Origin of the sequence: Vibrio orientalis CIP 102891 = ATCC 33934, from assembly GCF_000176235.1 — a bacterium.
GTDB lineage: Bacteria > Pseudomonadota > Gammaproteobacteria > Enterobacterales > Vibrionaceae > Vibrio > Vibrio orientalis.
This window is the reverse complement of sequence record NZ_ACZV01000002.1, coordinates 171,869-229,539: the sequence shown is the minus strand read 5'-3', so window position 1 is coordinate 229,539 and position 57,671 is coordinate 171,869. Positions and strand designations below refer to the sequence as shown.

The window sequence follows — 57,671 nt, the reverse complement described above, 5'->3', positions numbered from 1 at the left end:
CCATCAACATTGGTTTGGCTAACACCATCAAGCCCAACATCGCAGGGATACCAAGCAGTGTCACCATGCGTACGCCCCAATCCATTGTCTGGGCAAAACCATCACTCTGCGCATCAACGTGTTTACGCGACAGTGCAGGAAGGATCACCGTCGCAATCGCAATGCCAAACAGACCTAAAGGGAACTCCAGTAAGCGGTCAGAGTAATAAAGCCAACTGATTGAACCCGTTTGTAGGAAACTGGCAATAAAGGTGTCAAACAAAAGGTTAATTTGACTCACTGATACACCAAACAGGGCTGGAATCATCAGAGTGCGAATTTTCACAACACCAGGATCGCGCCATCCCCACTTTGGCCTAACCATGACTCCCGCTTTAATAAGAAAAGGAATCTGGAATAAGAACTGCACTAAACCGCCAAGGAACACACCAATAGAAAGGCCTATTTCTGGCTGTTCTAACTGAGGCGCGATATACCATGCCGACAGAATGATCATGACATTAAGAAAGACAGGCGTAAAAGAAGAGACCGCAAACTTGCCCATGGTGTTGAGTATCGCTCCCGACAGAGCAACAAAAGTAATGAACCACAAATAGGGGAAAGTAATTTTGAGCATAAAACTCGCTAGCTCAAATTTTTCCGCTGAAGGCCCACCATTCATCCAGTCGAGAAACCAACCAAAACCGAACAGCGCCGTTACCACGCCAGAGCCTAAAACGCCAAGTAACGTAACAATAGAGACAATTACTCCGAGGGTACCTGCCGCTCTAGCGATGAGCTCACGGGTTTTATTCATGTCCCCGGCGGCATGGCTTTCGGTTAATACTGGAACAAAGGCTTGTGAAAATGCCCCTTCTGCAAACAATCGGCGCAAAAAGTTAGGAATCTTGTTGGCAAAGAAGAAGACATCCGCGCTCGCACCCGCCCCCATTAAATTGGCAACAACAACGTCTCGCACTAAGCCTAAAACGCGAGAAATCAATGTCATGGCACTAACAATCATGCCTGACTTGAGTAGACGTTTACTCACAATAACCTCGGGATTTGAAAATTTTGCCTTACTTTACACTAGGAATGTCATAACCAGAGTAGATTAGTATTAGCATTGAAAAAAAAATACTGTTAGAATCCCCGCCATCTTAACCGTGAAGACCCTTCATTCCAAAATTTGTTTGGCTCGATTGGTTTTTGCACAAATTATTTGACATTTAAGAGCAAATAGGGGATATTCCTCGCCCTTAAATTGTCACTGAACTAAGTTTTTGGGAGTTAGACCCTTGGCAAATAGTAAATCTGCTAAGAAGCGCGCTATCCAGGCTGAGAAACGTCGTCAGCACAACGCTAGCCGTCGCTCAATGATGCGTACTTACATGAAGAAAACTGTTGCTGCTATCGAAGCTGGCGACAAAGCTGCTGCAACTGAAGCATTTGCTACAGTTACACCAATCCTAGACCGTATGGCAACTAAAGGCCTTATTCACAAGAATAAAGCTGCTCGTCATAAGTCTCGTTTCGCTGCTGCAATCAAAGCTCTTTAATTAGAACTCTGATTATACAGTGAAAGAAAAAACCGGCTTACGCCGGTTTTTTTATATCTAAAATTCAGATTTTCAACTCAAATTAGATCATTTACTCATTGCAGTAGAGATCATGTAACAGCTGAATCATCGCTTTCACTTCTTCACTGCTCAATGTGTAGTAAACTGTCTGCGCTTCTTTGCGAGTATTCACTAAACCATCACGTCTCAGCCACGCAAGATGTTGAGAAAGCGCGGATTGACTCAGTTCAAGCTTACTGCACAGCTCCCCAACTGACAGTTCTTGGTTATGCAGCAAACACAGAATCTGTAGACGACGTTCATTTGCCATCGCCTTAAGTAGTACTACCGCCTGTGCAGAGTTTTTTTCCATCTCTTGTAAATTCATCGGCTACTACCTCTAAAACAATATAACAACAAGAATTACATTCCGTTATCTCATACCATGCATTATATAACCATAATTTTTATAATGATATTTAACGAGAATATTTCAAATATTAATCGAATTGTTACAACTAATCTATTTGTTCAAATGAAAAAAGTTCTTAATTAAACAAGGTTGTGAAGTCTGCATCACAAACATTCTTGACTGCAGGGTGCTGAATCATACGTTCTGCAAAGATGACGTAGTACTCTTCCTTCAACTCTTCGATATGACCAATCAACTGCAAAGGAAGGTCACTCTCAACCTCAGTTACGTAAATAGAAGGTGCTAAAAAGATCACGTCATGGTGATAGCGAGCAAATGACTTCATTAATGCTACGTCATCAAATTCACCTAAGATATTTGGCTTAATGCCTTGTCGATCAAACCATTGCAGCACTTTACGCCCCATTGCAGTACGGCTTCCTGGGATCAACAGCTTTCTCTGTTCCAATACAGCTGGAAAACTAACATCATCGACGTTACCCGAACAGAAGAAGCTCATATTCGACTCACCTAGTTTTTTACTATATAAGCCAGGGCTTTGGCTTGAATCTACCGGGCAATCAGACAAGATCATATCCAGCTTATGTTGAGCAAGCTGTTCGAGTAGCATTTCGTGGGTGGACTCGAAGCAACGCAGATGAATGCTGTTATCATCCGGTACTGTGGTCATTAAGATCTTACTCACCAATCGCTTTGACAACGCATCTGCCACACCGACATCAAACAGGATATTCGAACGCTGACTGTAATTTACGATATCCAGCATCTCATAACTCAAGCCAAACATACGGTCAGCATATTTAAATACCAACTGCCCAAGCTCTGTCGGCTCTAAACTACGGCCATTACGCTTAGTAAGCTTGCCCTCCATACGCTCTTCTAATGCTTTGATCTGCCCAGTGACAGTTTGCGGGGTCAGGAATAATGCGTCCGCCGCTTTGGTGACGGATCCCTGTTTGCACACCATCCAAAAGTAATAAAGGTGGTTATAGTTTAAGTGCGACATCAACAGATACTCTTATTAAGCGAATAGGAAGGTTATATCAGAAGCAAACCATGACAACAATAACTCGACAAAACCGATGCAAATTGGCAATTTAATTAAGTTTTACCGAACTTAGAATTTATAATATGACAATTCACTGTCATAAACTTCTACTTACGCTAAATTTTTTGTGTTTTTTTTCGATTCTCGTCACACCTTTAACGCCTTCAAAAACACCCAGTAAAACCTTTTATATTCAACAATTTACATTCAATGTAAATTTCCAATTACACGCAATAACCTGTCACCCAAGCAAAAAAAAAACCATTACACACAACTGTAATATTACTGAAATATTTCCCCTCTAACATCGGCCTCAGTTTCAACAACAGACCAAAACAAAGACATTAACGGTCCACGGAGAAAATGATTATGAACCAAGCTACTACTACAGCGGCGCCGATTTCGAGCACTACTCGCTGGTTGCGCTGGGCTAACTTGGCATTCATGTTGTATCTGCTACTTCTAGCGGTATCTATGGTAGGCAGTGGTTTCAAATGGGCAACAGGCGACCAAGCCAAAGTTCTATTTGAATTTGCCTCTCACCCTGTAGCAGGTTTGATGATCGGTTTAGTTGCAACCGCACTTATCCAATCTTCAAGTACAGTAACTTCAATTATCGTGGGCCTAGTTGCCGGCGGTCTTCCGGTGGAAACAGCTATCCCTATGGTGATGGGTGCAAACATCGGTACTACTGTGACGAACACGCTAGTTTCTCTAGGTCACGTTCGTTGCAAAGAAGAATTTAAACGTGCTTTTGCAAGTGCGACGATTCATGACTTCTTTAACCTATTAGCGGTAGCAATTTTCCTACCTCTAGAAATGATGTTCGGCATCCTTGATAAGATTTCACACTGGCTAGTATCTCCATTCCTAGCAACAGGTGACATGAGCATCAAAGGTCTAAACTTCATCAAGCCAATTACTAAGCCAGTTGTAAGTGCAGTTAAAGAGCCGTTAGCAACATTTGGTGACCAAGTTGGTGGCGTTCTACTTATCGTTCTGGGTATCGCGACAATCTTCGTTGCAATCACAGTGATGGGTAAGCTAATGAAGAGCCTAATGGTTGGCCGTGCTCGTGAAATCCTGAAGAATGCAATCGGTCGTGGTCCAATTCACGGTATCGTATCAGGTTCAGTAGTCACAGTACTTGTTCAGTCTTCTTCTACGACAACAAGTCTAATGGTTCCACTGGTTGGTTCAGGTGTTCTAAAAGTGCGTGATGTTTACCCGTTCACTCTAGGTGCAAACATCGGTACGTGTATTACAGCTCTACTTGCTGCAACAGCAGTATCTGGCGAGTTCGCAGTATTCGCTCTACAGATTGCACTTGTACACCTAGTGTTCAACCTAATGGCGACGGTATTCATCTACGGCATTCCGTTCCTACGTGAGATTCCAGTGAAAGGTGCAGACCTTATCTCTGATATGGCAGTGAAGAACAAAGCGGTTGTTGCTGGTTATCTATTAGCAGTGTTCGTTGCACTGCCAGGCACAATCCTAGCACTGACGGCTTAATACCAAAGACCATCGCTTATTTGAAGGCCCGCTACTTAGGTAGCGGGCTTTTTTGTGTTTGGACGAAAGAGAGCCGAAAACTAATAGAGATTCCCTACTCGCTCCTTCGTCTCTCTATGGAATGACCGTCTATATATCAAACCATAAAAAAGCAATGTCATCCTCAAGTGTGAGGCACAAACAATTTGGGGATCTCTTATAGCAAGTTGAAAACCTTGAGAGATTTCCACTCGCTCCTTCATCTTTCTATGAAATGACCGTCCATATATCAAACCATAAAAAGCAATGTCATCCTCAAGAGTGAGGCACGAACGAGTTGGGGATCTCTTATAAGCAAGTTGAAACCCTTGAGAGATTCCCACTCACTCCTTCATCACGCTATAGAATGACCCAATATGGTGTTACTAACCTCAATCAGGGTGCAGCCCTTTCCTGCAGACACAAAAAAGCCGCCCAATTGGACGGCTCAATCAACGACTTTAATCACTACACCGAAAACGGATACTTAATCGCTTCGTGGTGCTCGTAACCTTCTACCCAGAAGTCATCCAGTGTTACCCAAGTTTCTAAATCTTCAAGCGACTTAATCTCAGGGTTGATATGGAAAGTCGCAGCCTTAAGGGGTTCACGCTTAAGCTGCACATCACGCATTAGCTCTAGCTGATCTTCATAGATGTGAGCATTCACTATCTTGTGGTATGCCTGACCCGCTTTCTTACCCGTAATCTGCGCCATAATAGCGAGGAACACATAAACCTGAACCATATTGAAGTTAAGGCCTAATGGAACGTCACATGAGCGCTGAGTACTGTTTAAGTACAGCGTGTCCCCTAATAACGAGAAGTGGTGGCTGTACATACAAGGGCGTAAACACCCCATGTGGAACTCACCTGGGTTATAGAAATTCAGAATTTCACCACGGTCATCAACGCCACGAGTCAGATCATCAACAATCTTACGCAGTTGATCGATATGACCACCATCCGGCTTAGCCCAAGCGCGACCTTGAACACCGTATACTCGGCCCATATCGTCTTCGCCTTTACGATAAGGGTTGTTCAACCATGCTTCATTCAGGTTGGCATTCGCATCCCAAGTTTTAGTACCTAATTTGCGAAAATCATCAGCATTGTCGTAACCGCGAATATAACCAAGTAATTCTGCAACCGCTGCTTTCCAGAAGCTCTTACGGGTTGTCACCAAGGGAAATTGATTGTTGGCAACATCGTAAGTTAGATCGGCATTGATCACGGTTAGGCAGCGTTTGCCTGTACGTTCGTTTTCTACCCATTCACCTTGGTCAACGATACGCTGACAGAGATCTAAATACTGCTTCACACCAATTCCTTACTTCGTTTGTTGTGGTAACTCATCTTTGTAATGGCCGCGCTTGTACGCCCAAACCATCATCAGAATACCAATGATCACCATAGGTAGTGATAGAATTTGCCCCATAGAGATAAATCCACCAAACAGACCTAAATGTGCATCAGGTTCCCGTACATATTCTACTAGGAAACGGAATGTACCATAACCCGCTAAGAATAGCCCTGATACAGAACCAAGAGGACGAGGCTTCTTAATAAACCAGTTCAAGATAAAGAACAGCACAATCCCTTCTAAGAACATCTCATACAGTTGTGATGGATGGCGCGGTAGCGGCCCACCATTAGGGAACACAAATGCCCAAGGCACGTCTGTTACACGTCCCCAAAGCTCACTGTTCATAAAGTTACCTAGACGGCCCATACCTAAACCAAACGGCACCAACGGCGCAATAAAGTCAGCGACACCAAAGAATGTACGGCCATTTTTGTGCGCATACCAGAACATTGCCGTAATCACACCCAGCAATCCGCCATGGAATGACATCCCACCAGTCCAGACTTTAAATAGGTAGATTGGATCTTGTAGGAACAGTTCAAAGTTGTAGAACAGCACGTAGCCAACTCGTCCACCAATCACTACGCCTAGGAAGCCAGCAAAGAGTAAGTCTGAAACTTGTTCTCTTGTCCAACCACTATCTGGCTGATCTGCGCGTCGGTTTGCCAACCAAAGAGCGAAAGCGAAACCCACTAGGTACATTAAGCCGTACCAACGAATAGAAAGAGGGCCAATAGAGACCAATACTGGATCTATATTAGGAAAGGAAAGGTATCCCTGAGACATAGGATTTTTACTCTTATTAAGTTTAGATAATCATGAAGCGTATAGATGAGAGTGCCTTACAGCAACATAGTTCCAGCAACACACATTAAAAACAGTGCAAATATTTTTTTCAAAGTTGGGGTTGGTAACGATGTCGCTAACTTGGCCCCAGTTCGAGTCATCAACATAGACGTCGAAGCAATGGCGATAAGCGCAGGAAGGTACACATAACCTATGCTGTATTCAGGCAAAGACTCGACCTTATAACCATGCATAATAAACCCTAGCATGCCTGATATCGCAATCATACAACCACAGACAGACGAAGAACCGACGGCTTTGCGCATATCAATACCATGGCGATTAAGAAAAGGCACCGACAAAGAGCCTCCACCGATACCCGCTAGGCTAGAGATCATCCCTATTCCAGTGCCAATACCCATAGTGACTGCATTACTAGGCATAGTTTTAGCTGCCTTGCCTTTAAGTGAGAACAGCATTTGTACCGCGAGACAGAAGACAATCACGCCAAAGACCTTAGGTAGGTATTGAGAGGGTATCCATTCAGCTACTTTAGCGCCTAGGAAGCCACCAACCACCACGCCTGGCATTAACCACTTCACCACAAACATATCCACATTGCCTAGCTTGAAGTGATTCAAAGCAGATGAACCGGATGTTGCAATGATAGTCGCCAGAGAAGTCGCTAACGCAATGTGCATACTAATATCAGGATCAACACCTGCCATAGGTAGCAGAAATAGTAGTGCAGGGACAACGATCAAACCGCCACCAATGCCCAATAGCCCTGCCATCACACCGACAATTGCACCAAGCAGCATAAACGCGAGAAGTAATTCAATTAACACAAACAACCTTACTTATTACCAGCACGGATAAAGCCAGCAAAACCTTTATCTTCGAAAAATGCCTGCATCATAGTATATATGTCATGACCATAAGGCTGTATCAGCGCTTTGTCAGCAAGCGCTTCAAGTTCGCTTACGTCAGTATGGCGCAGCAGATACTTCACTTTGGCCACGTTAGAGGTGTTCATACTCAAGCTGCGATAGCCTAAGCCAACCATTAGCAAAGCTCCAATAGGGTCACCGGCTAATTCTCCACAAATACAAACCGGTAACTTCAGTTGCTGACAGCTTTTATGAATATGACTTAATGCCATAATTACGGAAGGGTGCATTGAGTCGTAAACATCTGCAACTCGCGCATTGTTGCGATCGACAGCCAATAGATACTGGGTTAAGTCGTTGGTACCAATGGAAACAAAATCCACTTTACTCGCAATCAAGGGCAGCAAGTAAATCATTGATGGCACTTCAATCATCACACCAATTTCAGGCATACGAATACGTTCATCGAGCTCTGAAACTTCATCATAAGCACGCTCTATCAACTCGATTGCATCATCAAGTTCTTGAGCACCAGAAACCATAGGCAATAAGATACTTAAGTTCTGATGAATCGAACTAGCTCGCATCATGGCGCGAATCTGCATTAAAAAGATATCGGGATGATCCAAAGTAAAACGAATCCCACGCCATCCCAAAAAAGGGTTGTCTTCTTCGATTGGCAGGTATGGCAGTGCCTTATCACCACCAACATCAAGAGTACGCATCACTACGCGTTTGTCAGGGTAGCTGTTCATCACTGCTTGATATTGCTGAGTCTGCTCTTCTTCGGATGGAAAACGATGCTGAAGTAGGAAAGATATTTCAGTTCGATACAGTCCGACCCCATCTACCCCTTGGTTGATGGCGATATTGGCATCAGCACTCAAGCCCGCATTGAGCATCACTTCAATACGTTCACCATCTTTGGTAAAAGCAGGCTCTTCGATACGTTGATTAACCTTATTGGCTAACTCGCGTTCTTGGTTAGCCAGTGAACGATACTCACGCAACAGCTGCTTGTTTGGCGAAATTAGGATCTTACCGCTGTAGCCATCGACCACGCCTAATTTTCCCTTAATCACTTTGGGATTAAGGTTAGCGCCCATCACGGCAGGGATCCCCAGCGCTCGAGATAAGATTGCTGCATGGGAATTGGCTGCGCCATCGAGCGAAATGACCGCGAGCAGTTTCTCTTTGGGCACCGAAGCGAGCAAGCTTGCCGTTAGCTCTCTAACCACCAAAATCACTGGCTTTTCAATAACCTGACGATCTTGTGCGGTATTGTGCAAAAAGAATAATAAGCGCTGGCCCAGTTCACGAATGTCTTGAGCACGTTCACGTAAGTAAACATCCGACATACGAGCAAAACGATTAGAGTAAGACTCAACAACTTGACGAAGCGCCCAGTCGGCACGATCCCCTTTTTGAATCTGCGCTTTTAAGTCTTTGCGCAGCATCGGGTCATTTAGTAGGTGGGTAAAAAGGTCAAAAATAGCCAGTGCATCTTTATTGATTTCACTGTCTAGTTTTTTACGCATGCGACGAAAGTCGCCCAACGCCTCTTCTATAGCCAGCAGTAACCACTCTTGTTCACGTTCGACATCAAGCGTGGAAGCGGGATAGACATTTGAGAGCTCCGGCTGAGTATCATCCCACCACAGCTCACCAATTGCGACTCCAGACGAAGCTGGTACACCACGGATCGCTTGTTGTTTTTTCTCTAAGCGCCAATGACCTTGGGTCTGTGCATGAGCGATGATAACCGCCAACTGGGCAGCAAGAGTCACCAAAAAGGACTCTTCCATTTCATTGAACAAGCGCGGTGATTTTTGCTGTACTACCAATACCCCAAGCACCTGCTTGCGGTAAATAATCGGCGTACCGAGAAAGCTTTGGTAAATCTCTTCACCTAGCTCTGAGAAGTATTTAAATTTGGGGTGCTTAGACGCCTCAGCGAGATTCAAAGGTTCAGCACTACGTTTAACTAAACCAACCAAACCTTCACTGAAACGAATATGAATCTTGTCACCTTTGAAACGCAGCCCCTGAGTCGCCATTAACTCTAAGCGCTGCATTTCTTCATTGGCAAGATAGACAGTACAACACTCAGTGTTCATAGCACTGCATGTTTGCTTTACTAGAATATCTAAAGCCTGATGAACCTCATCCACTTTAGATACTTGTTCAACTATTTCCCTTAGCTGAGAAAGCATGTCTATCCTCTTCGGTGTTTACGTTTACCTTTGACTCTGCGTTCTTTAAATGGCATCGCCATTGATGCAAACTCTTTCATTGCGCGTCGATATACATCTCGCTTAAAAGAGACCACTTGTCGCACTGGGTACCAATAACTTACCCAACGCCAACCATCAAATTCAGGGGAACTACCTCGCTGCATATTGATCTGTGACTCGTCACAATCCAAGCGCAGTAGAAACCATTTCTGTTTTTGGCCGATACAAACAGGTTTCGAATCCCAGCGTACCAGTCGTTTTGGTAGTTTATACCTTAACCAATGACGACTTGTCGCAACGATTTTGACATCTTTCTTAGTAAGACCAACCTCTTCATATAACTCCCTGTACATTGCTTGTTCAGGGGTTTCACCTTCATCAATTCCACCTTGTGGGAATTGCCAAGAGTGTTGTCCGTATCGTTTAGCCCAGAAGACCTGACCATGGCTGTTACAGATTACAATTCCCACATTTAAGCGGTAACCATCGCCATCTATCACTGGCCAACCTCAAATAAATTCTTAATTACAGTGATTTTTCCACATATCCCCAGTAGGAGCAAACTTACTAGTGTGACTCACACAAAAAATATTACCTTCCTCTTAAATAATGAATAACTTTTAATCAAATAAGAGGTTACTCACACACATGTGAGACATAGCCCACATTTATTCACCTTTTCTGTGTATAACTATGTGAAGAATCAATGAGAAAGTGATCAATAAACAGACGCACCTGAGGGGTGATGGATTTACAACCATCAACTAAAAACAATTATATCTTTTAAAACATGCAATTACAGAAAACCGAACACCTTATAAAACACTTAAGGCCTAAAAAAGACGACCGTAACTCAGATCGGTTAAAGATCAATCAACACTGCATTTATCCACACTTACCAATAACGAACTGAGTAATAACTTGAAAATACAAGCATTTTGTCACCATAAAAACACTGTTAATTTATACATAACTAACAAATATAGACTATTTTAATGCCAAGCCTGTGGATAACCCGTTAAGTGATGATCTTTTGCACATAACGATCAATCTTAGTGCATTCGAAATTTAGCTAGATTCCGCTACAATAGCCCTCCTCTTCATAGATAGATCGACGCTACATGAAATCAGAACCCCAGTCAGAACAAGAACTGCTTGAACGTGCGAGTAATATTGCAGGCGTCAGTTTTCAAGAACTCGCTGATGAAGCAAAGATCGAGGTTCCACCGGATCTTCGCCGCGATAAAGGCTGGGTTGGTCAATTACTTGAATGGCATTTAGGTGCAACGGCAGGAAGTAAACCAACACAAGACTTCGAACAACTTGGAATCGAGCTAAAAACCATCCCAATTAGCTATTCAGGAAAACCGCTAGAAACCACCTTTGTCTGTGTTGCCCCTTTAGTCGGTGTTCACGGACTGACCTGGGAAACTAGCCATGTTAGAAATAAACTGTCTCGTGTCTTATGGGTACCTGTCGAAGGGGAACGTGAAATCCCCTTAGCTGAACGACGCGTCGGCTCACCGTTAATTTGGTCACCAAGTGAAGAAGAAGAACTGCAGTTGAAAACCGACTGGGAAGAGTTGATGGAGATGATCGTGCTTGGTCGTGTCGAGCAGATCAACGCCCGACATGGTGAAATGCTTCAGTTACGTCCTAAAGCAGCCAATAGCCGAGTGCTAACTGAAGCGTACGGCGCAAGTGGCAAACCGATAAAAACCCTACCAAGAGGGTTTTACCTTAGAACGCAATTTACTGCTCGTATTCTTGAACAGCACTATGTTTAGTGTGTCGTCAGAGACAACTCTACATCGTGATATAACGGCCCATCTCCGACGCCAAATTCGTCATAGGCGTTATGTAGGCGTAGATAGGCTCTTTCGACTCCTAACCGCAATAGTTCTTCTTTCACCAGCTCCAACGAATCATAGTGGATTGGCTCATCATCCACTTTAATCGGCTCAAGCTTGTGTTTGTATTCCACGGCGAGTAAATACTGAGATAAATCAGAACAACCAATCACAAATACCTTAGGTGGCTGATAGCTGTCCTTGTGGTGCCCATGGATCCATCTATCTAACTGACTTTTTTGCATAATTCACCTCCATAAAACAGTATTAGCCAACTTATCAAATTTTGCGAATTTGTTATCTGATACCTTTTCTAACCTTTGAAAGATCACCTATAGTGGTATCACTTCAAAGCCATAACAAGGAAGATCGATGCAATACAACAAGTTACCTCACTCGACTCTTGAGCTAAGTAAGATCTGTCTTGGCACAATGACATTTGGTGAGCAGAACACAGAGCAAGAAGCGTTTAGCCAGCTCGATTACGCTCTAGAACGTGGAGTCAATTTCATTGATAGCGCAGAAATGTATCCAGTCCCACCAAAGGCAGAAACACAAGGTTTGACCGAGCAATATATCGGTAATTGGCTCGCCAAATCAGGCAAGCGTGAAAAAGTGGTGATAGCGACAAAGGTGGCAGGCCCACGCAATGTGCCTTATATCCGTGACAACATGAGTCTAGATCGTAAAAACATCCACCTAGCTATTGATGACAGCCTGAAACGCTTACAGACCGACTACGTCGACTTATATCAATTGCATTGGCCGCAGCGTCAAACCAACTGTTTTGGCCAGCTCAATTACCCTTATCCAGACTCGCAAGAAGAAGTCACCTTAATTGAAACTCTGGAAGCGCTCGCTGAGTTGATCAAAGCCGGTAAAATTCGCTATATCGGTGTGTCTAATGAGACGCCGTGGGGCTTGATGACCTTATTGCGCTTGGCAGAGAAGCACGAATTGCCAAGAGTTGTCTCGATTCAGAATCCATACAACTTGCTCAACCGAAGCTTCGAAGTCGGTTTATCTGAAATCAGCCACTATGAGGGGGTCCAACTTTTGGCCTACTCACCGCTTGCGTTTGGCTGCTTGAGTGGCAAATACCTCAATGGTTCTCGTCCAGATAGCGCTCGCTGTTCTCTGTTTGAACGCTTTGTGCGTTATTTTACGCCGCAAGGCATTCAAGCGACGCAAGCCTATGTAGACTTGGCAAGAGAGCATGGTCTAAATCCTGCCCAAATGGCGCTCGCATTTGTCAATCAGAGGCCGTTTGTCGCATCCAATATTATCGGAGCGACAAACCTTGAACAGCTGAAATCAAATATTGATAGTTTAGATGTCGTATTAACGGATGAATTGCTTCAAGGGATTCAAGAGATTGGGACGACTTATTCCAACCCTTGCCCATAACTGTCTAGCTAATCATAGGCAGTAACAGAATTCGGGGCAGGCGAAGCAACCTGCCCCTTATGATTACGTTGGTATTCGCGCACTGAGTACACGGCGAAGATGACGTATACGGCGTTCGGCTTTGACGCTGTCAGGCTCAGAAAAACCGATTGGACGACCATCTTGTTCTAAGCCAATGTCTCGAAGTAAGCGAGCGTTTTCCCATGGAAGATCGTAGGCACTACGACGCAGTTTTCGTTTCCATTCACGTTCTTCACGTTTAAGATCGGCCTTTACTAAGACGGTGGCTAGCTTTAGATATACAGAATGACTCATGAGTTTTCTCCAGTTGAGTACAGGCTGGGAAAAGATCAACGAATCGACAAAGATTGAGTTTTAATTCGCTGCTTTTCCGCAGCCAATTAAAAATAAGAGGGTACGGATTAATTACATTGTTGTATCTAGGTTTCGATCGGCGATAACAAAGGTGCGTTTATTCGCATCCATTGCAGGCTTGACATGATCGTTAGACGCACAGGTAAATGATTGAACAGTAATGTGTTTCATTGTGCGCCTCCTAGCTATGCATTAATCCAAATAGGTTTGTGGGTATGAGTCTGAGCTCATGGTTAAATTCTAACCGCAGTGATTAATTATTCAACCGCTTTTTTACCAACAAAAGCAAAACAATTTTTTCACCCAAAAATAACCATTCTCAATCGATGAGAATAAGATATTCATCTTGGCTATATCAAAATGACGGGGGATTATCTTAATTTTATAAAAAAGCCACGCAAAATATTACGTGGCTAAGTAGATTGGCGCAGGAAATTACGCAGGGACGTCTGAGATCAAGTTGTGTTTGTTTAACAAACGATACATTGTTGCACGAGATACGCCCAACTCTTTTGCCGCCATCGAGACTTGCCCTGCATGAGACTCTAAAACCAATAGCAGTGCATCTCGCTCGCTGCGCTCTCGAATACTCTTCAAGCTACGGCGACTATCGCTGCGTTTCGGTAAATCGAGATTCATTTCATCAAGCATCACGGTATCTGACATCAGAACCACTCGCTTAATTTGGTTCATCAATTCTCGCACATTACCAGGCCAGTGGTAGCGGGTCAGCGCACGTGCAGCTTCTTCAGTAAAGCTACGCGCTTGAGCGTTATACTCTTTGGAATATTCCTGTAAGAAGTGACGAGCTAATATAGCGATATCCCCTGCTCGCTCTTTCAAACTTGGGACATTAATTCTAAGCACATTAATGTAGTGATAGAGCTCTTCATTGAAATCGCCATCAATCAGCGCTTTCTCTATATCTGCTGAGTTGGCGGCAAGTACTCGCACATCCACCTCTTTGCGGCCTGATGCGGTATCAACCATACCCTCTTGTAGAAAGCGCAGTAAGTTGAACTGCTGAGACTTAGGTAAAGTAAGGATATCGTTAAGAAGAATCGTACCACCGTGCGCTTTTTCCAAGATTGATGGCTCTGACGCATCTTCACGGTTAATACCAAATAGGTCGCTCTCGAGACGGCGCTCAGACATCGCGCGACAGTTCACCGAGATAAATTCTTTATTAGCGCGCGCAGAGGTACGATGAACAGCGCGGGCAACCGTCTCTTTACCTGTGCCGCTCTCACCATAAATAAGAATACTCACGTCAGTAGGACCAATGCGCTTAATTTGATCACGCAAGCGCTTAACTGGCATAGAGTCACCAATCAGACCCATATCACTTTGGTTACCATAGTGAGGCCACACTTTTTTCTCTAGCTTAAGCATACCCAGCTGGTGACCAATGGTACTCAATAACTGCGCATCAGGGATCGGTGCGGTAAAGAAATCAATACAGAAGTTAACAATGAACTGGCAGATAGTGTCAGAACTCAATTGCGACTCGCGAATAAAAGCCAACCATCGAACTTGCTTATGTTTACTTACTAAGTTAGCGATTCCGTTCAAACTAAACTCGTCGTGGCTTAAATCCACAATACCGATACAAGGACCGGTTTCAGTAAACAAATCATCTGCTTTACGTAAATCTCCGCACTGCGTACATCTCCAACCAACTTGCTCTAAGACTGAAAGCCAGGGCTCATAGGTTCCTCCCACTACAACCAACGAGCCTGGAACGGAATCCATCCGGAATTGACTACCCATGAAGCTAGTTCCTTATTATTGATAACGTAAATAGTGTGCATACAAAAGCACATAATAACTTATGTGGTTACATTATAGAGACTCGCACAGAGAATCTGTCTCAATAATAAGACTAGCGACTGAATCGGCCTTTTTCCATACATAGTGGGAGTCGTCTCAAAAAAAATTGCGCCTTTATCTTGGTTTTCAATTAGTTACAGGATGTCATTTTGGAAGTTATTATTTGATAGGCAATAAAAAAGCCATCCGAAGATGGCTTTTAAAACTGTTCTATTTCAGCACTTACGCTTGTGGGCGCATCGCTGGGAATAGGATCACGTCACGAATAGTGTGCGTGTTGGTGAATAGCATCGCTAGACGGTCAATACCAATACCTTGACCAGCCGTTGGCGGTAAACCGTGCTCTAGTGCCGTGATGTAGTCTGCATCGTAGTACATTGCTTCGTCATCACCAGCGTCTTTTGCATTTACTTGTGCTTTAAAGCGCTCATCTTGGTCTTGTGCATCGTTAAGCTCTGAGAAGCCGTTTGCAACTTCACGGCCACCAATGAAGAACTCAAAGCGGTCAGTAAAGAACGGGTTGTCATCGCTACGGCGAGCCAGAGGAGAAATATCCGCTGGGTAACCAGTGATGAAAGTTGGTTGAATTAGCTGAGGCTCAGCAGTTTCACCAAAGATCTCTTCAAGAAGCTGACCACATGTCCAGAATGTTTCTACTTCAACATGAACCGATTTCGCGATTGCTACCATCTTGTCACGGTCTTGTAGATCGACTTCTGTCAGCGCTTGAATTTCAGCGTGCTCAGGGTTGTACTGCTTGATAGCATCGAACATGCTTAGACGTGCGTACTGACCACCAAACTCAACTGTCTCATCACCGTAAGGCATAGATGTTGAACCAAGAACATCCATTGCTACCGTACTTAGCATCTCTTCCGTTAGATCCATTAGGTCTTTGTAATCAGAGTACGCTTGGTAGAATTCCATCATAGTGAATTCTGGGTTATGACGCGGAGAAAGACCTTCGTTACGGAAGTTACGGTTGATCTCAAATACGCGGTCAAAACCACCCACTACTAGACGCTTCAAGTAAAGCTCTGGAGCAACACGTAGGTACATGTCGATGTCCAGTGCATTGTGGTGTGTGATGAATGGACGAGCCGTTGCACCACCTGGGATCACGTGCATCATTGGCGTTTCAACTTCTAGGTAGCCTTTTGAGCTCATGAAGTTACGGATAGCCGATACAAGCTTAGAACGAATGATGAACGCTTCACGCGAATCTTGGTTCACGATTAGGTCAACATAACGCTGACGGTAACGCATCTCTTGGTCAGTTAGACCGTGGAACTTCTCTGGAAGTGGACGAAGTGCTTTCGTTAGCAGCTCGTAAGATTCCATGTTCACGTAAAGATCGCCTTTACCTGACTTATGAAGAGCACCTTTAACACCGATGATGTCACCGATATCTAGACCTTGGTACTTCTCTTTCAGCTCTTTTTGAACATCTTTCGCAGCATATGCTTGGATACGACCCGATGTTTCTTGAATCGCTAGGAATGGACCACGTTTAGCCATAACACGACCAGCAATTGCTACTACGTGATTTAGCTCTTCTAGCTCTTCCTTCGTCTTTTCACCGAACTCTTTTTGCAGGTCGCCCGCTAGTGCGTCACGACGGAAGTCGTTTGGGTGGCCATTTGCTTTACAGCTTTGGCGGATATGGTCAAGTTTAGCGCGGCGCTCAGCAATCAGCTTGTTCTCTTCAGGAGAAGAGGCTTCTTGAACGTTGTCGTTTTGAACAGCATCAGTCATTTTCGATGTATCCTGTCTTTCTATGTGAAAAATAGTTTTTTCGGTGAAAAGCTTAAAGGCCTGATTTCAGGCTAGCTTCAATAAATTTATCTAAGTCGCCGTCAAGAACCGCTTGAGTATTACGGTTTTCAACGCCAGTACGTAAATCTTTAATTCGCGAGTCATCCAGAACGTAAGAACGGATCTGGCTACCCCAACCGATATCAGACTTCGCATCTTCATTTGCTTGCTTCTCAGCATTCTGCTTTTGAATCTCTAATTCAAATAGCTTAGCGCGAAGCTGTTTCATCGCTTGATCTTTGTTCTTATGCTGAGAACGGTCATTCTGACACTGAACCACAGTATTAGTAGGTACGTGAGTAATACGTACCGCAGATTCAGTGGTGTTTACGTGTTGACCACCTGCGCCAGATGCGCGGTAAACATCGATTCGAAGATCTGAAGGGTTAATGTCGATCTGGATGTTGTCATCAATCTCTGGATAGATAAACGCAGAAGCAAACGACGTATGGCGACGACCGCTAGAGTCGAACGGAGATTTACGAACAAGACGGTGAACACCGGTCTCTGTGCGTAACCAACCGTAAGCGTATTCACCCGAGATCTTGACTGTCGCGCCTTTAAGACCCGCGACTTCACCTTCTGATACTTCAATAACCTCAGTCTTAAAGCCTTTCGCTTCAGCCCAACGTAGGTACATACGTAGCATCATTGATGTCCAGTCTTGCGCCTCTGTACCACCAGAACCAGACTGCAAGTCAATGTAGCAATCCGATGAATCGTGGTCGCCAGAGAACATACGACGGAATTCTAGCTTCTCAAGTTTCGCTTCAAGCTCAGCCAATTCTGGTTCGATCTCGTCAAACGTCTCTTGATCTTCTTCTTCAACAGCAAGCTCTAAAAGACCGTCAACGTCTTCAACACCTTGCTCAAGTTGATCAATCGTTTCAACAACCGCTTCTAATGCAGAACGTTCTTTACCTAACGCTTGGGCGCGCTCAGGTTCGTTCCATACATCCGGTTGTTCTAGTTCTGCGTTGACTTCTTCTAGACGCTCTTGTTTAGCGTCATAGTCAAAGGTACCCCCTCAGGACATCAGTGCGCTCAGACACGTCCTTTAGGCGGTTTTTAATAGGATTGATTTCAAACATGTTTGCTCAACATTTATGAGTAGAATTTAACCGAAGAATTGTACTCAAAAGTGTGACGAAGATACAGAATTTTTTTGTAGACGAATAAAAATCCACCAATATAAAAAATCCCCTGCCACGCCTTACGCGACAGGGGATCTTTGAATCATGATTACTGAGTTATTATGCAGTTTCTTCTGCGATTGCAGGCTGTTCTGCTTTACCTACGAATAGCATAGCGACCATTGCGACAGCTGTCGGTAGCAACCAACCCATGCCGATATTAAATAGCGGTAACATGTTGAATGCTGAAACATCAACGCCAGCCACTTTCGCCGCATCAATCAAAGCAAACAATAGAGAAACTAGGATCACGACACGGTATGCCGCTTTAGGGTTTGGTAGCTTCTTACGTAAGAAGGTCAATGCCACTAGTGCAATAGCCACTGGGTATAGCGCAAATAGCACAGGCACAGACAGTGCAATCAACTGAGACAAACCAACGTTAGCCACAACAGCACACGCGACACCATTGATGATTACCCAAGTTTTGTAAGGGATTGGTGTTAGCGAACTGAAGTAGTCAGAACAGGCAGAAATAAGACCAATCGCCGTTGTAAGACACGCAAGCAGTACAATGATTGACAGCACGATCTGACCGTAAGGACCAAATAGAGATTGAACATAAAGACTAAGTACCACACCACCATTGTCCGCGCCCGCCGCAACAGCAGAACTAGTCGCTCCAAGGTAGAATAGTGAGATGTAAACGAACGCTAGACCCGCAGCCGCAATACAAGCAGAACTGATCAGGTACTTAGCCGTCGCTTTTTGCTCTGTAATGCCTTTTTGGCGCAGTGCATCAACAATCAGCACACCAAACATCAATGAACCAAACGTGTCCATGGTGTTGTAGCCTTCAAGGAAGCCTTTCTGTAGAGGATGAGTGAGGTACTCACCGTGCGCAGCAACAATCTCACCTTGAGGATCAACGAATACAGCTACTGCCAGAACAATCAAGCCAATGAACAGAACTGGCGTTAACACCTTACCGATGACGTCGATCAATTTACCTTGCGACCATGCGAAGAACATCGCTACGGCAAAGAATAGAATCGAGAAAAGAGTGAGGTGTGATTGAGCCGCATCAATAAAGAATGGTTTTACCGCCATCTCATACGCAACAAGACCAGTACGCGGCGCAGCAAATGCAGGACCAATGATAATAAAGATCAGTACAGCCATAATCATAGCCGCACGCTTAGGCAGATCTTTGGTTAGATGTTCCCAAGAACCACCAGCAACTGCAATAGCAACGATAGTAATAAGAGGAAGACCTACCGCAGTTAAAAGGAAACCTGTCATCGCTGGCAATAGATTCTCACCAGCAAGCTGACCTGCCAATGGAGGGAATATGATGTTACCTGCACCTAAAAAGAATGCGAAAAGCATAAAGCCTACCGCAATAATATCTGTTAATTTTAAAGTCTGATTCACTGTAGACCCTTTCATTATTATTTAATCGATGTTGTGTTTGTTGAGTGGTACAAAACCATGTCCACTCTATAAAATTTAGGCGCGCATAATGACGAAATCCTGATTCAGTAGCAAGTCATCGACTAAAAACGCCATATAAATTCAAAATTACACTAAAAATACAGCATATATCACTACTTCATTAAAAATAACCAGGTCAATTAACTAACCAATAAGCACAACAAATAGAAAACAAGCAGAACAAAAAACCAAACAATTAATTAACAACAGATCATTTAACTCAAAAATTAAACATTTGACGATAAACATAATTTTTTATGAAAAAGACAAAAAGTTTTGAATTTAAGCAATTTAGAGTCTCCGGGGGATACTCGGGAATGCCGGTCAGTACCGATGGGGTACTGTTGGGCTCTTGGGCGAAACTAGAAGCATCGAAAAACTTATTAGACATTGGCACTGGTACCGGGCTGCTGAGTTTAATGTGTGCTCAACGTAACGCATCTTTAACTATTGATGCGATTGAAATTGACAGTAACGCTTTGCAAGCCGCGCAATCTAACTTTGCCCAATCGCCTTGGTCTGATCGTATTCAGCTTCACTCTGGAGATGTGCTAACTCGGCCATTTCATGGCAAATTCGATACTATCATCTGCAACCCTCCTTACTTTAATAGTGGTGAGCAAACTCAAAATATCAGCCGAGCAACGGCCAGACACACGAATAGCTTAAGCCATGAAGATTTACTGCAGTGCTGCTGGGATCTATTAACTGATCAAGGCTACGCAAGTTTTGTACTACCCAAAGTTGAAGGGGATGCTTTTATTGACCTAGCGAAACAGCAAGGTTGGTCACTACAACGCCTTTGCCAAGTAAGGCCAACTGAGTACAAAGAGGTATCTAGGCTATTGATTCAACTAGGTAAACAATCCACTTCTGCGGTTCTCACTACACTGACTATTCATGACAATGGTGGCTATAGCAGTGACTTTATCCGCTTAACAAAGGCGTTTTATCTAAAGATGTAGAAAATAAGGTGTGATCCTTGTCACCGAACACTCTATAATACGACCCCTTAAATTTAACGCTCACATCAACTCGCTTGTGGAGACATTATAGTGATCAGAAATTTCGCTGAATTGGAGCTAGACCCTAACCTACTCCTCGCCATTGAAGAAATGGGTTATGACCGCCCAACACAAATTCAGGCTGAAGCCATTCCGCAAGCGTTAGATGGCCGAGATATACTCGCTTCTGCCCCGACGGGAACGGGTAAAACGGCTGCGTTTGTTTTACCAGCACTACAGTATTTGCAAGACTTCCCTCGTCGTAAACCGGGACCTGCTCGAGTGCTAATCCTGACTCCAACACGTGAGCTCGCTATGCAAGTCGCTGATCAAGCACGTGCACTGGCTAAACATACCAAGCTCAATATCTTTACTATCACTGGTGGTGTTCAGTACCAAGAGCATGCTGACATCTTAGGTAAGACCCAAGATATCGTTGTAGCAACACCTGGACGTTTGATGGAGTACATCAACGCAGAACGCTTTGACTGTCGTGCGATTGAATGGCTGATCCTTGATGAAGCAGATCGCATGCTGGATATGGGCTTTGGCCCGACAGTTGATCGCCTTTCTACTGAATGTCGTTGGCGTAAACAGACTCTTCTATTCTCTGCCACTCTTGAAGGTAAAGGGGTAGAAGGCTTTACCGCAGATCTACTCAAAGATCCGGCTGAAGTTGACGCAGAGCCATCGCGTCGTGAGCGTAAGAAAATCGCACAGTGGTACCACCGTGCAGACGATATGAACCATAAGCTTGAGCTACTTAAAAAGATCATCACAGATCAAGCTGAGCGTTCAATTGTGTTCTTAAAAACTCGTGAGCGTCTTGGTGAGCTTCGTGCTGAACTTGAGAAAGCGCAAATTCCTTGTGCTTGGATTCAAGGTGAAATGCCACAGGATCGTCGTAATAACGCTATCGCCCGTTTCCGTGATGGTACAGTGAACGTACTACTGGCGACCGACGTTGCTGCTCGTGGTATCGACCTTCCTGACGTGAGCCATGTGATCAACTACGACATGCCTCGTAGTGCTGACGTTTACCTACACCGAATTGGCCGTACTGCCCGCGCTGGTAAAAAAGGTAATGCGGTATCTCTTGTTGAAGCGCACGACCAACCAATGCTAGACCGCGTTGCTCGCTACGTAAAAGAAGAGATCAAAGAGCGCTTTATCAAAGAGATGCGCCCTAAACACAAAAAGCCTGTGTTTAAGAAAAAGAACAAGAAAAAAGACGACAAGAAGAAAACTGCCGCTAAAGATAAGAAGAAAGTCGCTAAGAAGAAAAAGTAATCTTTTGACTTAAATAATATGAGTAAGGGTTGATGTGAAAGCATCAACCCTTTCTTTTTTCAATCACATTAAGACAGCGTCATCCTCAAGAGTGAGGTACAAGCGAGTTGGGGATCTCAGCAAGAGAGCGACTCGCTTTCAGAGATTCCTTACTCTCTCCTTCGTCGCTCTAAGGAATGACAGAATCTATATGAATCACCTCAGACAGCGTCATCCTCAAGAGTGAGGTACGAACGAGTTGGGGAGCTCATCAAGATAGCGACTCCCTTTCAGAGATTCCTTACTCACTCCTTCGTCGCTCTAAGGAATGACAGAATCTATATAAATCACCTCAGACAGCGTCATCCTCAAGAGTGAGGCACGAACGAGTTGGGGATCTCAGCAAGAGAGCGACTCGCTTTCAGAGATTCCTTACTCACTCCTTCGTCGCTCTAAGGAATGACAGAATCTATATGAATCACCTCAGACAGTGTCATCCTCAAGAGTGAGGTACAAGCGAGTTGGGGATCTCAGCAAGAGAGCGACTCGCTTTGAGAGATTCCTTACTCTCTCCTTCGTCGCTCTAAGGAATGACAGAATCTATATGAATCACCTCAGACAGCGTCATCCTCAAGAGTGAGGTACGAGCGAGTTGGAGATCTCATCAAGATAGCGACTCCCTTTGGAAGATTCCTTACTCACTCCTTCGTCGCTATAAGGAATGACAGAATCTATATGAATCACCTCAAACAGCGTCATCCTCAAGAGTGAGGTACGAGCGAGTTGGGGAACTCATCAAGATAGCGACTCGCTTTAAGAGATTCCTTACCCACTCCTTCGTCGCGCTAAGGAATGACAGAATCTATATGAATCACCTCAGACAGCGTCATCCTCAAAAGTGAGGCACGAACGAGTTGGGGCTCTCATCAAGAGAGCGACTCGCTTTGAGAGATTCCTTACTCACTCATTCTTCGCTCTAAGGAATGACAGAATCTATATGAATCACCTCAAACAGCGTCATCCTCAAGAGTGAGGCATGAACGAGTTGGGGAACTCATCAAGATAGCGACTCGCTTTAAGAGATTCCTTACTCACTCCTTCGTCGCTCTAAGGAATGACAGAATCTATATGAATCACCTCAGACAGCGTCATCCTCAAGAGTGAGGTCCGAACGAGTTGGGGATCTCATCAAGATAGCGACTCCCTTTGAGAGATTCCTTACTCACTCCTTCGTCGTTCTAAGGAATGACGGCCTAAAAAAATACCGCCTTAAATAAGGCGGTATTTCGGAAACGGTTCTTCAAAGCGTTTGTTGTGAGAGCAAGGCGACAAGTAAATTCGCCTTGAACACGGAAGGTACTCAAAATAGTTGGAGCTATAGCAAGGCAACGAACGAATCCGGCCCCAGGAGCATAGTACGCTATGTGACTGGGGCGGATGAGTGAAGTTAACGCTGCCAGAGCTTCAAATATGAAGAGTATTAGTGTTCGCGAGTCGCGCGGAACTCAACCTCTGGAAAACGCTCTTTCGCCAGATTCAAGTTAACCATAGTTGGCGCGATGTACGTCAGGTTATCACCACCATCCAGTGCTAGGTTGGTTTGGTTCTTACGTTGGAAGTCATCGAGCTTCTTACCGTCTGAGCACTCTACCCAACGAGCTGTCGCAACGTTTACACCTTCATAGATGGCTTCTACGTTGTATTCTGCTTTAAGACGAGCAACAACCACATCAAACTGAAGCACACCTACTGCACCTACGATAAGGTCATTATTTTGTAGTGGACGGAATACTTGCACCGCACCTTCTTCAGAAAGCTGAACCAGACCTTTTAGTAGCTGCTTCTGCTTCAATGGATCTTTTAGTCGAATGCGACGGAACAGTTCAGGAGCAAAGTTTGGAATACCAGAGAACTTCAATGCTTCACCTTGTGTAAAGGTATCACCAATCTGAATCGTACCGTGGTTATGTAGACCAATGATGTCACCTGCGTAAGCATTCTCAGCACGAGAACGGTCGCCCGCCATAAAGGTTACCGCATCAGAAATGCTGACGTTTTTACCCGTACGAACGTGGTTCATTTTCATGCCTTGGGTGTACGTACCAGACACGATACGCATGAAAGCAATACGGTCACGGTGTTTAGGATCCATATTTGCTTGGATCTTAAATACAAAGCCAGAAAACTTATCTTCTGTTGCCTCTACGTCACGCTCTACTGCTTGACGCACTTTCGGCGCTGGAGCCCATTTAGTTAGGCCATCAAGCATGTGGTCAACACCAAAGTTACCTAGTGCGGTACCAAAGTATACTGGAGTCAGTTCACCCGCTAAGAATAGCTCTTGATCAAACTCAGGGCATGCGCCCATCACTAGCTCTAGCTCTTCACGAACGCTTTCCGCTAGGTCTGCGCCGACTTTTTCATCAAGCTCTGGGTTATCTAGACCTTTGATGATGCGCACTTCTTGAATTTCGTGACCATGGCCAGATTCATACAAAATCGTTTCGTCACGGTGAATGTGGTAAACACCTTTAAACTCTTTACCACAACCGATAGGCCATGAAATTGGCGCACACGCCATGCCTAGCTCACTTTCAACTTCGTCAAGCACTTCCATTGGGTCACGTACATCACGGTCCAATTTGTTCATGAAGGTAACGATTGGAGTATCACGTAAGCGCGTTACTTCCATTAGTTTGCGGGTACGATCCTCGACACCTTTCGCCGCATCGATAACCATTAGACATGAGTCCACAGCAGTCAATGTACGGTAAGTATCTTCTGAGAAGTCTTCGTGTCCCGGAGTATCAAGGAGGTTAACTAGACAGTCATTGTAAGGAAACTGCATCACAGAGGTTGTTACCGAGATGCCACGCTCTTTCTCCATCTCCATCCAGTCAGATTTCGCATGTTGAGCAGAGCCACGACCTTTTACTGTACCTGCTTTTTGGATTGCGTTTCCGAATAACAGTACTTTTTCTGTAATGGTGGTTTTACCCGCATCTGGGTGCGAGATGATAGCGAAAGTTCTACGTTTAGACACTTCGCCAAGAAAAGGAGTATTTGACATGAAAGGGTTCTTCTTCTGTCTATGAGCTATATCGAGCGAGTCAAAACTCTAGCTCTAGCGGTTCGATTCAGTTTTGCGCAGTATTTTCGCTTATATTCCCTTAAGGGGCAACTTCATCAATGAAAATGACGTAAAAAGAGTTTCTATTCCACTACAGATTAAAATATCAATAAATATGAACTATAACTAAAGAAGTAGAAGGAACTTATCTCGACTATGCCAGAAAGCAAAAAAATTAACTCACTCGCTTTTAGACAAGCTAAAACTGTTTTCCTAGTATCGGTAATTCTGGGGATATGCTTTAGCTTCTATCATATTTTGGTGGATCTCCATCAGGAGCAAAAGCGCATCGAAGAACACTATCAATTTAAGCTATTGCAAAATTATTCTAATGCAAGCCAATCTGCGTATCACTTAAACCAACTACTCGCAGAACAAGTGGCGTCTAGCTTGATGATGGATAATGCTATCTACAAAGTTCAAATTATTGATGACTTTGGGGATACGCTGACGGAGCGGGAAAAAAACATTTCCCAGCAAGGTGATTTTACCGAGGCACTTTCGAGTTACTTAACTCCAACAACGCCTATTTATCAAACAGACCTTCACCAACCTAATTCTCATGTCGTAGTGGGTACCTTAAGCTTTTCGGTGAACGGCGCGTATATCGCCAAAGATTTTATCGCTAAAACAACCCAGATCTTGCTGTTTGACCTGTTCCGAAACATCCTGCTGACGTCCATCTTATTGATGTTTTTCTATCAAAAACTGTCAAAACCATTGGTGACTCTTATTGAGTGGGTACGTTCGCTGCAGAATAAGGACAAGGACAGTGTTCTCCCTCCTCCTACACTCTATCGCGATGATGAACTCGGCCACTTAGCACAAACCTTTGATACTCTATGGAAAGATAGAGAAGCGGCAGAGGTTCAGCTCAATCAGCTTGCTTATTATGACTCCTTAACAGGCCTAGCAAACCGCAGCCTGATGCTACAAATGCTGGAAGATGAAATCATACACGCCAACAAGGACAATCAAGCTGGGGCACTCTTTTACCTCGATTTAGACCGCTTCAAAACCATCAACGATTCACTTGGGCATACCATTGGTGATCATTTAATCAAGGCGATTTCAATGCGAATTGAAGCGTGGCTACAAGAGGAGTTCACCGCAGCTCGAATCGGTGGTGATGAGTTTGCCATACTGCTTCCTCACACATCAGTAGATAAAGCCCATGAACTTGCTCAGCAGCTACTGGCTCTGATTTCCAACCCCTACTCAATCGACGACCACCAACTGTATTGCACGGTCAGTGTCGGGATCGCCGTTTTCCCTTCGGTTGGCGGCACCAATATTGATGTGCTTCGCCAAGCAGACACCGCTCTCTATCGAGCCAAAGTGGCAGGTCGCAACAAATACATGTTCTATGAACCTGAGATGCAGGCTCAAGTAGAGTCATTCTTAGAAATAGAGAAAGGACTGCATGAAGCGATTAATAAAGGTCAGCTTGAGCTCTACTACCAGCCTCAAGTGGACGACAAGCATCATATTATTGGTGTCGAAGCGCTAATTCGCTGGAACCATCCAGAAAAAGGGCTACTGCCACCCGGGGTCTTCATGCCTATTGCTGAGGAAACAGGACAAATATTGCAAATCGGTAACTGGATAATTGAGCAGGCATGTTATCAGTACGCCAACTGGAAGAGGCTCAACCTGCTACCAGACACATTTCGCCGCTTGGCGATCAATATCAGTCCGTTGCAGTTTTCTCAAAGTGCGTTTGTTGAACATATCGTCGACTCTATGGCGCAAGCAGGTATTAGTGGAGAGCATATTGAACTCGAAATTACCGAAAACTTGCTGTTAGAGAATGTGGAAGGCACAGTACAAAAGATGAAGGAGCTCAAGCAGCATAACCTCAAGACCTCAATTGATGACTTTGGTACTGGCTACTCTTCACTGCGTTACCTCAAACACCTTTCGGTCGATGTATTAAAAATCGATCGCTCTTTCGTTACTCAGCTTCATTTAGATGAGAGTGACCAAGCAATCGTAGACACCATCATTATGACGGCAAAAAGACTCAACCTAGAAGTAATAGCGGAAGGTGTCGAAGATGCCTACGAACTGCAGGCATTAAAACAACTCGGCTGTGACCAGTTCCAAGGCTACTTATTTGATAAGCCGCTTCCAGTTACCGAGTTGGCTCAACGTTTTGAAAAGAACTTCTACCCTGTTGACGAACCTACCGTCATTAAAGCGGTACAAAAGTAGTCTAGAAAAAGATATAGCTCATGATAATCGCATCTTCTTTGCCCGTCGTCGTGGGGTAATAGTTGATACGTCGATCGACTTCATTAAAGCCGATTGCTTCATACAAGGCTGACGCGCGAGTATTGCTTTCTCTGACTTCAAGCCACGCACTCTCTGCTTTGGCCTGCTCACACATATCGAGAAATCCCTCAATTAGCTGCTTACCATAACCTTTACCCTGCAAATGCGGATCAACAGCGATATTAAGTAAGGTTACCTCACCCACGATGTTCTGCGCGTAGAAATATCCTACAACCTTATCATCCTGCAGTAAGACATGGTGGCTCGCACCTCGGCTATTGATATCGCGAATCAGAGTTTCTGACCAAGGGTGACTATGCGCTGCACGTTCAATACGTAACACACAGTCTAAATGGATATTATCTAATGGAAGAATTGAGTTTTTCATTTTTGGTATGAACAAATTTGTTGCCAAAGAGCACGACGTTGCTCGTTGTTGCCATCAATATCGCTAAGCAGAGGAGACGTTAGCACCTGACCTGAAGCTTGCGATGGTGCGTCACAGCCAGCGAACCATACCCACCCCGTGAAAGGCTGTTCCAGTTGAGAAAGCTGTTCTGGGTAAATATGTAACGCCTGCGACAAGTCCAATTTGATGCTTTTCAAGACCCGTTCGAACATTAAAGCTGTCTCTTTTTTCGGATATTGAGGAGAAACCAGTAAAAGTTGACAAGACTCTTGCAATACTAAATTAGGCGATTGATAGCCTTGCAATCTTTCTGGGTGGCTCAGTTGATAATACTGAATCCCCATTTCTTGTAAATACTGTATCTCGTGGTGTGGCATAAGGAGTCGTCACTAAGTTAAACGAGGCAATCCTAACATAAAACGCAGAGGTAACATGAAACAAATCATCACTATTTTACTGTCATCACTGGTTCTATTTTTTGCTCCGCACAGTTTCGCTAAAGAGGCCGATGGCTGGGTATTAATCAGCGATAAAGTGGTTAACTATAAAGCAGAAACCGATACCGTTGAGCCTTTGGCTTATATCAGTGAGCGCAACTTCAGCAAGTTAAAAATTAAAGTTGTTCAAGGCACAGTAAACCTAAAAGAGTTGGTTGTTACCATGTCTGATGGTAGCACTAAAGAGCTGAAAACAATGGGTACATTAACCAAGGGCATGTCAACTCGCACTTGGACTTTACCTGGTGATGAAAAAGCTAAGTTCAAAAAACTCGACATGACTTATGACAGCTGGGGCAGCACCACACTCAGCGCCGTCGGCTTAAGCAAAAAAGCAAAAATTGAAGTGTGGGGTAAAAAGCGCACTGGCGAAGAATAACGATTTGCCAATAGAAAAAGCCACCTAGTCAGGTGGCTTTTTTAATCAACATTGGCGCTTATCTTAGAAGCTCGCTTTCACTGCTGCTGCAATCTTCAGTGCTGAGGCTTGAACAAGCTCACCATCTTGCCCTTCGACCATTACGCGAATCAGAGGCTCTGTACCAGACTTACGCAATAGCACTCGGCCTTTATCACCAAGATCCGCTTCAACTTCTGCTGTTGCTTGTTTTACCGCATCAGCTTCAAGTGGGTTCGAGTCACCTTCGAAACGAACATTTTCAAGTACCTGTGGGTATAGCGTCATGCCTTGTGATAGGTCATGTAGTGACATATCGCTGCCCACAACGGAAGCGAGTACTTGCAGCGCTGCCACAATCGCATCACCAGTCGTCACTTTATCTAATAGGATCACGTGACCAGAGTTCTCAGCACCGATCTTCCAACCTTTCGCAAGCAGTTGTTCCATCACATAACGGTCACCAACAGCGGCACGAACAAATGGAATACCCAGCTGCTTAAGACCGTTTTCCATACCTAGATTAGTCATCAATGTGCCAACGACACCGCCTTTTAGCTCACCACGACGTAGCGCGTCACGCGCGATAATATAAGCAATTTGGTCACCATCAACCTTATTACCTAGATGATCAACCATGATGATTCGGTCACCATCACCATCGAAAGCAAGACCAAGAGCTGCACCTTCTTCAACAACACGTTTTTGTAGCGCACGAACATCTGTCGCGCCAACTTCATGGTTGATGTTAGTACCATTTGGGTCAATACCCATGGCAACCACTTCTGCGCCGAGTTCGCTAAATACCGCAGGAGCGATGTGATAGGTCGCACCGTGCGCACAATCGACTACGATTTTTTGACCAGCTAAGCTTAACTCTGTTGGGAAAGTACTCTTACAGAATTCAATATAACGTCCAGCAGCATCATTAAGTCGAGTCGCTTTACCAAGTAAGGATGACTCTACACATTCAATATCTTTATCCAGTTCAGCTTCAATCGCTAACTCGATGTCATCCGGCAGTTTAGTGCCTTCAGATGAGAAGAACTTGATGCCGTTATCGTAATAAGGGTTGTGTGATGCAGAGATAACAATGCCAGCTTCAGCACGGAATGTCTGTGTCAAGTAAGCAACAGCAGGCGTTGGCATTGGGCCCGTAAAAGTTGCTTTCAAACCGGCAGCCGCAAGTCCGGCTTCTAACGCAGACTCAAGCATATAGCCTGAAATGCGGGTATCTTTACCAATGATCACTTTCTTAGTGCCCTGCTTAGCCAGTACGCGGCCTGCGGCCCAACCTAGCTTCAAGACAAAGTCAGGAGTAATAGGGTATTGGCCTACTTTGCCACGGACACCATCGGTACCAAAATAACGTCTCTTATCTGACATAGTTATTCCTTTATATTTTTTATAACTCTCAATGGTTCGCTTTGACCATTGAGACAATTTTCATAGCATCAAGCGTTTGTTCAAAGTCATGAACACGAATAATTTGTGCGCCCTTCATCGCTGCAATCGTTGCGCAGCTGACACTCGCAGCGACACACTCTGCAGGGGCTTTTTCAAGTAACTTAAACAGCATCGATTTACGCGACATACCGGCAAGAATGGGTAAGCCAAACTGATGAAAAGCATCCAAATGTGCCAGCATATGATAGTTGTGATCCATCGTTTTGCCAAAACCAAAACCGGGATCGAGAATGAGCTGCTCTCGTTGAATGCCAACTTTCTCGCAGGCCTCAATTCGCTCTTGCAAAAACTCCCCGACTTCTTTGACTAAGTCTTCATAGTGCGGGTTTGCTTGCATTGTGCGAGGTTGACCTTGCATATGCATTAAACAAATCGGTAAACCAGCTTGCGCTGCAACGTCTAATGCCCCCGGCTCTTGCAGTGCACGAACGTCATTAATGATATCAGCACCTGCTGCTGCTGCTTGACGCATCACCTCAGCCTTGCTGGTATCAATCGAAATCCACACATCACAATGTTGGCGAATAGCAGTAATAACTGGAATAACACGTTGTAGCTCTTGTTCCAATGTCACATCTGGGGCACCAGGACGCGTCGATTCACCACCGATATCGATAATGGTAACGCCCGCTTCAATCATACGTTTGGCCTGAGTTAACGCATTATCTAATGTGTCAAACTTCCCGCCATCAGAAAATGAATCAGGTGTAACGTTAAGAATCCCCATCACTTGGGGCTTGGATAAATCGAGGGACTTATTATTGGCTTTCAAGATCATAATAAATGCAAAAACCCCGAGTTTCCCCGGGGTTTGGTCTTAAAGTGTGAATTACTCAGAGTCTTTTTTCTCTGGCGCTTCAGTAGTCGTTTCCTCAGAAGCTACTTTCTCTTCTGCTGACTTATCAGCAGCCTGTTCTACAGGCGCCTCTTCAGCTTTCACTTCTGGCTTTTCTTCAGGTTTGTTGGCGTTATCGCCCCAACCTGCTGGTTCACGAATATCGTCTTTACGCTCCATCAGGTCATCAATTTGACCAGCATCGATCGTTTCGTACTTCATCAACGCATCTTTCATTGCGTGCATGATATCCATGTTTTCTTCAAGGATCTGTTTAGCACGAGTGTAGTTGCGGTCGATGATTTTACGAATTTCAGTATCGATTAGCTTCGCAGTGTCATCAGACATATGTTTAGTCTGTGTAACGCTACGACCAAGGAACACTTCACCTTCTTCTTCTGCGTAAAGAAGAGGACCAAGCTTTTCAGAGAAGCCCCACTGAGTCACCATCTTACGTGCAATATCAGTCGCACGTTCGATATCGTTCGAAGCACCCGTTGATACTTTGTCCGCACCGTAGATTAGCTCTTCAGCAAGACGACCACCGTATAGGCTTGAAACCATAGACTCAAGGTGTTGACGAGACATACTGACGCGATCTTGTTCTGGTAGATACATAGTCACACCTAACGCTCGGCCGCGTGGAATGATCGATACCTTGTACACTGGATCGTGTTCCGGAACGAGTCGACCAACAATCGCGTGACCCGCTTCGTGGTACGCGGTTGACTCTTTAGTCTCTTCAGACATCACCATTGAACGGCGCTCAGCACCCATCATGATCTTGTCTTTTGCCAATTCAAACTCAACCATAGATACGTTGCGCTTGTTACCGCGAGCAGCAAACAGTGCTGCTTCGTTAACTAAGTTAGCAAGGTCTGCACCAGAGAAGCCTGGAGTACCACGTGCGATTAGAGATGGCTCTACGTCACCTGAAAGAGGGACTTTACGCATGTGTACTTTAAGAATCTGCTCACGACCACGTACGTCTGGTAGACCAACCACCACTTGGCGGTCAAAACGGCCCGGACGCAATAACGCAGGGTCAAGTACGTCAGGACGGTTAGTCGCGGCGATAACGATAATACCTTCGTTACCTTCGAAACCATCCATTTCAACCAGCATTTGGTTAAGTGTTTGTTCACGTTCATCGTGACCACCACCAACACCAGCGCCACGCTGACGACCTACCGCATCGATTTCATCGATGAAGATAATACAAGGTGCCGCTTTCTTCGCTTGTTCGAACATGTCACGCACACGAGATGCACCAACACCAACAAACATTTCAACGAAGTCAGAACCTGAAATAGTAAAGAACGGTACTTTCGCTTCACCTGCAATCGCTTTTGCAAGTAGCGTTTTACCTGTACCAGGAGGACCAACCATTAGAACACCCGTTGGAATCTTACCGCCCAGTTTCTGGAAGCGGCTTGGATCACGTAGGTAATCTACTAGCTCTTTTACATCTTCTTTTGCTTCATCACAGCCTGCAACATCTGCAAAAGTGGTCTTAATTTGTTCCTCGCTCATCATTCGAGCTTTGCTCTTACCGAAAGACATAGCGCCTTTACCGCCACCGCCTTGCATTTGACGCATGAAGAAAATCCATACACCAATCAGTAAGATCATCGGGAACCAAGAAATAAAGATAGTACCTAGTAGGCTTTGCTCTTCTGGAGGTGTGCCTTGTACTTTCACATTTTGGTTAATTAGGTCATCAAGGAGCTTTTGGTCGTAGACTGGCATGTAAGTAACATAACGCGCGCCGCCGCCACGACGAGTGAAACTAATCTCACCGTCTTTAAAAGTTGCTTCCTGAATCTGGCCTTGGCCAACTTCCTGTACAAACGTGGTGTAATCCACCGCTCTGCCATTGCTCTCTCCAGGGCCAAAGCTCTGGAAAACCGACATCAATACGACAGCGATAACAAGCCACAGAATTAAATTTTTTGCCATGTCACTCAAGGTGTCAGCCTCTCGATAACTAATTGTAATTAAAGGTAGGGTACTACAGTTTATAACCTGTAGCTATAGTGTTAACCTGCCCGCGAAGGAGCAAATAGTTAACCTTTGTAACCAGTGGCTACAACAAAGACTTCTCGTGAGCGCGCTCGCGATGAGTCAGGTTTTCTGATTTTTACGACTTTAAACATATCTCGGATATCTTTGACAAACTGATCAAAGCCTTCACCCTGGAAAACCTTTACAACAAAGCTACCATTAGGTGCTAGAACTTGTCGACACATATCTAAAGCCAATTCAACTAAATACATAGCGCGCGGCTGGTCTACAGAGTTATTACCTGCGATGTTTGGTGCCATATCCGACATTACCACGTCCACCATTGAAGGTTGGATACGCTTAAGTAATGCTTCCAGTACCGCATCATCACGGAAATCACCTTGTAAGAAGCTTACGCCAGCGATTGGATCCATTGGAAGTAGGTCACATGCAATAATCTGCCCTTCTTCACCTATTATCTTAGCAGCATATTGAGACCAACCACCCGGTGCTGCACCAAGATCGACAACAGTCATACCCGGTTTTAGCAATTTATCCTTGGTTTGGATCTCTTCAATCTTGAAGTAAGCGCGTGAACGATAGCCTTTTTTTCTCGCTTCGTTGGCGTACTTATCATCAAAATGCTCTTTCAACCAGCGACCAGAACTGGCCGAGTGTTTCTGTTTACTCATTGGTATCCTAATAGATAGAGGGAACAACTAACCCAATAAATTATAGTCTTCAGGGTTAGATGGCGTTAAAATGGTATTTTTCAACCCTTATATTAAAGAAAATTGGCCGCGTAATGAACTTAAGCACTAAACAAAAGCAGCATCTAAAAGGCCTAGCGCACAGTCTAAAACCTGTTGTGCTTATGGGCGCTAACGGACTAACTGAAGCTGTTCTAGCGGAAATCGAAATTGCTCTTAACCACCACGAGCTGATCAAAGTGAAAGTTGCATCTGAAGACCGCGACACTAAAAACTTGATCATTGAAGCTATCGTTCGTGAAACTGGCGCTGAAAAAGTACAAGTAATTGGTAAAACGCTTGTGCTATTCCGTCAAAGCAAAGAGCGTAAAATCGAATTGCCTCGTAAGTAATCTTACGTCAATCGGCAATAAAAAAGGTCGCAGCTGCGACCTTTTTTGATATTTGTGCAATAGAAATTGCTCGCTTAGAGATACTCTACGCGATCAATTTCAAAATCGCGATCACCACCCGGAGTAGAAATAACGACTTCGTCACCTTCCATCTTACCGATTAGACCACGTGCGATTGGCGAGCTTACCGAAATACGACCGGCTTTAATATTCGCTTCGTCATCACCAACAATCTGGTAGGTTTTCTCTTCTTCAGTATCGCAGTCAATCAAAGTCACTGTTGAGCCGAAGATTACTTTGCCTGAATTATCCATTTTAGTGACGTCAATCACTTGAGCCACAGACAGTTTGTATTCGATATCACGAATCTGCGCTTCACAGATGCCTTGCTCTTCACGAGCAGCGTGGTATTCAGCGTTCTCTTTTAGATCGCCAAGTTCACGGGCTTCTGCAATTGCTTCAGAAATCTGTGGACGAAGTTTTAATAAACGGTCTAATTCTACACGTAGCTGCTGTTCGCCACGTAGTGTCATTGGGACTTTTTCCATTATGTACCTCTTTGCCAAAGCACTCTTTGGACAAAACAAAACTACCTAATCCAATGGACTAGGTAGTGTGTTAACTAACAATTTCTTCTAGTGTAAACAAACTTGGCAACTAAATCACCTTAAATCAACCACGGCCCCAAAAGTGAGATCGGTGCCAAATTAACCAGCACTGTAAAAAACTTCAAAAAACTCTCACTCAAGCATCATTGAATAAAAAAAACTAAAACTATTTCTAATCCGAATTTAATTAGAAAACCCATCAAACACTTAAAAAACAATAACTTGATATTTTTTTACCACAAATAAAACAGTGTTCATAATCGCCTTTTATATCGTTTTACTACCCCACCGTGGAACTTTAGCGTTAAAACATTGTGCAGCGATTGCTCATCGAGAATCATGGATGCTTCATAATTTTGACATAAGTCTCACATATGAACATTGATTCACGAGTGTAATAAGTAGAGGATAACCCCCACGTGAGTTATCACTCGCAAAAACAACTATTTATGGACAGTAAATTAGGACTAATAAGATGAACAAAACTCTGATTGCTCTAGCAGTTTCAGCTGCAGCAGTGGCAACTGGCGCACACGCGGCAGATGGTAAGCAAGCTGGCGGTATCGAAGGTACTTCAGTATACAGCTCAAACGGCAACTCTCTAGAGATCGGTGGTCGTGCTGAAGCTCGTCTATCTCTTAAAGATGGCAAAGCACAAGACAACACTCGTGTACGTCTAAACTTCCTAGGTAAGACTCAAATCACTGACGGCCTATACGGTGTTGGTTTCTACGAAGCTGAATACAACGCAAATGACAACTCTGCAACTAGCCAGAATGACATTGACCACCGTTACACTTACGCTGGTATCGGCGGTGACTTCGGCGAAGTAACTTACGGTAAAAACGACGGCGCACTAGGCGTTATCACTGACTTTACCGATATCATGTCTTACCACGGCAACTCTGCTGCAGACAAAATTTCTGTTGCTGACCGTACAGACAACATGATTTCTTACAAAGGCCAATTTGCTGACCTAGGTCTAAAAGCAAGCTACCGCTTTGCTGACCGTGAAGACAACGTAGTTACTGGCGGTTACACTGATAACAAGCAAGATGGCTACTCTCTATCTGCAATCTACGCTCTAGGTGACACTGGCCTTAAACTTGGTGGTGGTTACGCTGATCAAGACGAGCAAAACGAATACATGCTTGCAGCATCTTACCGTATTAGCGACCTATATTTCGCTGGTGTATTCACAGACGGTGAAAAAGCGAAAGACAACGGCGACTACACTGGTTACGAATTCGCAACTGCGTACACGCTAGAGAAGACAGTATTCACAGCAACATACAACAACGCTGAAACTGATGGCGAAACATCAGCAGACAACGTTGCAATCGATGCGACTTACTACTTCAAGCCTAACTTCCGTACTTACATCTCGTACAACTTCAACCTAATCGGTGAAGGCGACGCGATGGGTCAACTTGGTGCAGGCAACGGCACAGCATCTAAAGCAGACGCTGAAGACGAGCTAGCTATCGGTCTACGCTACGACTTCTAATTTATGGCTTAATGTCATGAATCTAAGACGCCCGCTCTATAGCGGGCGTTTTTTTTACTCGCTATACTGAACTTTCTCGACTCAATCGTGGCTCTTTAACTATGCGATACTCCTTACAGCAACTCTCTCTCGCCCTCTTGACGGTTATTCTACCTACCTTAGCCGTAGCGTCTTCGTATTCTCCACTCAACGAATTGCCTCAAGGCAGTCGCGCAGCGCTTAAAGTGCAAGGACTCTCGAACAATCAAAGCTATGTCGCGACCGACAATCAGAGTCAGCTTTTTCCACCAGCCAGCACCCTAAAAATCGTTACCGCTTTAGCTGCAAAATTAGAGCTTGGCGATGAGTTCCACTATCAAACCAGTATCGACAAATCAGGCAATGACATCGTTATTCGCTTTAGTGGCGATCCAACCTTAACCACCAAAGATCTCAAGCAATTACTCACCACAATGCGCGATGGTGGCGTAAAGACAATCAAAGGCGATTTGTGGTTAGACAATAGCGCGTTTACTGGCTATGACCGTGCAGTCGGTTGGCCGTGGGATATCCTTGGCGTCTGTTATAGCGCACCTGCGAGTGCCATTACGCTCGATGATAACTGCGTACAAGCGTCGATTTATACTCAGGATGATGGCAAAACCCGCGTTTACGTACCGGAGCATCAACCTATTTATGTCACGACGCAAGCTGCCACTGTCTCTAAAAATGAGCAAGAGAGCCTGCAGTGTGATTTAGAGTTACTCACCTCTCCGGACAATCACTATCAACTGAAAGGATGTCTACAGCAACGCAGTAAGCCATTACCACTGAAGTTTGCCGTGCAAGATCCTTCTCTCTATACCCAGCGCGTTGTTCATACACTGCTTTCTCAACTGAATATTGATCTCAAGGGCAGTATTAAAGTCGGCTCTGCCAATCAATCAGGCAAGCAGTTAGCGATTCACAGCTCAAAAGCGCTCCCAGAGCTACTCGAAGTGATGTTACGTAAATCCGATAACTTAATTGCCGATAACCTAACCAAAACCATTGGCGCTAAGTTTTATATCCAACCAGGCAGCTTTGGTAATGGTACACAAGCAATTAAACAGGTCTTATTTGCTAAAACAGGGATTGATATCGAACATACACCACTAGCAGATGGCTCTGGCTTATCGCGCAATAACCGCTTCACTAGTCAAAATATGGCTGCGGTATTGCGTTATATTTGGCAACATGATGACGAGCTAAATCTAATTTCATTAATGCCAACGTCAGGCACAAACGGCACACTGAAATACCGCCGCAGTATGCGTAAAGCGCCGGTTAAAGGTGAGATCACCGCCAAAAGTGGTTCTCTGTATGGCAGTTCAAATATGGCAGGATTTGGTTTAGATAAATCAGGTAAGCCGAGCACACTGTTCGTTCAGTTTGTCGCTGACTATCATCCCCCTAAAGTAAAAAGCGACAGTAAACCTACCGTCGCTCCAATTACTCAGTTTGAAACTCTGTTCTATCAAGATGTAGTGAACTTCAGTCAGGCAATGCCTAAGAAGTAATTTACTACCGAGAAATAGATCCACATACCTGAGATATCAACAATTGACGCTAACACTGGACTCACGAGAACCGCTGGGTCCAGTTTAAATGCTCTGGCTAAAATAGGCAGCAAACCACCTAGCGTAGTCGACATGGTCACTTGGATAAACAGCGCCACCGCAATCGCTAATGCAATAAGGTTAAGGTCAAAGCCTCCAGTAGTACTGGCATCACTAAAGAGTAAGATGCGGCCAACAATCACCAACGAGATGGCTAATGCCAAACACAAAGCTACTCGGCTCTCTTTCCAAAATACCGCTAACCATTGGCGTTTTCGTAGCTCCCCAGTTGCAAGGGCTCGAATAACCAAGGTCGCCGCCTGAGTGCCGGTATTTCCCCCTGCTGCCGCAATCACTGGCATGTAAATAGCCAAAAGCACAAGCTGACTCAAGGTGTCTTCATACTGGGAAATAATCAGCCCGGATACTATCCCTAGCAGCGCTAAAGCAATAATCCAACCAATGCGCTGCTTAACATGCTCAATCACCGAGGTATCAAGATAGCTGCTTGGTGTCTCTACTTCAGAATGGATGAAACCAAGCTGGTGAGCATAATGTCGCGCTAACTTGTCATATCCTTCCACTTCTAACGCTGAAATCAACTGCTGCACATAACCGATAGAACAGTGGTGAAGTATAGCTACTGCTTCTTCAACAGGCATTACCGTTAATAGGTGGACTTGTTGAGTTTGCTCATAACGCAAGAATGCATTGCGAGCTGCCCCAATCTCTTCGTTGGAAAAGTGAGGTGTATTTTCAATGTAAGTATTGCTCATTACCGTCATGGCGAATCTCCCGATTGGCAATAGGTAACGACCATCAAACACAGCGATATATCGGAACAAAACAAGCCGACATCACCTGCTATATACGCAAGTGAGGATACTGTGTTGATTCTAGAATTTAGAGGAGAAAAACGTGAGGATGCTATATCGAAAGAAAAGATGCTCTACCACTAAGGTAGAGGCGTGAGACAACAATACCGAAGTGGATTATTTTTCCCCTTTCATACTAGGAGGATGGTCGATATTGTTCATAAAAGTCTCCGAATAAACTGCTGTAATAGCAGCGCGGGCATAGTAACAAAACCAAAACAAAAAATCAGTCACTTTAGGCAAAAAAAGCACAACATTTGAGCGACTTATAAGTCGAATGGCACGTATAAAAAAAGCGCCTAATTAGGCGCTTTCAATAACAGTCAGTTTGATGACTTCATCACCGATTACTTGATAGTAATACGAGCAAACTTACGCTTACCAACTTGGAATACGTAGGTACCCGCATCTGGTGCAAATTTAGAATCTGCAACCTTCTCACCATCAATCTTTGCAGCGCCCTGCTTAACCATGCGCATCGCTTCTGAAGTAGACGCACATAGGCCTGCTTCCTTAAGGATATTGCTCACTGGAAGACCTGCATCGAAATCAAACTCTGGCATTTCGTCAGGGATTTGGTTCTTAGCAAAACGGTTTACAAACTCTTGCTCTGCAGCATCAGCGTCCGCTTCAGTGTGGAAACGTGCGATGATCTCTTTTGCTAGGGCAACTTTCACATCACGTGGGTTTTTACCCGCTTCAACACCGGCTTTAAGCTCAGCGATCTCTTCAAGAGGACGGAAAGAAAGCAGCTCGTAGTAGCTCCACATAAGATCGTCTGAAATAGACATAATCTTACCGAACATTTCGCTCGGTGCTTCGCTCACACCAATGTAGTTGTGCGCAGACTTTGACATCTTCTTCTCGCCATCAAGGCCAACAAGAAGTGGCATTGTCAAAACTACCTGAGGTTTTTGACCATGCGCTTTTTGCAACTCACGACCCATCAGTAGGTTGAACTTCTGGTCAGTACCGCCAAGCTCAACGTCCGTTTCCATTGCTACTGAGTCATAACCTTGTAGGAGTGGATACATAAACTCGTGGATAGCAATTGGCTGGCCGCCAGTGTAACGCTTTTTAAAGTCATCACGCTCAAGCATACGAGCAACCGTCTGGTTAGCAGCAAGGCGAATCATGCCTTCAGCACCAAGTTCAGATAGCCACTCAGAGTTAAATTGAATCTTAGTCTTTGCTGGATCAAGAATCTTGAACACCTGCTCTTTATACGTTTCAGCGTTACGCAGAACGTCTTCACGAGTCAGTGGTGGACGAGTCGTGTTCTTACCAGTTGGATCACCAACCATGCCAGTAAAGTCACCGATTAGGAACGTCACATCATGACCTAGCTCTTGAAAAGCACGTAGCTTGTTCAAAATAACTGTATGACCTAGGTGAATATCAGGGGCAGTTGGATCAGCACCTAATTTGATGCGAAGAGGACGACCCTCTTTCAATTTAGCAATCAGTTCTTCTTCTGGAATTAATTCGTCAACACCGCGCTTAATCTCGGCTAGTGCAGCTTCAATGCTCGCCATTCTTGTTCACTCCCACAGATTTGGCAAAAATTTGTTAGTTTGCCATCTTACTTGAATAGCGATGCTTTTTGAAACCAGTTAGACTAAACAGCTTAGCTTTTTTATTGAATTTTTTAGAACGGACATAAGATGTTGTCGCTTTTCGCTCGACTTCCATGGATTCACCGAGCTCTCATCGCTTTTTTTAGCGCCATAATTGTAGTCGCGCTGTTTCTTCCTGCACCGAAAGATCTTCGAGAGGAGGAAAGCAATTATCAAATCGGCAAGGCTTACCCTATCAAAATTGATCAGGGTATATTCGCGGAGCAATCCACTGCACCTACACTTGCTGTGCTACGTTGGGAAAAACACACCATAGGTTCCGGTGATAGTATGGCATTGCTATTTCAACGTGCTGGGCTATCTTCTCGCTTGCTGTATGAGCTCACTTCCACCAACAAAGACATAGAACGTCAGTTAACGCGAGTAAGACCTGGTGACTCTTTTCAGTTTGGTTTTGATGCAGACAATCAACTCATTCAAATTAAACGTCAACTTAGTCCTTATGAAGCATTTTTAGTGACTAAGTCCGATAATGGCTACACCTCCACCATCGATAAAAAAGACGTCCATTTTCAATACAACTACGCCGAAGCCAAAATTACTTCTAACTTCTGGAATGCGGGCACTAATGCTGGTTTGACAGCCAATCAAATTATGGAGCTGGCTGGGATTTTTGGCTGGGATATCGACTTTGCATTAGACATTCGTAATGGCGATAACTTTAGAATCCTTTATCAAGAAAAAGTGGTCGAAGGCGAAGTGGTTGGCCGAGGTAAAATCATTGCTGCGATCTTTACCAACCAAGGCGATACCTTTACTGCCATCCGTGATGATAAGAGCGGTAATTACTATGATGAAAACGGCCGCGCGATGAAGAAGGCCTTTTTGCGTTCACCACTTGATTTCCGCCGTGTAACATCAAACTTTAACCCAACTCGCCGACATCCAGTGACGGGTAAAGTCCGAGCACACCGCGGCACAGACTACGCGGCTCCAGTAGGTACACCGATTTGGGCTGCTGGCGATGGTATTGTCCAGAAGTCTAGCTACAACCAGTTCAACGGTAACTACGTATTTATCAAGCACAGTAATACTTACATTACCAAATACTTACACCTGACTAAGCGCATGGTCAAAACAGGTCAACGCGTTAAGCAGGGACAGACTATTGGTACTCTGGGCGGCACAGGTCGTGTGACAGGTCCTCACCTTCACTATGAATTCTTAGTTAATGGGGTACATAAAAACGCCAGAACGGTTAAGTTGCCGCAATCTAAGTCTTTAACTGGCAAAACCAAAGCGACCTTTATTGCTAATGCGAAGATAAGATTGGATAAACTAGAGCGATATGGTGAGCTACTCGCCACACCATAAACCACTATAAAAAAGACCCGCCTCATGCGGGTCTTTTTATTTTGCTCACTGAGGTTAATCGGCCTCTATCACTGTATTAGCTTGTTCTTCGACCTTGTGTTGCTTACCTAGCATCAACAAACACGGCGTCAGCACTAACGTCAGAACGGTGGCAAACGCCAGTCCACCAGCAACCGCAGTAGCCAACTGTGACCACCACTGAGTACTTGGAGCACCAAATTCAATCTTCTGGTTAATCAAGTCGATATTCATCTCTAGCACCATAGGTAGCAAGCCAAGAATCGTCGTCACGGTCGTTAGTAAAACTGGGCGTAGACGCTGGACTCCAGTTCGTAATATCGCCTCACGTTTATCCAGTCCACGTTTGAGCAACTGATTGTAGGTATCAATTAAAACGATGTTGTTGTTTACCACTATGCCCGCTAAGGCAATGACACCGATACCCGACATAATGATGCCAAACGGCTTTTGAAAGACCAGCAAGCCAACAAATACACCGACGGTTGAAAACAACACTGCACTTAGAATTAAGAACGCCTGATAGAAACTATTAAATTGAGTAATTAAAATTAGCGCCATCACCACAAGCGCGACCATAAATGCATTCTGTAAGAAGGCTGACGAGTTTTCTTGTTCCTCATTTTGACCACGGATCTTAAACTCAACTCCGGAAGGCAAATTAAGCTCGGCAACAGCTTGGGTAATCTTGGGTAATTCGAGTGCGAGGTTATAGCCCTCTTTCATATCAGCCATAATGTTGATCACGCGATGACCATCAATACGGCGGATCGTGTCTTGCTTATGCTCAGGGACAATGCTGGCAAAATTGGTGATCGGCACCAGTCCTGCGGGAGTTTTTACCCGTAACTGATCAAAGCGACCAATATCGCGCTTCTCTTCTGGGTAGCGAACTAAAATATCCACTTCTTCGTTTGCATCATCCGGTAGGTAATCACCAATTTTAAGACCGTTGGTCACAAACTGAACCGTATTTCCGACTAAGGTTGCGTCGGCAGCAAAACGAGAAGCATCGTCACGGCGAATATCAATCTGCCAGTCAATGCCTTCTTTACTTGAAGTATCACTAATATTAGTAAACGCCGGGTGGTTATCCGCCCACTGCCTGACTAACTTGGCTGCGTCATCTAACTCACTAGGGATCCGAGCTGACATTTCAATCACCAAGTCGTGAGCCACTGGAGGACCTGCATCTGGGAATTTGTATTCAACCTCAACCCCAGCATAGTGATCCGTTTGCTGTTTAAGCTCCTCAATAATGGTTTTCACCTGACGTCGATACTGCCAGTCAACTGGCGTAATCTGAATCTGACCGATTTCATCATCCCCACCGGTTCGCGTATAAACACTTTCAAATTCGTCATGACCCAGCATTACCGCTTCAATGTCACGCATGATCACATCTTTCTCATCCAGAGATAAATCACCATACGAGCGAACTTTAACAGTAAAGAATGGCGGATCGACTTCAGGGAAAAACTCCGCGCCAAGCCCCGCTTTGGCATAGGTGAAGCCTACTGCAATGGCGAGTAAAATTGCACTAAACAGGATTTTTAGCGGATGCTTAATCGCAATATCTAAGGTATGGAAATAGAGTTTGGTTAGCCCAGTCGCTTGAGAAAAATCACCATCGTGTAAAGCGACCATCTTCTCGCGTTGCACTTTAGTTACATTCTGCGGTCGGCCAATCAAACTGCCTAGTACTGGCACAAGCAATAACGCCATGGCTAACGAAGCACTGAGTGTCGCTATCAAAGTTAACGGCAAGTACTTCATAAACTCACCCGTTACATCAGGCCAGAATAGTAGCGGAGCAAAAGCGGCTAATGTCGTTGCCGTAGAGGCGGTAATCGGCCAGGCCATGCGCTTAGCGGCATCTCGGTATGCTTCTCTTCTCGGCGTGCCTTCTTGCATACGCCGGTCAGCAAACTCGGTCACCACAATCGCACCATCCACCAGCATACCTACAGCCATAATCAGTGAGAACAGCACCACGATATTGACCGTTAGACCGAACACAGAAAGCACTAATAAACCAGTAAGGAAAGACCCCGGTATCGACACCCCAACCAGAAATGCAGTTCTAACACCTAAGATAGCGATGATGACAATTACCACTAATATGATCGCTGACAAAATATTGTTTTGTAGATCATTAAGCATCACTTTGACATCTTTTGACTGATCCCAAGTGTACTTAACCAATAAGTTGTTCGGCCAATCAGGACGCTTCTGCGCCTCTTCAAGTACTAACTTAATCAAGTCAACGGTTTCAATGATGTTCTCGCCAGCACGCTTTTTCACGTCCATCACGATAGCCGATTTACCATCAAGTCGCGCGTAGCTTTCAGGATCGCGAAACGCTCGCCTTACCGTCGCAACATCACCAAAAGTGATCACTTGCTTGCCATCAACTTTAACCGGCAAATCCAACACATCTTTAAGTGAATCAAAGACCGATGGGACTTTAACCGAAAAACGTCCATAGCCCGTATCGACAAAGCCTGCGGCAACCACACGGTTATTGAGTGCAATTAGGTTATAGATATCCCCTTGATCAAGGCCGTAGCTTTCCATCAGCAGCGGATCGACGATGATCTCAACGATGTCTTCGCGATCACCAGCAATATCGACTTCAAGGATCTGACGATAACTTTCTAGTTTATCTCTTAGCTGACGTGAAATCTGAACAATGGTCCTTTCTGGTACGGTGCCGTAAAGCACCACGGATAACGCTGGCTCTTCCGAAGCGAGCGTCACTTCATTTACCGTTGGTTCATCACTGTCACTCGGCAGCTTAGGTTTGGCTAAATCCACCGCTTCACGTACATCCGCCATCGCTTTGTTTAAGTCAACACCAACACTGAACTCGAGCATGACCGAAGCGTGTCCTTCTGAGGCTGTCGAAGTCATCTCTTTGACCCCTTCAATCGCTCTAAGCTCTTGCTCAATCGGCCGAACCAGCAATCGCTCAGCATCGTTAGGAGAAATACCTTGGTGGCCAACGGCGACGTAGATAATCGGGATGGTGATATCTGGACTCGATTCTTTCGGAATCGTGATATAGGTGCCGATACCAGCCAGCAAAATGAATATCAGCAATACCATCATGGTACGGGTGCGTGACATCGCGGCATCAATCAATGCAAACATAATTGCGCCTCCTAGTTTTGCTGCTCAATGGCAATAACTTGGTCACCATCACGCACAAAACCTTGCCCTATTGTGACAATCTTGACTCGCTCGCCAAGGCCTGTGAGCCAAACACCATCTTGCTCAGCCTTAACCAACTGGATAGGCACAAACTCAATATGCTCTTCAACTAACGTTTTGACGCCTAGGTTGCCATCTTCATCAAGCGCGAGCATTGCTGGGGTTATCTTAATCGCTAATTGATCTTGCAGGTTTAACGTTACTTCGGCGCTGATACCGGCTGGAATTTTTTGCTCAGGATTAGCCATTTCTATTTCGATTGGGAAGGTGTTGGTCGAAGCAGATGAAACACGCGAAATATAACGTACCTCCCCCATCGCTTCTTGGCCGTTAATAAAGCGAATTTTAGCTTGCTGATTAGCCAGTAAATCTTGAATGTGACGCTCACTCACGTCCGCTTCAATGATAATCTTCTCTAAATCGATCAAAGTCGCAACTGGGTCGCCGACCCCAACAAAGTCACCTTTCTCGATAAACAAGTGATCCACCACACCACTAAACGGTGCTGTAACTGATGTGTTTCTGAGGGCAATCCTCGCATTGCTCACCATTGCCTTGGCTTCAACTAGCCCCGCTTGCGCATTGCTAAAGGCAACTTCACCTTGTAAGCCTTTGCTTTTCAATGATTGAGCCGCTTTATACTCTTTTTCTTTGACCTTCAGCATCGCTTGAGCACGCTGAAGTTGAATCTCAAGATCGCCTTTGTCAATCAGGGCAATAACCTGACCTTGCTTAACGCTGTCCCCTTTTCTCACTTTAAGCTGAATGATCTTACCGGCAATTTCTGCACCTAACTTAGCTTGTTTGTTCGGTGCGGTGCGGCCATAAAGGTCAATGGATTTATGTGTCGATTTGGCAGTAAAGGTGGTAAAGGCCACTTTAGCCAGTGGAATCTGTTCGGTTTCCTTCTTAGGAGCCGAATCTTCAGCGTTGAGCATTCCAACACCAAGCCACAACGTCAGTACTGTTACCAAAATCAGGGAGATCAAATAGGGACGAACTGCGAAAAAACGCAGTGGAGATAAACTAGCCATAACTGTCCTTAGTGTTGCTACTTAGTATCTAGATACGCGTCAAGTGAAGTTAAATAATCATCTTTTATATGTATTGCAGCTCAAAAGTAAACGAGAACTATTTGTCAGGATATAAATTAACCACTGAAAAATAAAACACACTTGGATAGTAATTTAGGTCAGGTCTCAGTTTCTGGAATAATCACGAGGTTGAGATAAGAAATGCTAGGTAAAATAAAGGCTGCGAATGCAGCCTTAGAAAAGTAATGAGTGATTAAACACTGAATGATGCACCACAACCACAAGTCGTTGTCGCATTTGGGTTATTCACAAAGAAGCGCGCTCCTTCTAAGCCTTCAGTGTAGTCCACTTGGCCGCCTACTAGGTACTGCAAGCTCATTGGATCAACAACTAATGTCACGCCGCTATTTACGATAGTGGTATCACCTTCATTGACGCTTTCGTCAAAAGTGAAACCATATTGAAAGCCGCTGCAACCACCACCTGTAATGTATACACGCAGTTTTAGATTCGGATTTTCTTCTTCAGCAATCAGCGCCCCAACTCGGTTAGCGGCTGCGTCTGAAAATGTTAGTGGGATATTTACTTCGCTCACGATGACCTCTCTCAGTCGTCTATACCCAGACCGCTCTCACCATCTGGAGTTTTATCTTCTAATATTAGGCTGATTATCTAATACCTGAGTGAAGCGTTCAAGTATTCACCACTTTTGAAGCTATTTTTTACGCAAAAACTGGTCTATTTGCTGCCAAAGTACTCAGAATGTGGCGCAAAGCGTTTTATTGAATTGGATTGGGCAGGTACAATGCGAGCCAAATTGGTCCGAGCAATCAAAAGAGGATATCCCATGACCAAATCAGCAGATCTATTTCAAAAAGCACAGCAAACCATCCCTGGTGGCGTAAACTCTCCAGTGCGTGCTTTTAATGGCGTTGGCGGCGCTCCGATTTTCGTTGAGCGTGCCGATGGCCCTTTGATTTTTGATGCTGATGGCAAAGCGTACATTGATTACGTAGGCTCTTGGGGTCCAATGATTCTAGGTCACAACCACGCCGTGATCCGTGAAGCAGTTATCGATGCAGCGCAGCGCGGCCTTAGCTTTGGCGCGCCTACTGAGATGGAAATCGCTATGGCTGAGCTTGTGTCAGAGCTAGTACCATCAATGGAGCAAATCCGCATGGTGAGCTCAGGGACAGAAGCGACGATGAGTGCGATTCGCCTAGCTCGTGGTTACACTGGCCGCGATAAAATCATGAAGTTCGAAGGCTGTTACCACGGCCACGCAGATAGCCTACTAGTTAAAGCAGGCTCTGGCGCGCTAACACTAGGTCAACCAAGCTCTCCTGGCGTGCCTGCGGACTTTGCAAAACATACCTTAACCGCAACATTTAACGATCTTGACTCAGTACGTGAGCTATTCGCAGCGAACAAAGGTGAAATCGCTTGTATCATTGTTGAGCCAGTTGCGGGCAACATGAACTGTATTCCACCAGTAGAAGGCTTCCACGAAGGTCTGCGCCAAATCTGTGATGAAGAAGGTGCACTGCTAATCTTTGATGAAGTAATGACTGGTTTCCGTGTTGCTCTTGGTGGCGCTCAAGGTTACTACAACATCAAGCCAGACCTAACTACGCTAGGTAAAGTGATTGGTGGCGGTATGCCAGTAGGCGCGTTTGGTGGTCGTAAAGAAGTGATGCAGTACATCGCTCCGACAGGTCCAGTTTACCAAGCGGGGACACTTTCAGGTAACCCTGTAGCAATGGCAGCGGGCTTTGCTTGTCTTAACCTACTAAAAGAAGAAGGCAACGAGAAACGCCTTGCTGCTAAGACTAAACAATTGGCAGATGGCTTCAAATCACTGGCTGATAACCACGGCATCCCATTGGTAGTCAACCAAGTAGGCGGTATGTTTGGTTTCTTCTTCACTGAACAAGAGTCAATCACTCGCTACGAAGACGTAACTAAGTGTGATGTCGAACGCTTTAAGCGCTTCTTCCATCTAATGCTTAAACACGGTGTTTACCTAGCGCCTTCAGCATTTGAAGCAAGCTTTACTTCACTAGCACACGGCAGTAAAGAAATTGAAGCAACACTAGAAGCAGCAGACCGCTGTTTTGCGATCCTTGCTCAAGAAGCTTAATTAGCTCTCTATTACTTATAAAAAAAGCTGCCTAGTGCAGCTTTTTTTATTGCCAGTTAAGTAGCACTAAAACCACTAAAGCTGAGATCAGTAAGCCAAACCAAGGGATGTTACGTCTCTTAGGTTTAGCGTCACTTGAGCACTTCTCATTGTTACAACATCCCATAAATAAAATGCCTCACGGATAACTTTTTGATTTTGAATTGAAGACTGGAAATTTTGCAGCCATTATACTGGTATAAAATCGCATCATTGGACAACTATTGTGTCAGATAAGGTCAAAATAACTTCCAGCCATTGGGTATTGATTGTTGCCCTACTCGCTGCAGGCTTCGCTTGCTTCCTGCTTGTCGAGCCTTACATCAACTCAATTGTGATGGCATTCATCATCTCTTTGTTGATGTTCCCTATTCATGAGTGGCTAGAAAAGCGCTTACCCAATCACCATAACATCACCTCATTGCTGTCGTGCATTGTGCTGACCTTTATTGTCGTAGTGCCACTGCTATTTGTGTTCGCCGCAATAGTCCAACAAGGCTCCAACTTTTCTCAGAATGTCTACCAATGGGTCACTAACGGCGGTATCCAAGCGATTTTCGAACACCCGTGGGTGGTCAAGGGACTATCTCTAATTAATACCTACTTACCTTTCGATACCATAGAGCCACAAGAAGTCGCGCAAAAAGTCGCGCAGTTCGCCACATCATTTGGTAGTAACCTTGTCGGGATCAGTGCAAAAATCTTAGGTGATGCAACAAGCTTTTTGATGGATTTCTTCCTGATGTTGTTCGTACTGTTCTTCTTGCTGCGTGACCACGACAAGATCATCAGTGCCATGCGTCATATCTTGCCGCTTTCTCGCAGCCAAGAAGACAAGCTATTGGATGAAATTGAGCAAGTTTCAAAGTCTGCGGTTATGGGCTCATTCCTTACCGCCATCGCACAAGGTGTTGCCGGTGGTTTAGGTATGTGGCTTGCAGGATTCCCAGGGCTATTCTGGGGAACCATGATGGGGTTTGCTTCCTTTATTCCTGTGGTGGGTACCGCACTGATTTGGATTCCAGCGGCTATCTACTTGTATGTTACCGGAGATACCACTTGGGCGATCTTTTTAACCGTTTGGAGTGTCGCGATTGTTGGCTCTATCGATAACTTACTGCGCCCACTACTGATGCAGGGCAGCGGCAATGCCGGCATGAGCACTCTGATGATCTTCTTCTCACTACTAGGTGGTCTACACTTATTTGGCTTAATTGGCTTAATTTACGGCCCACTGATCTTCGCCATTACTATGGTGCTATTTAATATCTATGAAGAAGAGTTTCAGGGCTTCCTAGATCAACAAGATCGTAGCTAGTCTGTACGATTTATCACTACACGAGGAGGGAGGATTATGCGAGAATCCTCCCTCACTTTTTTACACCGAGTTCATTATGTCTGCTTACATCGCTCCTAGCCAAATTGCTCAGCGACAACTTGCTTACTTTGAAGGTAAACACGTCCTAGTTGCTGGAGAAGCCGAAGATCTTTTCCCTGTTGAACTAGCGAATCATTGCCACTCAGTCACTGTATTTACCACTAACTATGGTTATTACAGACAACTTGAGTCGCAACCTAACGTCAACAGTGTGTTTGGTGCAGAGTTTGATCAAGATACACAAGCAGATATGGTGTTGCTCTATTGGCCAAAAGCTAAGGCTGAAGCTGAATACTTACTTGCCATGCTCATGAGCAAGCTTGGAGAAAATACTGAAATCGCTGTAGTCGGTGAAAACCGTTCAGGAATTAAGAGCATTGAAAAGATGTTCAAGTCTTACGGCCCTATTACCAAATACGACTCAGCACGACGCTGTTCATTTTACTGGGGCCAATGTACACAAGCGCCACAACGTTTTGAGCTCAATGAGTGGTTCAAGAGTTACCAAGTAAGCTACAAAGAAACCTCTTTGACAATCAAAAGCTTACCGGGCGTCTTTAGTCATGGTGAATTCGATATTGGCAGTAAGCTCCTTCTAGACACCCTACCAGCTCTATCAGGCAAAGTGCTCGACTTTGGCTGTGGCGCCGGAGTGATTGGTAGTGTCATGGCGATACTCAACCCTGAGATTGAACTGGAGATGTGTGATATTAGCGCATTAGCCGTTGAATCAAGCAAAGCGACGCTCGCAGCCAATGGTTTAAGCGGTAGAGTGTTCGCTTCAGATATCTATTCAGATACCAGCAATGACTACCATTTTATTATCAGCAATCCTCCGTTCCATGCCGGGCTAGATACAAGCTACAGTGCCACTGAGACCTTACTAGCCAAAGCGCCAAGTTACCAGACTAAGTCAGGGCAGCTGTTTATTGTCGCTAATAGTTTTCTTAAATACCCACCAATTATTGAAAACGCATTCGGTAATTGCGAGACGCTAAATAAGACCAACAAATTCGCTATCTATCAGGCGAAAAAGTAATACTGCCGCCCAATCTGAGCCTTTGATTGGGCGATCCTTCAGCGCAATTAGCTAAAATTGCGCTTACCTCCACGCTTTCCTTGCAACTTACTTGTCAAAGTAAAAAAACTCGTTAATTTTGTCATCTTAGGAAAATAACGTTTTCAACTAGCTTGTTGATGCGCAATTTGACGCGGCAAGCTGAATTTTCACGGAAAGTCTAATTAGATCATGTTTAAGCTGTATCGAAAGCAAAAATTTAAGCGTCTGCAGAATACCTTAATGCTCGCATTTCTCGTCTTGAGCATTACTCCCCTTACTGTTATCGCCATTTTCTTCCTACAATCTCATACCAAAGATCTGCAGGAACAGAGCACATCGCACCTAGTCTCTGTCCGAGATAGCAAACAGCAGCAAGTGATTGACTACTTGTATGCCAAAGAATCAGAAGTGATGGGATTCGTCCGCTCAGAACTGGCTTACGCGAGTGGTGGACGCTTCTACGGTTTGGTTAACGCTTTTCAAAGCCTAGGCGTCGATATCGAACAAGCACGTCAATATGCTCAAAAGCGCTATATTGAAGGCTCAGGAGATCAAATAAAAACGTCAATATTGCCGCAATCGAGCAACTACAATGGCACCGAGCGCTACCGACTGCTGCATAAACGCTATCACTGGGCATATCAGGAGTTGCTTAAACGTTCTGACTTTGACGATATTCTCTTGGTCGATAGAGATGGTAACGTTACCTACTCTATTTATAAGTACGACAACTACGGTACCAACTTACTGACCGGAAAGTACAAAGACGCAAACTTAGGTAAAACCTTCGCTAAACTAAACAGCCTAGTAACAGAAAAACGTAAAACCAACGAAGATTTTACTCCAGTTGTCATTTCTGACTTCTCTCAAGAGCAAGGTAAATCAGTCGCTTGGTTTGGTGCACCGATCATCCAACAAGGCTATTTGCACAGCTATGCGTTATTCCGTCTACCTAACAATGGCATCACCAAGCTCATTGCTGACATCAATAACATCGCCTCAATGAAAACGCTATTGGTTGGTAGTGATCATCAATCTCGTACATTGGCTTATCAGCAAGAAGATATTGATAAGAGCCGCCAAGTGGTTGATCTCGCCCTGTCAGGGCTAACAAATGTCGGTACCTATTCAAATACCGAAGACGAAGCGATCATCGCAGCGTATAGTCCGATTTCCCTAAAAGGTATTGATTGGGCGATTGTTGTTGAAGTGCCTGAAAGCGTCGCTTTTGCCCGCGTTAATCAACTCGAGACGCTGTTTATCTTCGCTATGCTGACCGCTATTTTACTGGTAGTGATGGCCTCTCATTACCTGTCTAACTTTATTACCGCACCACTGCTTAAATTGACTTGGGCTGCGGAAAAAGTCTCGGCGGGTGATCTCGATGCTGATATGACCAATACCCAGCGCAAAGATGAGATCGGTCGCCTTGCGGTAAGCTTTGAACGTATGCAACGCTCGATTCGTGAAAAGATCTTGCTGATCAAGCAACAAAACGAAGAGTTGGAAAGCAACCTAAAGCTTATCCAAAAACAAAATGATGAGTTACAACTGGCCAACAAGCTGAAAGATGAGTTCTTGGCAACCACCTCTCATGAGCTACGCACACCTCTGCATGGTATGGTGGGTATTGCCGAAGCTTTGGCTTCTGGCGCAAATGGACCAATCACCTCAGAGCACAAATATCAACTCGATATCATCATCAGCAGCGGTCAGCGTCTTGCGACCTTAGTGGATGACCTGCTCGATTACCACAAAATGCGCTATGGCAACTTAGACATAGAAACCAGTGCGGTTGATCTGGCTGGCTCAACCCGCCTAGTGCTTGAGCTCTCTTCCCACTTATTGGGTACTAAACCAATTCGCATCATTAACCAAGTGCCGAATGAGCCAGTTTGGGTCAGTGCGGATCCGCAACGCTTAGAGCAAGTGCTGTATAACCTCGTTGGCAATGCGATCAAATACACCAGTGAAGGTAAGATCGTCATTTCAGCGAATGTGGTTGACGACAATATTCGCGTACAAGTAGTCGATACTGGCCAAGGTATTCCTGCCGATCAACTTGAGCATATCTTTGAACCGTTAATTCAAGCGGGGAGTGATTCTAGCCGTTACCGCCAAGGTGCAGGTTTAGGCTTATCGATTAGCCGCCAGTTAATTGAGCTGATGAACGGCTCATTGTATGTCAGTAGCCAACCGATGGTAGGAACAACCTTTAGCTTTACCCTACCTATCGCATCACTTGAACAAATTGAAGTTGCTAACCAATACGAAGCGCCGCACTTTAAAGCGCCAGAAACAGGCAACATTGAGTTAGCAGAGCCCGTCAGCCTTCCGGAAAATCCTGATGGTCCGCTGTTACTCGTGGTTGATGATGAGCCAGTCAACTTAAGAGTATTAGACAGCTTCTTACGCCTTGAAGGCTACCGAGTCCGCACTGCGAAAGATGGCCATGAAGCACTCGCTGCGGTTGAAAAAGAAAAGCCTGAGCTATTACTGCTCGATATTATGATGCCAGGTATGAGCGGCTACCAAGTGTGTGAATCCCTGCGTGAAAGCTACGATCATGCTGCGCTCCCTATCATCATGCTGACAGCATTAAATCAAACTGATGATCGAATTCGTGGCTTTAGTGTCGGTGCCAATGACTATTTGTCGAAGCCATTTAATAAGCAAGAGTTGGCGGCACGTATCGTTGCACACTTAACGGCAAGTAAGGCAGAACAGCGTCGACTAGAAAACCAAGCGCTACAACTAGAGCTAAAACATCGTGCCATGGTTGAAGCCAGCTTGTTAGAGACGCAAGGCCGTCTACTAGAACAGCTTGAAACCGCACCTGAAGCGATTGTCTGTATTCGAGATGACAATAAGATTCGCTTTGCTAATGAGGCCGCTTCGCGACTATTTAAACGTTCAACGGAACAACTGAAACGCTCCAATGCTGACGAACTGATCGCCCCTAAATTCCTAAATGTCGTACAAGAACATTACTGTGGCATTATTGATATTTACGTGGAAGATGTCAGACAGCACCTATCAGCCGACATTCTCAAGCTCCCAGAAGGTGCTGGCTTGAAGTCAATGTACATATTTAATGTTGGCGGTAGCATAAATGCATCTCGTATTAATAATTTAGAGACCGCAATTGAGGCGCTTTCTAGCTTTGCCTTTGAAGGAGATAAAGCCAAGCTTCAAGAACTAAAAGAGCTAGGGGGCGAATTTACCCGCCTGGCGGACCGCGTCGCAAGTGATAGTAAGTCTAAGCAAGACATAATGCGTGAGGTCCTAGTTGACGCGATGACAAGTGCACTAAACTATTGGGAATCAGTCACAGGGCAAACCAAGTTCGCTTTCGCAGAGCAGAGCGGTTTATGGCGTGTCTACCTTGACCGCAGCACCTTACAGACTCGTACACTCGATAAATATCTACGTCCTGAAACGCTGCCTAAGACGCCACGCTGGAGAACGGTCTTAAGCTCTCTCGATTACATCTTAGAGCACTGCAACGAACAAAGCCCTGAGCGCAGCCATATTGAAGCGCTACGCGATAAACTGCAGCATTTACTGACCAGTTAAGCTAAGCTTAAACGATAGACAAAGCCTGCCATGTGCAGGCTTTTTTATTGGTTAAAAATCGACACGATAACCGCCACGATGAGTTATTACGCTACGTAAAACAACACCGATTAACGTCAACAACCACCTTGATAAAAACCGCCAAAGCGCATCTAAAATTGGCCAAACGCACTGTCACTGGATAAAAAGAGTTCATATTGCGAAGGCAATCACAACAAGACGGCAGTTTTTATTTAAGCTCGTAAATTAACACTAACTGACACCAGTGACCAAGATCTCAAGATTATCAACAGACCTAAAACACCCTACAGGCAAACAAATTACAAGTAAGTAACCACTAACAAATTAATTTCAAGGTAGGATGTTATGCGACTCAGTTCAAAGTGCAATTTACGAACAAAAAAACAGCGAAAGCAAACTTTTCAACGGAATTAACGATGTTAAGTGGGGTTTTAACGGTTTTAACGGGAATAGCAATTGCGAAAATTAACGTTAAGGTGTTTTCTTACTGTGCCTAAGGCCTACAGGCCACTCTCGAACTTCGACCTCCTCCGGAAGATGTTCACACGGAGAGGTAGGCCTTAGTGAGTGTTTATCAATTGATGACATTCCATCCATATAAGTGAAATGAAAGCAAATAGTAAGGAACAGCTATGCTTGCCAACATTAAAAAAACAGCACTAGCAACAGCAATTATTGCAACAGCAACAGCAGGATTCACATCTGTTGCAGCAGCAGCTGAACGCAGTGAACTAACGGTACACCCTAAAGAATTTACAACTTTTGTTCGTAACTTTAACCCGTACCTAGGCGCAACAAACCTACATACTACTACTGACTTCCTTTATGAGCCGCTAGTTGTATTCAACGAAATGCACGGTAACACACCAGTATTTCGTTTAGCAGAAAACTTTAAAATGGCTGACGACCTAAAGAGCGTAACTTTCGATATTCGTAAGGGCGTGAAATGGTCAGATGGCGAAACTTTTGATGCTAACGATGTGGTTTACTCTTTCAACCTAGTTAAAGAGAAACCAGAGCTAGACCAAAGCGGTATCAACTCTTGGGTATCTTCTGTTGAGAAACTAAACGACTACCAAGTTAAATTTAACCTAACAGAAGCGAACTCAAACGTTCCTTACGAAATTGCTAAAGTACCAGTAGTACCTCAGCACATTTGGAAAGACGTTAAAGATCCTTCGACGTTCACTAACGAAAATCCAGTAGGTTCAGGTCCATTTACTGAAATCGACACGTTCACTGCACAGCTATACATCCAGTGTGCTAACCCGAATTACTGGGATGCTGACAACCTAGATGTTGACTGTCTACGTGTTCCACAAATTGCGAACAACGACCAATTCCTAGGTAAAGTTGTAAACGGTGAGATGGACTGGACTTCTTCATTCATTCCTGACATCGACCGTACTTACGCGGCTGCAAGCCCTAACCACCAGTACTGGTACCCGCCAGCAGGTACTCAGGCATTTGTGGTAAACTTCAAGCACCCTGATGCTGCGAAGAACGAAGCCCTAACTAACGTAGATTTCCGTCGCGCATTCTCGATGGCTCTTGACCGTCAAACTATTATCGACATCGCGTTCTATGGTGGCGGTACAGTGAATGACTTCGCATCTGGTCTAGGCTACGCATTTGAAGCTTGGTCTGATGAAAAAACTCACGACAAGTACAAAGGCTACAACACGTACAACGTTGAAGGTGCCAAAAAGCTACTTGATAAAGCTGGCTTTAAAGATGTAAACAAAGACGGTTTCGTTGACACGCCATCTGGTAAGTCTTTCGAGCTTCTAATCCAATCTCCAAATGGTTGGACTGACTTCAACAACACAGTTCAGCTAGCAGTAGAGCAACTTGCTGAAGTTGGCATCAAAGCAAAAGCACGTACTCCAGATTTCTCTGTGTACAACCAAGCAATGCTTGAAGCAACGTACGACGTAGCTTACACAAACTACTTCCACGGTGCAGATCCATACCTATACTGGAACAGTGCATACAACTCAGCACTACAATCTGGTGATGGTATGCCTCGCTTTGCAATGCACTACTACAAGAACGACAAGCTAGATGGTCTTCTAAACAGCTTCTACAAAACAGCTGATAAGAATGAGCAGCTAGACATCGCTCACGGTATCCAGCAAATCATCGCTGCGGACCAAGTAACGGTTCCTGTTCTATCTGGTGCTTACATGTTCCAATACAACACAACTCGCTTTACTGGTTGGTGGAACGAAGAAAATCCAAAAGGCCGTCCAAACATTTGGGCTGGTATCCCAGAGCGTCTACTACACGTACTGGACCTAAAACCAGTTAAATAAGTAGTTGTTCTATCTTGTGGCGCACTTCCTGTGCGCCACTCAATCCCCCACTCTATGAGTTATTTGCAATATGGCGCCAGTCGTCAGGGGATTATTCGCTCTAAATTTGAGTTTTCGCTAGGAGCGACCTGAAACCAGAAACAGGGAAAATCTGGGTGAGTAAGGTGTGAGTTATGGGTTATTTTTTAAGACGTTTGTCGTTTTACTTTGTCGCGTTATTAGTTGCTGCGACATTAAACTTTATTATTCCTCGTGCGATGCCGGGCGATCCGGTCACCATGATGTTTGCTAACGCTTCGGTACAGGTAACGCCGGAACGTATTGCCGCTATGAAAGAGCTACTAGGCTTTGTCGATGGTGGTCTATTTACACAATATGTTGCCTACATGAAAAACATTTTGAGCTGGGAGCTAGGTACTTCTATCCAGTTCTACCCGCTTTCAGTAAATAAACTACTAGGTGGCGCTTTTGGCTGGTCTCTATTCTTAGCTGGCTCTGCGGTTATCCTGTCTTTCTCGCTAGGTTCAATCCTGGGTATTTTCGCAGCTTGGAAACGCGGTAGTAAATACGATGCGTTTGTTACTCCAGGTATGCTAATCATTCAGGCAGTACCTCAGGTTGTAATCGCAATGATGGCGCTATTCATCTTTGCTATCGGACTTAAATGGTTCCCTACTGGCTATGCCTACACAGCAGGTGTCACGCCAGACTGGACAAGCTGGGAGTTCTATAAAGACGTCGCTTATCACGCCGTATTGCCTCTTTTCTGTGCATCTATTATCCAAGTCGGCGGCTTCCTAGTGAACATGCGTAACAACATGATCAACCTACTGGCTGAAGACTACATCACCATGGCAAAAGGTAAGGGCCTAAGTGAAAACCGCGTTGTCTTCAACTACGCAGCTCGTAACGCATTACTACCAAGTGTCACCGCTCTATCTATGTCGTTAGGTATGGCAATCGGTGGTCAGTTAATCATTGAAATCATCTTTAACTACCCAGGTCTTGGTACGGTTCTTCTTAATGCTATCCACGCTCGTGATTACCAAGTACTGCAAGGACAGTTGATCATCATGACGCTCTTCATGCTGTCATTTAACCTTATTGCCGACATGCTTTACGTTGTTCTAGATCCTCGCCTTCGTAAGGGAGGGAAATAATTATGAAAGACCTATTCAAACTTATTCTTGGCAACGCATACGCATGTGCAGGCCTAGTGATTGTTTCATTGTTTATCTTT

46 protein-coding genes (2 of these 46 running past the window's edge) are annotated in these 57,671 nt (G+C 44.7%); 19 read left to right on the top strand and 27 right to left on the bottom strand.

Features of this window, described 5'->3' with window-relative positions; genetic code table 11:
* On the bottom strand, nt 1–1,030 hold the 5' portion of the coding sequence (gene murJ / locus VIA_RS01875) for a murein biosynthesis integral membrane protein MurJ (RefSeq protein WP_004410239.1). The gene continues 533 nt to the left of window position 1, outside the view; the window shows 1,030 of its 1,563 coding nt (coding positions 1–1,030); the start codon lies at nt 1,028–1,030; its stop codon lies beyond the left edge, outside the window.
* Between the two features lie 247 nt (nt 1,031–1,277).
* On the opposite strand from murJ, the gene rpsT reads away from it, so the two are divergent.
* Nucleotides 1,278–1,538, top strand: coding sequence for a 30S ribosomal protein S20 (gene rpsT, locus VIA_RS01870; RefSeq protein ID WP_004410238.1), 261 nt, complete (start codon nt 1,278–1,280; stop codon nt 1,536–1,538).
* 91 nt (nt 1,539–1,629) lie between these two features.
* Here rpsT and VIA_RS01865 read toward each other — a convergent pair whose 3' ends face one another.
* Entirely contained in the window at nt 1,630–1,926 is a 297-nt protein-coding gene (locus VIA_RS01865) for an ArsR/SmtB family transcription factor (protein WP_004410233.1), read from the bottom strand.
* Nucleotides 1,927–2,086: 160 nt separating this feature from the next.
* Nucleotides 2,087–2,977: a transcriptional activator NhaR gene (nhaR, locus tag VIA_RS01860; RefSeq protein ID WP_004410231.1), complete on the bottom strand. Its 891-nt coding sequence runs from the start codon at nt 2,975–2,977 to the stop codon at nt 2,087–2,089.
* A gap of 411 nt (nt 2,978–3,388) precedes the next feature.
* Between nhaR and VIA_RS01855 the strand changes: the two genes are divergently transcribed.
* The gene (locus tag VIA_RS01855; RefSeq protein ID WP_004410229.1) at nt 3,389–4,534 is read left to right on the top strand and encodes a Na/Pi symporter; all 1,146 of its coding nucleotides are present in this window, start codon (nt 3,389–3,391) and stop codon (nt 4,532–4,534) included.
* 486 nt (nt 4,535–5,020) lie between these two features.
* On the opposite strand, the gene VIA_RS01850 is transcribed toward VIA_RS01855, so the two are convergent.
* The 5 genes from VIA_RS01850 to rppH are packed head-to-tail and all read right to left on the bottom strand — an operon-like array spanning nt 5,021 to nt 10,327.
* Nucleotides 5,021–5,872, bottom strand: a complete 852-nt coding sequence (locus VIA_RS01850; RefSeq protein WP_004410227.1) for a thymidylate synthase — start codon at nt 5,870–5,872, stop codon at nt 5,021–5,023.
* A gap of 9 nt (nt 5,873–5,881) precedes the next feature.
* Complete coding sequence (gene lgt / locus VIA_RS01845) at nt 5,882–6,703, bottom strand: prolipoprotein diacylglyceryl transferase (RefSeq protein ID WP_004410226.1); 822 nt, start codon at nt 6,701–6,703, stop codon at nt 5,882–5,884.
* 56 nt (nt 6,704–6,759) lie between these two features.
* A complete protein-coding gene (locus tag VIA_RS01840) occupies nt 6,760–7,524 on the bottom strand; it encodes a sulfite exporter TauE/SafE family protein (RefSeq protein ID WP_086027921.1) in 765 nt (254 codons plus the stop codon).
* A gap of 35 nt (nt 7,525–7,559) precedes the next feature.
* On the bottom strand, nt 7,560–9,806 hold the full coding sequence (gene ptsP, locus VIA_RS01835) for a phosphoenolpyruvate--protein phosphotransferase (RefSeq protein WP_004410224.1): 2,247 nt from the start codon (nt 9,804–9,806) through the stop codon (nt 7,560–7,562).
* 2 nt (nt 9,807–9,808) lie between these two features.
* Nucleotides 9,809–10,327: an RNA pyrophosphohydrolase gene (rppH, locus tag VIA_RS01830; protein WP_004410223.1), complete on the bottom strand. Its 519-nt coding sequence runs from the start codon at nt 10,325–10,327 to the stop codon at nt 9,809–9,811.
* Nucleotides 10,328–10,948: 621 nt separating this feature from the next.
* Between rppH and mutH the strand changes: the two genes are divergently transcribed.
* Nucleotides 10,949–11,614, top strand: coding sequence for a DNA mismatch repair endonuclease MutH (gene mutH, locus VIA_RS01825; RefSeq protein ID WP_004410221.1), 666 nt, complete (start codon nt 10,949–10,951; stop codon nt 11,612–11,614).
* On the opposite strand, the gene VIA_RS01820 is transcribed toward mutH, so the two are convergent.
* Nucleotides 11,611–11,922 (bottom strand): DUF6482 family protein, encoded by a 312-nt coding sequence (locus tag VIA_RS01820; protein WP_004410212.1) that lies wholly within the window; start codon nt 11,920–11,922, stop codon nt 11,611–11,613. The genes mutH and VIA_RS01820 overlap by 4 nt on opposite strands.
* Before the next feature lie 127 nt (nt 11,923–12,049).
* Between VIA_RS01820 and VIA_RS01815 the strand changes: the two genes are divergently transcribed.
* On the top strand, nt 12,050–13,084 hold the full coding sequence (locus VIA_RS01815; protein ID WP_004410204.1) for an NADP(H)-dependent aldo-keto reductase: 1,035 nt from the start codon (nt 12,050–12,052) through the stop codon (nt 13,082–13,084).
* Nucleotides 13,085–13,147: 63 nt separating this feature from the next.
* Here the strand turns inward: VIA_RS01815 and VIA_RS01810 are convergent, their stop codons facing one another.
* From VIA_RS01810 to brnQ, 5 genes are all read right to left on the bottom strand, one after another.
* Complete coding sequence (locus tag VIA_RS01810; RefSeq protein WP_004410203.1) at nt 13,148–13,399, bottom strand: hypothetical protein; 252 nt, start codon at nt 13,397–13,399, stop codon at nt 13,148–13,150.
* Between the two features lie 495 nt (nt 13,400–13,894).
* Nucleotides 13,895–15,229, bottom strand: coding sequence for a cyclic-di-GMP-binding transcriptional regulator VpsR (gene vpsR / locus VIA_RS01805; RefSeq protein ID WP_004410199.1), 1,335 nt, complete (start codon nt 15,227–15,229; stop codon nt 13,895–13,897).
* 282 nt (nt 15,230–15,511) lie between these two features.
* On the bottom strand, nt 15,512–17,044 hold the full coding sequence (gene lysS, locus VIA_RS01800) for a lysine--tRNA ligase (RefSeq protein ID WP_004410196.1): 1,533 nt from the start codon (nt 17,042–17,044) through the stop codon (nt 15,512–15,514).
* 52 nt (nt 17,045–17,096) lie between these two features.
* Nucleotides 17,097–18,195, bottom strand: a protein-coding gene (gene prfB, locus VIA_RS01795; RefSeq protein WP_138977038.1) for a peptide chain release factor 2 whose coding sequence is annotated in 2 segments (ribosomal slippage) — nt 17,097–18,119 and nt 18,121–18,195 — 1,098 coding nt in all. Because the reading frame shifts where the segments join, the coding sequence is not laid out codon by codon here.
* Nucleotides 18,196–18,357: 162 nt separating this feature from the next.
* Nucleotides 18,358–19,671: a branched-chain amino acid transport system II carrier protein gene (gene brnQ, locus VIA_RS01790; RefSeq protein ID WP_004410191.1), complete on the bottom strand. Its 1,314-nt coding sequence runs from the start codon at nt 19,669–19,671 to the stop codon at nt 18,358–18,360.
* A gap of 377 nt (nt 19,672–20,048) precedes the next feature.
* On the opposite strand from brnQ, the gene VIA_RS01785 reads away from it, so the two are divergent.
* Nucleotides 20,049–20,696 carry a tRNA1(Val) (adenine(37)-N6)-methyltransferase gene (locus VIA_RS01785; protein ID WP_004410187.1) on the top strand — a complete coding sequence of 216 codons (648 nt, stop codon included), beginning with the start codon at nt 20,049–20,051 and terminating at the stop codon, nt 20,694–20,696.
* 90 nt (nt 20,697–20,786) lie between these two features.
* Nucleotides 20,787–22,025 (top strand): ATP-dependent RNA helicase SrmB, encoded by a 1,239-nt coding sequence (gene srmB, locus VIA_RS01780; RefSeq protein ID WP_004417380.1) that lies wholly within the window; start codon nt 20,787–20,789, stop codon nt 22,023–22,025.
* Between the two features lie 1,459 nt (nt 22,026–23,484).
* Here the strand turns inward: srmB and prfC are convergent.
* Nucleotides 23,485–25,074, bottom strand: coding sequence for a peptide chain release factor 3 (gene prfC, locus VIA_RS01775; RefSeq protein WP_004410183.1), 1,590 nt, complete (start codon nt 25,072–25,074; stop codon nt 23,485–23,487).
* 216 nt (nt 25,075–25,290) lie between these two features.
* Here prfC and VIA_RS01770 point away from each other — a divergent pair, with 216 nt between their 5' ends.
* Nucleotides 25,291–27,348, top strand: coding sequence for a bifunctional diguanylate cyclase/phosphodiesterase (locus tag VIA_RS01770; protein ID WP_004410180.1), 2,058 nt, complete (start codon nt 25,291–25,293; stop codon nt 27,346–27,348).
* A 1-nt stretch (nt 27,349) separates the two neighbouring features.
* On the opposite strand, the gene rimI is transcribed toward VIA_RS01770, so the two are convergent.
* Together rimI and VIA_RS01760 are read right to left on the bottom strand one after the other, a co-directional pair.
* Nucleotides 27,350–27,796 (bottom strand): ribosomal protein S18-alanine N-acetyltransferase, encoded by a 447-nt coding sequence (gene rimI / locus VIA_RS01765; protein ID WP_004410178.1) that lies wholly within the window; start codon nt 27,794–27,796, stop codon nt 27,350–27,352.
* On the bottom strand, nt 27,793–28,194 hold the full coding sequence (locus VIA_RS01760) for a DNA polymerase III subunit psi (protein ID WP_038211373.1): 402 nt from the start codon (nt 28,192–28,194) through the stop codon (nt 27,793–27,795). Before VIA_RS01760 ends, rimI begins: the two co-directional genes overlap by 4 nt.
* Nucleotides 28,195–28,249: 55 nt before the next feature.
* On the opposite strand from VIA_RS01760, the gene VIA_RS01755 reads away from it, so the two are divergent.
* Nucleotides 28,250–28,693, top strand: a complete 444-nt coding sequence (locus VIA_RS01755; protein ID WP_004410164.1) for a hypothetical protein — start codon at nt 28,250–28,252, stop codon at nt 28,691–28,693.
* A gap of 63 nt (nt 28,694–28,756) precedes the next feature.
* On the opposite strand, the gene glmM is transcribed toward VIA_RS01755, so the two are convergent.
* The 4 genes from glmM to rlmE all read right to left on the bottom strand — a co-directional run bounded on the left by glmM (nt 28,757) and on the right by rlmE (nt 33,709).
* A complete protein-coding gene (gene glmM / locus VIA_RS01750; RefSeq protein ID WP_004410162.1) occupies nt 28,757–30,097 on the bottom strand; it encodes a phosphoglucosamine mutase in 1,341 nt (446 codons plus the stop codon).
* 28 nt (nt 30,098–30,125) lie between these two features.
* Nucleotides 30,126–30,956: a dihydropteroate synthase gene (gene folP, locus VIA_RS01745; RefSeq protein WP_004410159.1), complete on the bottom strand. Its 831-nt coding sequence runs from the start codon at nt 30,954–30,956 to the stop codon at nt 30,126–30,128.
* 51 nt (nt 30,957–31,007) lie between these two features.
* Nucleotides 31,008–32,972: an ATP-dependent zinc metalloprotease FtsH gene (gene ftsH / locus VIA_RS01740; RefSeq protein ID WP_038211371.1), complete on the bottom strand. Its 1,965-nt coding sequence runs from the start codon at nt 32,970–32,972 to the stop codon at nt 31,008–31,010.
* A gap of 107 nt (nt 32,973–33,079) precedes the next feature.
* Entirely contained in the window at nt 33,080–33,709 is a 630-nt protein-coding gene (rlmE, locus tag VIA_RS01735) for a 23S rRNA (uridine(2552)-2'-O)-methyltransferase RlmE (RefSeq protein WP_004410155.1), read from the bottom strand.
* Between the two features lie 113 nt (nt 33,710–33,822).
* Between rlmE and yhbY the strand changes: the two genes are divergently transcribed.
* On the top strand, nt 33,823–34,119 hold the full coding sequence (yhbY, locus tag VIA_RS01730) for a ribosome assembly RNA-binding protein YhbY (RefSeq protein ID WP_004417976.1): 297 nt from the start codon (nt 33,823–33,825) through the stop codon (nt 34,117–34,119).
* Between the two features lie 74 nt (nt 34,120–34,193).
* On the opposite strand, the gene greA is transcribed toward yhbY, so the two are convergent.
* Nucleotides 34,194–34,667 carry a transcription elongation factor GreA gene (greA, locus tag VIA_RS01725; RefSeq protein WP_004410152.1) on the bottom strand — a complete coding sequence of 158 codons (474 nt, stop codon included), beginning with the start codon at nt 34,665–34,667 and terminating at the stop codon, nt 34,194–34,196.
* Nucleotides 34,668–35,202: 535 nt separating this feature from the next.
* On the opposite strand from greA, the gene VIA_RS01720 reads away from it, so the two are divergent.
* Nucleotides 35,203–36,234 (top strand): porin, encoded by a 1,032-nt coding sequence (locus tag VIA_RS01720; protein WP_004410150.1) that lies wholly within the window; start codon nt 35,203–35,205, stop codon nt 36,232–36,234.
* Between the two features lie 101 nt (nt 36,235–36,335).
* Nucleotides 36,336–37,772 (top strand): serine-type D-Ala-D-Ala carboxypeptidase, encoded by a 1,437-nt coding sequence (gene dacB, locus VIA_RS01715; protein ID WP_004410148.1) that lies wholly within the window; start codon nt 36,336–36,338, stop codon nt 37,770–37,772.
* Here dacB and VIA_RS01710 read toward each other — a convergent pair.
* The gene (locus tag VIA_RS01710) at nt 37,751–38,596 is read right to left on the bottom strand and encodes a magnesium transporter (RefSeq protein ID WP_004410145.1); all 846 of its coding nucleotides are present in this window, start codon (nt 38,594–38,596) and stop codon (nt 37,751–37,753) included. The two genes, dacB and VIA_RS01710, sit on opposite strands and share 22 nt — an antisense overlap.
* 437 nt (nt 38,597–39,033) lie before the next feature.
* The gene (gene tyrS / locus VIA_RS01705) at nt 39,034–40,221 is read right to left on the bottom strand and encodes a tyrosine--tRNA ligase (RefSeq protein WP_004410135.1); all 1,188 of its coding nucleotides are present in this window, start codon (nt 40,219–40,221) and stop codon (nt 39,034–39,036) included.
* A 129-nt stretch (nt 40,222–40,350) separates the two neighbouring features.
* Between tyrS and shyC the strand changes: the two genes are divergently transcribed.
* Nucleotides 40,351–41,637 (top strand): peptidoglycan DD-endopeptidase ShyC, encoded by a 1,287-nt coding sequence (gene shyC, locus VIA_RS01700; protein WP_004417973.1) that lies wholly within the window; start codon nt 40,351–40,353, stop codon nt 41,635–41,637.
* Nucleotides 41,638–41,691: 54 nt separating this feature from the next.
* Here shyC and VIA_RS01695 read toward each other — a convergent pair whose 3' ends face one another.
* The 3 genes from VIA_RS01695 to erpA form a co-directional block, all read right to left on the bottom strand.
* The gene (locus VIA_RS01695; protein ID WP_004410130.1) at nt 41,692–44,808 is read right to left on the bottom strand and encodes an efflux RND transporter permease subunit; all 3,117 of its coding nucleotides are present in this window, start codon (nt 44,806–44,808) and stop codon (nt 41,692–41,694) included.
* A gap of 11 nt (nt 44,809–44,819) precedes the next feature.
* On the bottom strand, nt 44,820–45,902 hold the full coding sequence (locus VIA_RS01690; protein WP_004410129.1) for an efflux RND transporter periplasmic adaptor subunit: 1,083 nt from the start codon (nt 45,900–45,902) through the stop codon (nt 44,820–44,822).
* A gap of 253 nt (nt 45,903–46,155) precedes the next feature.
* Entirely contained in the window at nt 46,156–46,497 is a 342-nt protein-coding gene (gene erpA / locus VIA_RS01685; RefSeq protein ID WP_004410128.1) for an iron-sulfur cluster insertion protein ErpA, read from the bottom strand.
* 252 nt (nt 46,498–46,749) lie between these two features.
* Here erpA and hemL point away from each other — a divergent pair, with 252 nt between their 5' ends.
* From hemL to VIA_RS01650, 7 genes are all read left to right on the top strand, one after another.
* The gene (gene hemL, locus VIA_RS01680; RefSeq protein ID WP_004410127.1) at nt 46,750–48,042 is read left to right on the top strand and encodes a glutamate-1-semialdehyde 2,1-aminomutase; all 1,293 of its coding nucleotides are present in this window, start codon (nt 46,750–46,752) and stop codon (nt 48,040–48,042) included.
* 265 nt (nt 48,043–48,307) lie between these two features.
* A complete protein-coding gene (locus VIA_RS01675; RefSeq protein ID WP_004410125.1) occupies nt 48,308–49,399 on the top strand; it encodes an AI-2E family transporter in 1,092 nt (363 codons plus the stop codon).
* 76 nt (nt 49,400–49,475) lie between these two features.
* On the top strand, nt 49,476–50,498 hold the full coding sequence (gene rsmC / locus VIA_RS01670; RefSeq protein ID WP_004410123.1) for a 16S rRNA (guanine(1207)-N(2))-methyltransferase RsmC: 1,023 nt from the start codon (nt 49,476–49,478) through the stop codon (nt 50,496–50,498).
* A 210-nt stretch (nt 50,499–50,708) separates the two neighbouring features.
* Entirely contained in the window at nt 50,709–54,095 is a 3,387-nt protein-coding gene (locus tag VIA_RS01665; RefSeq protein WP_004410120.1) for a response regulator, read from the top strand.
* Between the two features lie 653 nt (nt 54,096–54,748).
* A complete protein-coding gene (locus VIA_RS01660; protein ID WP_004410115.1) occupies nt 54,749–56,431 on the top strand; it encodes an ABC transporter substrate-binding protein in 1,683 nt (560 codons plus the stop codon).
* Between the two features lie 173 nt (nt 56,432–56,604).
* Nucleotides 56,605–57,591: an ABC transporter permease gene (locus tag VIA_RS01655; protein WP_004410113.1), complete on the top strand. Its 987-nt coding sequence runs from the start codon at nt 56,605–56,607 to the stop codon at nt 57,589–57,591.
* 2 nt (nt 57,592–57,593) lie between these two features.
* On the top strand, nt 57,594–57,671 hold the 5' end (the start) of the coding sequence (locus tag VIA_RS01650; protein ID WP_004410112.1) for an ABC transporter permease. 948 nt of this gene lie beyond the right edge of the window; 78 of the gene's 1,026 nt are visible here — the first part of the coding sequence; the start codon lies at nt 57,594–57,596; the stop codon falls past the right edge of the window.

Excerpts from the sequence above, each read along its gene's own strand:
- VIA_RS01660 (WP_004410115.1), top strand. The coding sequence starts at position 54,749 with ATGCTTGCCAACATTAAAAAAACAGCACTAGCAACAGCAATTATTGCA.
- VIA_RS01720 (WP_004410150.1), top strand. The coding sequence starts at position 35,203 with ATGAACAAAACTCTGATTGCTCTAGCAGTTTCAGCTGCAGCAGTGGCA.
- VIA_RS01695 (WP_004410130.1), bottom strand. The coding sequence starts at position 44,808 with ATGTTTGCATTGATTGATGCCGCGATGTCACGCACCCGTACCATGATG.
- tyrS (WP_004410135.1), bottom strand. The coding sequence starts at position 40,221 with ATGGCGAGCATTGAAGCTGCACTAGCCGAGATTAAGCGCGGTGTTGAC.
- ftsH (WP_038211371.1), bottom strand. The coding sequence starts at position 32,972 with ATGGCAAAAAATTTAATTCTGTGGCTTGTTATCGCTGTCGTATTGATG.
- nhaR (WP_004410231.1), bottom strand. The coding sequence starts at position 2,977 with ATGTCGCACTTAAACTATAACCACCTTTATTACTTTTGGATGGTGTGC.
- VIA_RS01665 (WP_004410120.1), top strand. The coding sequence starts at position 50,709 with ATGTTTAAGCTGTATCGAAAGCAAAAATTTAAGCGTCTGCAGAATACC.
- rimI (WP_004410178.1), bottom strand. The coding sequence starts at position 27,796 with ATGAAAAACTCAATTCTTCCATTAGATAATATCCATTTAGACTGTGTG.
- lgt (WP_004410226.1), bottom strand. The coding sequence starts at position 6,703 with ATGTCTCAGGGATACCTTTCCTTTCCTAATATAGATCCAGTATTGGTC.
- VIA_RS01710 (WP_004410145.1), bottom strand. The coding sequence starts at position 38,596 with ATGACGGTAATGAGCAATACTTACATTGAAAATACACCTCACTTTTCC.
- VIA_RS01690 (WP_004410129.1), bottom strand. The coding sequence starts at position 45,902 with ATGGCTAGTTTATCTCCACTGCGTTTTTTCGCAGTTCGTCCCTATTTG.
- rsmC (WP_004410123.1), top strand. The coding sequence starts at position 49,476 with ATGTCTGCTTACATCGCTCCTAGCCAAATTGCTCAGCGACAACTTGCT.
- VIA_RS01855 (WP_004410229.1), top strand. The coding sequence starts at position 3,389 with ATGAACCAAGCTACTACTACAGCGGCGCCGATTTCGAGCACTACTCGC.
- folP (WP_004410159.1), bottom strand. The coding sequence starts at position 30,956 with ATGATCTTGAAAGCCAATAATAAGTCCCTCGATTTATCCAAGCCCCAA.
- dacB (WP_004410148.1), top strand. The coding sequence starts at position 36,336 with ATGCGATACTCCTTACAGCAACTCTCTCTCGCCCTCTTGACGGTTATT.
- ptsP (WP_004410224.1), bottom strand. The coding sequence starts at position 9,806 with ATGCTTTCTCAGCTAAGGGAAATAGTTGAACAAGTATCTAAAGTGGAT.
- VIA_RS01840 (WP_086027921.1), bottom strand. The coding sequence starts at position 7,524 with ATGCTGCTTGGTGCAATTGTCGGTGTGATGGCAGGGCTATTGGGCATT.
- glmM (WP_004410162.1), bottom strand. The coding sequence starts at position 30,097 with ATGTCAGATAAGAGACGTTATTTTGGTACCGATGGTGTCCGTGGCAAA.
- vpsR (WP_004410199.1), bottom strand. The coding sequence starts at position 15,229 with ATGGGTAGTCAATTCCGGATGGATTCCGTTCCAGGCTCGTTGGTTGTA.
- VIA_RS01810 (WP_004410203.1), bottom strand. The coding sequence starts at position 13,399 with ATGAGTCATTCTGTATATCTAAAGCTAGCCACCGTCTTAGTAAAGGCC.
- rlmE (WP_004410155.1), bottom strand. The coding sequence starts at position 33,709 with ATGAGTAAACAGAAACACTCGGCCAGTTCTGGTCGCTGGTTGAAAGAG.
- VIA_RS01760 (WP_038211373.1), bottom strand. The coding sequence starts at position 28,194 with ATGCCACACCACGAGATACAGTATTTACAAGAAATGGGGATTCAGTAT.
- shyC (WP_004417973.1), top strand. The coding sequence starts at position 40,351 with ATGTTGTCGCTTTTCGCTCGACTTCCATGGATTCACCGAGCTCTCATC.
- hemL (WP_004410127.1), top strand. The coding sequence starts at position 46,750 with ATGACCAAATCAGCAGATCTATTTCAAAAAGCACAGCAAACCATCCCT.
- VIA_RS01785 (WP_004410187.1), top strand. The coding sequence starts at position 20,049 with ATGCCGGTCAGTACCGATGGGGTACTGTTGGGCTCTTGGGCGAAACTA.
- greA (WP_004410152.1), bottom strand. The coding sequence starts at position 34,667 with ATGGAAAAAGTCCCAATGACACTACGTGGCGAACAGCAGCTACGTGTA.
- VIA_RS01655 (WP_004410113.1), top strand. The coding sequence starts at position 56,605 with ATGGGTTATTTTTTAAGACGTTTGTCGTTTTACTTTGTCGCGTTATTA.
- VIA_RS01820 (WP_004410212.1), bottom strand. The coding sequence starts at position 11,922 with ATGCAAAAAAGTCAGTTAGATAGATGGATCCATGGGCACCACAAGGAC.
- VIA_RS01865 (WP_004410233.1), bottom strand. The coding sequence starts at position 1,926 with ATGAATTTACAAGAGATGGAAAAAAACTCTGCACAGGCGGTAGTACTA.
- lysS (WP_004410196.1), bottom strand. The coding sequence starts at position 17,044 with ATGACTGATGCTGTTCAAAACGACAACGTTCAAGAAGCCTCTTCTCCT.
- VIA_RS01815 (WP_004410204.1), top strand. The coding sequence starts at position 12,050 with ATGCAATACAACAAGTTACCTCACTCGACTCTTGAGCTAAGTAAGATC.
- prfC (WP_004410183.1), bottom strand. The coding sequence starts at position 25,074 with ATGTCAAATACTCCTTTTCTTGGCGAAGTGTCTAAACGTAGAACTTTC.
- VIA_RS01755 (WP_004410164.1), top strand. The coding sequence starts at position 28,250 with ATGAAACAAATCATCACTATTTTACTGTCATCACTGGTTCTATTTTTT.
- mutH (WP_004410221.1), top strand. The coding sequence starts at position 10,949 with ATGAAATCAGAACCCCAGTCAGAACAAGAACTGCTTGAACGTGCGAGT.
- VIA_RS01770 (WP_004410180.1), top strand. The coding sequence starts at position 25,291 with ATGCCAGAAAGCAAAAAAATTAACTCACTCGCTTTTAGACAAGCTAAA.
- yhbY (WP_004417976.1), top strand. The coding sequence starts at position 33,823 with ATGAACTTAAGCACTAAACAAAAGCAGCATCTAAAAGGCCTAGCGCAC.